The sequence below is a fragment of the Desulfatitalea tepidiphila genome, from assembly GCF_001293685.1.
Taxonomy (GTDB): Bacteria; Desulfobacterota; Desulfobacteria; order Desulfobacterales; family Desulfosarcinaceae; genus Desulfatitalea; species Desulfatitalea tepidiphila.
The window spans coordinates 2,733,871-2,791,541 of record NZ_BCAG01000003.1; the positions used below are offsets into that span (position 1 = coordinate 2,733,871).

Consider the following 57,671-nt stretch of genomic DNA (forward strand, 5'->3'; position numbering starts at 1 on the left):
AAATACATCAAATGGTGCCTCGACGGGCGTGTGGAGAATTCCACCGATGGAAAGAAGCGCTCATCCATGTCCAAGGGGGGCCGTGCATGAATACCGCTCGCTTCAACGAACCATTGGAGACGGTTCCATTTGGTTTTGATCCGAGCAGGCCGATCGGATGCTTTTGATCAGCTCTTCCGGGGAGACCTCCTTGGACAAGCAATCCCGGGCGCCGGCTTTTAACATCGCATTTTTTATATTCGGATCCTGATGCATGGTGAGGCCGATAATGCATATAGCGGGAAATGACCGGCTGATTTCCATGGTCGCGTCGATGCCGTTCATCACCGGCATGCTGAAATCCATCAACACCACATCGGGTTTCAATTCGGCCGCCAATCGAAGCGCTTGCCGACCGTCGGCAGCCACACCCACGATATCGAAAAAATTTTGTTCTCCAAGTAATTTCGCCAAGCCATCGCGCATCAGATCGTGATCGTCGGCGAGAAGGACCCTTATGACACTTGATGTCTGGGAAGGCGGAAGTGGAACAGGATGTCCCGCGCTTGCTGCCGGCAGGATTGGGCCGTCAACGGGCAGGGAGTTCGCATGGGATGCGCTGGGAACATCTCTGGGAACCCTCAATGTCACGCGGAATCCACGGCCGGCCTCGCTCTCGACCTGCATGTAACCACCCAAAAATCTCACCCGCTCCTCGATGTCGAACAAGCCGAAGGATGTATTCTTCTCCCTCTTTTCACTCAACGCGCGCTCATCGCAACCCCGACCCTGATCCTTAACGGCGATCACCACCTGTGAACCATCTCCCTGCACTTCGACGGAGGCCGCTTTTTCGCCCGAGTGCTTGACGACGTTGAACAACAACTCCCGAATCGAGCGAATCAGCAGCGAGGAGAGCACCGAAGAGTGGATACAGGGGTCGGAGAGAACATCTATAGCCACATCCAGATCGTACATCTCTTTCATCTGCCGACGGAGATATTCCAGGCCGGTGAGAAAATCGTGTTGTGAATTCAAAGGCCTCAACTCACGGGCCAGATTTCGGCAGCGATCGATGCCATCGCCGATCAGGCGAGTCATGGAGACCAGATTATGGGTAATCTCGCCCCCCTTCGCCAGCATGCTGAGTTTGAGCTTCAAATAGGCGAGCATCTGCTGGAAGTCGTCGTGGAGGACGCCGGCCAGGCGCTGGCGCTCGCTATCTTCCGCCTTGGACAGTTCCATGGCCAGTTGCTGGATGTACACGGCCCGCTGTTCGGCAAGCTTCGTGCGTTCGACGAGGGCTTTGTTGAGGTCGTTGAGCGTCTCCTGGTCTTGTTTGCTTTTGGTAATGTCACTGACCAGTGCCATTATCTGGGCCGGGCCACCGGCGGGGTCCGGCAGCAGGGAGACAAACTTGTGGACCCAGATCGGATGGCCATCTTTGTGAACATATCGATTTTCGACCTCGAAAAATGGGCGCGTTCCCTCCCTCAGACGTTCAATTTCCAACAGATTGGATTCCCGATCGTCCGGATGGAGGATATCGGAGACCGCAACACGCCGCAACTCCTTCTCCGTGTAGCCAAGCAGATGGCAGAAGGCCTGATTACACCGGATAAAACGCTCCTTTAAGTCGACCAACGCAATGCCGGTGGGTGCATTCTCGAATGCCTTGCGGAAACGCTCCTCGTCTCTGAGACGCTCTTCCTCAATTTGCTGACGCTCAGATTCGGCCCGTTTTCTCAGCAAGGTTTCCCAGATGGTCGGCGCCAATGATTCGAGCATCTCCTGTTCCATCGAACCATATCCGCCCTCGCGATTGGCCAGGGCGATCATGCCCACCAAACGACCCTGGCGAAAAAAAGGCATGCTTAAAAATGAGTTGATCGTTGGATGACCGGCCGGAAACGGCGCATGGTTAACCCGGCCTGCAACGTCATTGATAAAAAACGCTTTACCCTCCTTTATCGTCGATCCATAGATAGACCGTTTCTGGAAATCCAGGGGAAGCCTGCCGTGGCCCTCTTTGTCGATCATTCGGCAGGCTTCACGTCCGGTTCGGCTGATCGCGATGTCGTGGAAGAGCCCGTCCGCGCCGACCTCTCCGATGAAGCCGATTCCACTTCCAGTGGATTCCTGGGCCGCGGCGATACAGACCTCACCGAGGGCCGCCTCGGTCGCCCCGCTTAGCGCCTGCTCGAAAATCCGATTGATTCCCTCGATCAGTTTGTTCTTATGGTACCTTTTCAACTCCGCCTGTTTGCGTTCGGTGATATCGATGGCATAGGTGAGACAGACGTCGCGGTCTATGGGAATCCACCACTTGTCCCAGAAGCGACCCTGAATGGCGATCTCCGGTGTCTCGATCGCCTCGCCTTTTTGGAACGCGTCTTTTACCCTGCAAAAGTGGCATTCACGCGCACTTTCGTCATTGACGTCACCATTGCCTCCCAATTTGAAGCGTCGCCAGCAATGGGTTCCCACCCGGGCGCCCATGCGCTGGGCAACCTGGTTGGCCGCCAGGACCATTCGATCCCGACGGATCATCATGGCCGGATAAGGCAGGCTATCGAGCAGCAACTCGTTGAGCCTGGCGACTTTACGTAGATTCACCTTCAGTCGCCGCTCCCGGGCCGCCTGACTGATCACGGCCGGCAGCAAGAGAAAAAAATCGGCGCTCTTGACGAGATAATCCTGAGCCCCGAGCTTCATGGCCTGCACCGCGATGCGCTCGTCACCCTGCCCGGTGATCATGATGACCGGGACATCGCTCCCCATCTCTTTGAGGCTGGCCAGAAATTCGATGCCGGTCATGCCCGGCATCAAAAAGTCGACCAGGATAATGTCGGGGGCGATGCTGTCCAGAGCGTTTATGCATTCGGCGGCATCGGATGCATGGCTCACGACGGTATCCGGCAGCTCTCTGCAGATCGCGCGTTTCATCAACTCATAATGAGCGTCTTCATCCTCGACGATCAACACCCTGATGGGACCTGAATCCAGCGTTGCCGGCGTCAACCCATCGGCGCTCCCGCCGGGTCCTGCGTGACCCGAAGAGAGGATCGGTTGCGCATTCATGGCCTCCCACCTCCTTGTCCGAAAAGACACCCCCTTAGGTCCGCTCCAAAATATGCCTGTCAAGCATCGATCGCGGGTGATTCATTGAGAATCATCCAGTAAAAATCGATCTGACGGATCTTCTCCTCAAACTCCTTGAACCCCACCGGTTTGGTGAGATAGCTGTTGGCGTATTGACCGTATGCGCGGGCCATATCCTCCTCCCGCTCCGAGGTGGTCAACATAATCACCGGGATCTGCCGGAGACTGGGGTGGGCTTTGATCTGGGTCAACACCTCGACACCGTCGATGCCGGGTAGCTTGATATCCAGCAGCACCAACCCCGGGGTAGGATATTTCTCTTTGTCGGCATACTTGCCCCGATTGAGAAGATAATCAAGGGCCTGTTCGCCATCACCCACGATGTCGACCCGGTTGGCATTTCCTGATTTGCGAATGGCACGGCAGGTGAGTTGGGCGTGGGCCTCTTCATCTTCGACGATCAAAATGCTAGCCGGTTGACAGCTCATTCGGTCTCCTTTTTCTCAAATGTAAAATAAAATGTAGTTCCCTTGCCCAACTCGGAAGTCAGCCAGATTCTACCTCCATGATGCTCGATAATGCGCTTGACAATGGCCAGGCCGATGCCGGTGCCTTCACCGGCCTGCTTTGCGGCTGGCAACCGCTCGAATATCTGAAATATTTTGTCATAGTATCTCTGGTCGATGCCGATACCGTTGTCGCGCACCCAAAACACGTTTCGCCCATTTTGTTCCGTGCACCTGATGTCGATGCGCGGTTCGGGGTTGTCCCTGCCGAGATACTTTATTGCGTTCGACAGAAGGTTATATATCACTTGTTCGACTCGTTTTCGATCCCCATGAACAGCGGGAAGATCCTGCTGGACGTTGACGATGACGCCGCGCGCCTCGATCTGAGTTTGCAAGGTGGCAATGGCTTCGTTAACGGCCAGCGACATGGAAAATGTCGTCTTGGGCGACTCCAACCGCCCGATACGGGAATAGTTGAGCAATTCACTGATGAGCTGCTCCATTTTACGTGCCGCATTGCTCATGTGGCTCAGGTACTGATCGCCGACTTCTGAAATCGATGCGCTGAAGTCTTCGCGCAATGCGCCAATGAATCCTTCGATGGTCACAATGGGCGTCTTCAGGTCGTGGGAAACCGTATACACGAAAGACTCCAACTCCGCATTTTTGGATGTGAGCTCCTCCAGCAGCGCTTGGAGTTTTTGTTCGTTTTCCCGCAACGCAGCCTGGGCGTCTTTGCGCTCGTTCACCTCGACGATGGCCTGGTCACGGGATCTCTTGTACATTTCGATCCGCTGGAGCAGAAGATGCAGGAGCAGGGAAAGCGCGGCGGCCAGCGTCAAGCCGAAAGCCAGGAAGCCGACATTCATATCTAACGCATTCGAACGCGCCGCCTGGTTCAGGGTCAGCTGGACGGTCCATGTTTTTGAACCGAAACGCACCGCTCGAACCGCCTGTGGGACTGCAGATGGTTCCTGCGTTTGCATATCCGTTTGAATCTGGCCGGGGCTGCCGTGCTGGAAAACAATCCGGGCTTGCTCGGATACGCTCACATTAAAATCATTCAAAACCTCTCTGGTCAGGCTGAGCATCATAATCTTGTGGACTGAAAAGAAACCGCCCAAATAACCTTGCAAGTCGTTTTTCATCATCAAAGCGCGCACAGCAGAAAAACCGGCGAGGTCTTGCTGCAGGGGAGCACAAGGTGTCATGACCAGATCGGTTTCGATTCCATCATATGCACCAACCGTCCCGTTTCGCGAAGAGAGGTGCCGCGTCACCGAACCCACATCTATCCCGGCCGTATCGACATCCTCGGGGAACACCCATCGGATCGTTCCCGATGGATCGATCCAGAAGATGTTTGCATAACCCGGATAATTCTCGTGCAGGGCAGCGGCGAATCCTTGAAAACGATGATGGCTGAAATCAGGCGGATCTCTTTCCACCCATCTGTCGGCCATCAACTCGAGGGAGGCGAGGCGTGCATTCATTAGGCCTTCGACACGAATGCGCACCTGTTCGGCGGAGGTTTCGATATACCGCAATATCAATTCGCGGTCATGGATGTTTTGATGCTGCCACAGCAATAGGGCGATCGTGGCCAGAACAGCAAACGCGGACAGTGGAATCCAGATTTTGTTGCGGATGGCGGATTGCATGGCGAAATTGGGCATAGAGGTCATAGTCAGGTATCATCATTTTTAGACGCTGCTGACAAAAAAATCAACATGCACGATTGTGCATGTTGGAGGTGCCGTCAATGCCAAATGGGATTGACACAAGCCTATTGTCACGAGGACAGCCCGGCCCCGTCATATTCCCGCCTTGACCTGCGTTGGACTGGATATCTTCGAAAAAGCACCCGCACGATGCACATAGCACATTCCGCTTGAAATCGATTCAAGGCGTTGGATCAGACATCGTCAAATCGAACTCGAAATTCTGAAATAAAACCTGGATTATTCACAACCATGCAGTTTATAAATCCATAAAAACACCCAAAATTTATTTTTCATATGGGTAAAAATACCTAATCGGCAAGTGGTGGCCGTAATCCGTAATGCGGCGTCATGCGCTTCCAAGGGGAAGGTCGACAAGGATTCGGGTACCTTTGCCGGAACGACTTTCAATGGTCAACCGGGCGCCAATCATGCGTGCGCGGACCTGCATGACGGCCAGCCCCATGCCCTTCAGACTGCCCGGCGACCTATCCGGACCGGGATGACCGAATCCCTTGCCGTTGTCCTCGATCAAGGTTCTTAAGCGGTCCTTGGTTTCAAAGGCCCTGATGGTCACTTGGGTTGCGTCGGCGTGCCTGTTCGCATTGTCCAATGCCTCCTGGACGATACGAAACAAAGCGATCTGAGTTTCCCGTTTGGAAACCTTTATCAGGGGCTCCAGGTCGGTTTCGATCCGCACGGATGAAAACTCAGAATGTTCCCGCACCATCTGCCGCAATCCCGCCACGAGACCCAAAACTTCGAGAGAGGAAGGGATCAACTCACGCATTATTCTTCGGACGTCATCGATAATGTGATCTGCAAAGGCCTCCAGCTTTAGACACAGCTGCTGCAAGTCACCCTGGTCGATATTCAGGTTCTTTTTAATCTCGCCCAGCCGCAGTTTGAGGACGTTGAGGTCCTGCCCGATCTGATCGTGCAACGCCAAGGCTACCCGGTGACGCTCCTCTTCCTGAGCGTTTAGAAGATGGACGACCAGTCTACCCTGTTCTTCCAAGGTCTTCTCCAGGCACTGGTCCAGGAACTGCAATGTGGAAGATATATGCACCTGCTCGCTCATATCCAGAATCACCGCCCGGTATTCATATCCGGCCTGATGGGTTTGGGGCAGATATTGCAGCTGGACCTGAACCGGAAAGCTACGCCCGCCGTTCCGTTCCATTTTGAAATCGGCCATAAGCGGCTTTCGGCCAATTCAGAATTCTTCTTCTCCAGTTCAATTTGAAGGAGATGAATTTCACTCATGAGTGAGTCAATATCCTGCCTTAAGGATTCCTTCAAATGTTCGCCGATGTTGGCGGCTGCAAGCGCATCTGATTTTCGACGCAGCTCGGTCCAGCTATCTTTGTCAATGGGGTGGCTCATGAATACCCTGCTCCGTGCGGATCGGTTCGAGATAAAAGTTTCGCCACAACAACTACCCACTGTTTCATGCCGACATTGCGCACATGTTGATGATCCAATGTTACGGCGCCGTCCGGCAACGACTTTCTGAATGGCCCTCATTTTTATCTAATACCCTTTTTTGAAAACGATTTTTATACATAGAACTACCCATTTGCGGCCGTCCCGAGTGGATGGTTTTACCGATTGGTACGGCCCTTTGAAAAAACTTCTTCAATCTTTTCTTTGACTTGGACTATCCACTGTTTCGCACTGTCTTAAGGCCGGGTGAATGGATACCCTGGTTCGATATCCGCGAAAGCGAACAGGAAGTTTTCTTGCAGGCCGAAAACCTGGGATGAGATGCCAGTCATCTGTCCGTCGAGAGATCCGGAAATCTACTCACCATCAAGGGAAGGATGGGAAGACCAGAGATAGGGCCCTGGAGCTGGCGCTGACCAAAAAGAGGGAATCCAAGGAGCAAAAAATAGAAATTGAGTCAATGTCATCATGTTGAAATAAATATTGACCGAAAACGCCTCGATCAATGGTCAACACACGCTGAACAGGCCTTGGGCCAGTTGGTCGCTGAAATTCGGAATGCCATGCAGGTGTTCCTCAACGATCTCGATCGCAGCGGCAGACATTTCCGGTGCCGAGGTATCCGGGCTTAAAGCCACCTGCACCGATGCCAGCATCGGTTGATCTATGGGTGATCCGATGCGGCTGCACAGCCATACATAGACCTCCGCGAGACCGGAAATGCGCCGGTAAATATCTTCTGCTATGCGATGGGTCAGCATGCTGTAGATTTTGCCCACATGGCTGATGGGGTTTTTCCCTGCCGTAGCTTCATTGCCGCACGGCCGATTGAGTGCGATCAGACCATTTGCCCGGTTTCCGCGCCCGACCTGTCCGCCATCGGCCCCATCGGCCGAGGTCCCTAAAACCGTGAGATACATGCCGGCCGCTCCCCTGGCAGGGTCGTCCAATGTATTGATGGCAACGGATATACGGTCCAAAGCCTGCATTTTTGGCGAAAGATATTTTTCCAGGCAAAACTGGATCTCCCGTTTGCGTTCGAAATAGAAGCGCTCGTTGGGAATATGGCGGTCCACAAACGCCATGGCCACGGTGAGCTCCAGTTTACGGCCGCGACGGCAGCCCATGATTTTGACATCTTCTCCGCTTTCGGGGAATTGATGCTTGAAGAGAGCTGAATTGAGGAAATTCTCGGCGTCCAACACCATCTGTTCGGTCTCCGTAAGCGGGGCATAGCCGACGGCCGCCGATGTGTCATTGGCGCCGATGGTTTGCCGTTCGAAAATATCACTCAACTGCATTGATCCATGGCGAAGTTCGTTTTGAATGATCAGATGGCGATCGAACTCCACGAAGCGAAGGTTTTTCCGGCACCAATGGCTGACCGTGTCGAACACGATCGCATCCACATCGATGGGCGTGCCCCGATAAAGACTTGTGGCGCGGTCGCCGATGACCAACCGCATGGGTTCTACGATACGTCCCCCGCCGATCCGGGGTTCTGATAAGCCGGCCACAAGCAAGCCTTTGTCGATGTTGTGATGCATTACGCGGCCGAAATGATGCTGATAGGCTCGGCACAGGGCCACGGAAATTTTCTCGTGAATGGCGTCGCAAATCGTGTCCGGGTGGCCGAGTCCTTTGCGTTCGACAATTTCGGTTTCCTGCTGGGCCACAGGGCTACGGGAAACCGTTTCAACCGTTACGTCAGTGGTTGGAGATACCTTGGAACGCGACCGGGAATTCATACTTAATCTCCTTGGAATGCTCTCTCGGTGGTGTGCCACAATTCTTGGACATCACAATTCGTGCCAAACTTTGATGTGCGGTCGCTATCATGCTGTCCATTTTAGTCGTATCCAAGGATACTTGGCTCGACCAGGCCCGGATTGATTCGATCACCGGCAAAAGAGTGTCAGCCTTTTTGCCAACTTGAAAAGAGAGCCTGATCCGTTCAGGCAAAAACCGGTCGTCCACTGAGAGAAAGCCGGTTAAGCAGAAGCGCTGCGGCTGGCAGAGTGCAAAAATGTTTTGACAGAAAGAGGATTGTATGAATTATAAAATCGAAATATTGATCGCAAGCCAAGTGGTCTCACCTAATCTTTATCCTAAAAGCATTTTGCTGCACACGAATGGGGCCCTTGCAGTGCGTTGCATGCCAGGCTTGGAAAAACATATGGCCACACAGCGACATCCGGCTCATTGCGCCGGATGATACAGGGTAAAAAAAGACCGTCTTGAATGGCAACGAGATGGTGGGCCATCGGTTTCACATTCTTGCACAATGCGGACAAATGCGATGAGCATGTACAAAATCATTCTTGCGGACGATCACGCCCTGATGCGAGAAGGTATCAGAAATTTAATCGACCAGGCAGATGATCTAAAGGTGATTGCCGAAACCGGCGATGGCACCGAGCTCCTCAACCTATTAAAGAGAACGACCCCCGACATGGTCATCCTTGACATTTCAATGCCTGGCCTGAGGGGCATCGAAGCGGCGAGGGAAATCCATTGTCTCTATCCCAAGGTCGATATTCTGATCCTGAGCATGCATAAGCGGCAAGAATTCCTGTCGATGGCGCTTGAGGCGGGTGCCAGCGGCTATGTATTGAAAGAGGACACCGGCGAAGAGCTTCTGCATGCCATCGACCAGGTGCGCCACGGGCGGACCTACCTATCCGCCAAACTCGCATCCTTGTACTCCAACGATATCATCAGCATCTGCAGGGGAAACCATAAGCAGCACGCAGATCCCTTGACCCACCGTGAGCGGGAAATACTCAAGCTGGTCGCCGAAGGGCACACCGATCGGCAAGTCAGTGAAATGCTTTTCATCAGCTTCCGAACCGTCCAAAGGCACCGCTTCAACATCCGCGAAAAACTCAAATTGAAAAGTACTGCGGACTTGGTGAAATACGCTATCGCAAGGGGCTATGTCAGCAGCGAGCATTGACATGCCCGGCGTGATGCTTTGCACCAGCCTGACAAACAGTAGAGGCCGCTCGCACCTGCCATAAAATTTTTATAAAACAATTAATTCAGCATGTTAGAAAATTCCGGGCAACTCGGAAGCTCGATCCGTCCGGAAATCAGCTCGACGGCTGATTGGATGTCCAGATAGGCATTTCTGCCTATTTCCAAGGGCCACAATTGGGCCAAAGTGCTGATTGAAACCCCCTCCTCCGGACGTTAGAACCATTTCGGGACCTTGAAAGGATAACCGAATCGATGGGTGGCTCTTCAGGCCGTTCGGGTTCAAGGTGTTAAAGGCTGCGATCACTAATTTAGGCCCGCCTTGGGATACAAGCGCCACAAATTTGAAGCGGCCAGGTGGATATGCGCCCGCATGGGCCAAAGCGGGTCGGATGGGTTGCAACGCGGCCGGCTCGAGATTTCCAGGCAACGAGAACATTTGCCCAATCGATTTTATCAGGAGATTACATCATGGAAAAAAGAATGTTACCCCGCACCCACACGCAGGTCCCGATAGCATGTTGCTGTTTCACGATTTCGGAAGGCGCCAACTTCATCCAGGGCACCATGTTGAACTGCTCGCCCGGCGGCACCTATATCGAGTTGGACAGGCCTTACAAAGAGGGTACCATTCTGATGATAAAGACGGACAACCGGCGCGACAGCCCGGCGCATGGCAACGCGATAGAAGGGCTTCGAACGATCTCATTGGCCGAGGTCAAGTGGGCCAAGGCAATTGAAAAAGAAAAAGCCTCACAATTTGGACTGGGGCTGAAGTATTACGACTTATAGTCTTCGCCACCCATATCTTCTTACTACAAGCTGCTATAATTTAACTGGCATGCCCATCAGCGGCCACAGGAAGTACACCGCGAAGGCCAGTACCCCCATCAAGATGATGCTCGCCAGCAGACCGTAGATAAAAAACTCCTGGGTCGTAAATTGTTTTGAATTGTAGGCGATGGCATTGGGAGCAGCACCGATCAACAGCATGAACGGCATGCCGGCCGTGACGAGCGCGGCGTAAAATATCACCTCCGGCGCAACGCCCAGATAGGGCGCCACCACCAGCGCCACCGGAAGCGAAATGGCGATGGCCGCCACATTCATGATGAAATTGGTCATCACCATGACAAAGAAGCCGATGCTCATCACAAACACGAACCAGTTAGCTTTCTTGAAAATGGTCAGCCAATTGACGGCCAGCCACTTGGCCGCCTCGGTCTCCCACAAGCACAGCCCCATGCTCATGGCACCCGAAAACAGCAGGATGATGTTCCAGGGGATCTCTTCCAGATCGCTGATATCCAGGATCTTGATCACATAGAAGAGAAGGGTGGTGACGATCAGGATCGCCGATTTGTTCAACTTGGCCAGGGCCGGGAAAAAGGATTGCAGGGCCAGCATCCCCACGCAGGCCAGAATGATCAGCACGGCCGTCCTCTCATGGCCGCTGGTCGGCCCCATCTCCTTGAGCAGTTCCCTGGCCTTTTGCTTCAGGCCCGGTATGGTCGCCCGCTCCGGCTTGCACACCACCATCATGAGCCCCCAGATCAACAGCATCATCAGCCAGCCGATGGGGAAAAAGTAGTAACTGTATTCGAAGAAGCTGATGCTCCTGCCGGCAATATCCCTGAAAAACCCGATGGCCACGGCCCCTCGGGCCGCACCGAGCAGACTGATGATGCTGCCGGCGCCGGCCACGTAGGCCATGCCGATGAACAACCCCTTGCCAAACCGCGTCTTGGCCTCGTATCCCTCGTATAGCGTATGGATCGCCACGAGCAACGGGAAAATGGTGGCCGCCACGGCGGTGTGGGCCATGATATGAGTGAGCAGCACCGTAACGGCAAAGCTGCCCAGATAGATCATCGAAGTCCTCTCGCCGACGACGGAAAGCATCAGGTAGGCCATGCGCCGCGTCAACCCCGTCTTGGTGCAAACCTGGCCGATGACGATCGATCCGAAGATGAAAAGAACCGATGGATCCATGAAGTTGCCGAACACCTCTTTGGCCGGACGGATGAAAAACAGGGTCTGGAACACGCCGATGGCCAGACTGGTAATGCCGATGGGAAGCACTTCGAAGATCCACCATGTGGCGGCCAAAAGAAACACGCCCAATGCCCCCTTGCCTTCCCTGGACAGGACAAAGTGCTTGCCGACGGGGTCCACGGCATCGGGCCAGGGGGAAGAATAGTAGGTTCCCAGGAAGAGCCCCACACCAAGAAGTAAAAAAAACCATCGCTTCCAATCGGTTTTATCTGACGCACGCGACGCTGACATCATCGTTGCCCTCCCCCAATGGATCGCTCCATGGAAGCTGTCAATCCTTCACTTTGCCGAAAACATATTGACCGATAAGCTCTTCGATATCCAGTGCAGACTCGGTGTCCATTATCGTGTCTCCCGCCTTGAGAACGTCGGTCGCGCCACCAGAAGAGAGCCGGATATATTTGTCTCCGATCAAACCGGACGTCTTCACCGACGCGATCACATCCGTGCTTAACTGCACGCCGTTTCTGATGTCAAGGGTGACAACGGCCATCTGATGTTCCGCGTCAAGCATGATGCCATGCACCTGCCCGACCTCCACGCCGGCCATCTCGACAACGGCGCCTTTTTTCAGTCCGGAGACGGAGTTGAAATAGGCCTGGACCTGATAGGTTTCCTCTCCGAACCACTCCATGCGTCCCAGTTTGATCGCCAGATAGGCCGCGCATAACATACCGATCAATACAAAGATCCCAACGGCCATCTCCACGGATCCTTTTTTCACGACACCCTCCTCACACCAACAATCCGCCGATGAGCCTGTTCTCTATTGGTAAACACCGCTCATGCCGCCGACAAACTCTTTGACGACGGGGTCCTGACTGGCTTGAATCTCCCGACAGCCGCCCTCGAAGATGATTTGACCTTCATCCAGCATGGCGATCTGGTGGGAGATGAAAAAGATATCCGGAATATCGTGACTGACCAGGACCCCCGTAAACCCAAACCGTTGCTGATAGTCCGTGATCATCCGGTATGCCGCTTTCTTCCGGATGGGATCCAGTCCCGTGGTCGGCTCGTCGAACAAAACGATTTCCGGTTCGGTAATCAGAGCACGGGCCATGGCGACCCGCTTCTTCATGCCGCCGGACAACTGGGATGGATATTTACGCTCTATATCGACGATATCCAGCTGGGCCATTTTGGTCTGCACCCGCTGGCGGACGGATTCGCCCCTCAGCCGGTCGCGTTCGACCAGGGGCAGGGCGATATTGTCATAAATGGTCATGGAGTCGAACAGGGCGTTGTTTTGAAACATGTAGCTGCACCGCTTTTTCAATTGTCGCTGCTGGATTCTGTCCATCCCTGTCAATGGCTGACCATCGATAAGGACCTGTCCGCTGTCCGGCTGCAGCAGACCGACTATGTGTTTGAGCAACACGCTCTTGCCGGTGCCGCTTTTCCCGATGATCGCTGTCACCTGCCCTTTAAGGATCGTCAAATTCACCCCCTTGAGGACCGCGTTGCCGTCAAAGGCCTTGTAAACGTCTTTAAACTCGATCAAAGGTGTTTCCATACGCCTAAATCAAGAAAGAGGTGAGGATGTAATCGGCCGTCAGGATCACGACGCAGGAGATCACTACGGCCGAGGTCGTCGATAGACTAACCCCTTTGGCGCCGAACCCCTCCTTGCGTAAATGGGTCGTGAACCCCTGAAAACAGCAGATAGTGGTCACAAGGGCTGCGAAAGAGATGGCCTTGACAAAGCCGCCGGTGACGTCCTGGATCTCGACGCTCGATTGCACGCGAGCAAAGTAGATACCGGAATTGATACCCAACAAAAGGGAGCCGGTCAGGTATCCTCCGAATATCCCAATGACATCGAACAGGGCGGTCAGCAACGGAAAACTGATCAGGGCGGCCATCAGGCGCGAGGTGAATAGAAACCGCACCGGATCGATATCCATGGTCTCCAAGGCATCGATTTGTTCTGAAATCCGCATGATTCCGATTTCAGCGGCCATTGCCGATCCGGCCCGGGCAACCACCATGATAGCAGTCAGCACCGGCCCCATCTCCCGTATCAACGAAAGCGCCACCGCGGCCCCCAGCATCCCTTCGGACCCGAATTTAACGAGGGAATAATAGCCCTGCAGACCCAGCACCATGCCGGTGAAGGCACTGGTCAAACAGATAATGAAGATGGATTTGAAGCCGATGAAATAGACCTGCTGAATAATCTTTCCGGTCTGCCATGGCCGGTAGAAGACGTACCCGCAGCCATATAGAAGGAACAGCGTCAGGCGCCCGAGATGATGGACGATGCCGATAGTGCATTTACCGATGCCGATGACCATGTCAGTGTGTTTCATAAGAGGCCTCTGCCCTGTATAGCCCCCAATGGACGTTCAGCTGAAAGCAGTTCAACAAATCGGCGCCGTTCCCGCCAGGGGAAACGGCGCCGAAACACACCCTATCCAGACCACACCTGCTCCTTAGCCTCTTCAACGGCGGTCACCATAAGGCTTTCTCCGCTCGAATCCTCGGAAAGCATCCCTGCCGCCTGGACGAATTTCCCAACTATTCCAGACAGATCCTTGCTCTTGAGCAGGGGGCTGTCGCTGCTATCGGCCGGACAGCAAGCCTTTCAGCGGGCCGATTCAAGCGTATTTAAGCTCTCTCCGATCCGCTTGATCGCATCTGTTACAAGTACCTATGGTGATCTCATATGAATTCGAGTAGCAGGAGAAAATGAAGCGCCAGAAATGTTTTCAAGCCGCAGACAATACCGGAAAACAAGGTCCGATAATTGCGTCTTTATAAGGGATTCAAATAGCGAACGGCAATTCGCATTTGTATCCATTCTGGAGGGACAATATACGCACTTGTCTGTAGGTCAGCACGGGGCCGCGGCGCGAGGCCGGTCCACGAAACCACGCCGGCCAACCCAGAAGCCTGGCCGAGGCGAGTTGCCGAATAAAAATCAAAAGTAGCTGCTGCCGTCCCAGCAGTGGGTACAGAGGCGCTCCTTGGGCAGACCGATGGCGGCCACCAGGTCTTCGAGGCATTGGTACTTCAGGGAACTCAGTCGCAATCCACTGCGGATCTGCTCGATCATTTCCATGTTCTTAGGAGATCCACAGCGGGCATAGGCTTCTAGGTTCTTGTTTTCGTCGCCCCCCTCCAGCTGCTGAATGATCTTGCGTCCCGCCAGATCGAGGTTCGATCGGGAAGTGGAAAAATTGAGAAACTCGCAGGGATAGATCAGCGTCGGACAGGCGGGCCGCATGTGCACTTCCCGGGCGCCGTAGTCGAAAAGGATCTGGATGTTGTCCTTGAGCTGGGTGCCGCGCACGATGGAATCCTCGCAAAATAGCAAACGCCGGCCCTGGATGAGCCGTTTTACGGGGATCAGCTTCATTTTGGCCACCAGATCGCGCATCTTCTGGTTTTGGGGCATGAAACTGCGCGGCCAGGTGGGGGTGTATTTGACGAACGGCCGGCTGTAGGGAATCTTGCGCTCGTTGGCATAGCCGATGGCATGGCCGATACCCGAATCGGGAATGCCGGCCACCATGTCCACCTCGACATCATCGCTACGCGCCAGGGCCGCGCCGCAATTGTAGCGCACATGCTCCACATTGATTCCCTCGTACTCCGATGCCGGGTATCCATAATAGACCCAGAGGAACGAACAAATCTGCATGCGGTCGCCCGGCGGCACCAGCTGTTCCCAGCCATCGGCCGTCAAAAGGGCCACCTCGCCGGGTCCGAGGAAATGGTCCACCTCGAAACCCAGGTTGGGCAGCGCACAGGTTTCACAGGTCACCGCCACGGCATCATCGCGCCGGCCGAGCACCAGCGCGGTGCGACCCAACCGGTCACGTGCGGCATACACCCCCTTTTCGGTCAGCAGCAGCAGCGAGCATGACCCCTGGATGGCTTCCTGGGCGACTTGGATACCGGCCTCGAAGCTCTCCTCCTGGCAGATCAACATGGCGACGATCTCGGTGGGATTGGGGGTGCCGCCGATGGTGTCCGAAAAATAGCTCCGGCGCGCAAATGCCCTGCGGACCAGCTCGTCCATGTTGTTGATGCGCCCCACCGTCACGATGCCGAAAGATCCCAGGTGGCTCCCGATGATCAGCGGCTGGGGATCGGTGTCGCTGATGACCCCGATCCCCTTGCAGCCGTGGAACCGGTTCAATTCAGGCTCGAACTTGGTCCGGAAATAGCTGTTCTCTATGTTGTGAATGGATCGATAAATGCCGTTGGCGTTGCGCACGGCCATGCCGCCGCGACGGGTTCCCAGGTGGGAGTGGTAATCCGTGCCGTAATAAAGATCCGATACGCAATCCGTTGCCGATGCAATCCCAAATAATCCGCCCATGCCGTGATTCCCCTGTCGTTATCCTCTATCCTGGCGTATCTTATCCGATCTCTGCGTGATACTGCTGCAGCGACCGCACTTCCGGCACCCCTTCGCGGCGCGCGGCGATACCCTTGGCGGCGGCGATGGCGGCCGCCGTCGTCGTGATATAGGGCACCTTGTACCTGATGGCGGTCTTACGGATATTGGAGCTGTCGGCGGAACCCTTTTTCCCCGACGGCGTATTGACGACCAGATGGATCTGGCCGCTCTTGATGGCATCCACCAGGTTGGGCCGTCCGAGATCGAGCTTGGAGATGGGTACCGTCTCGATCCCTTTCTCCTGCAGGAACCGATGGGTGCCCTCGGTGGCCATGATCGTGAAACCCAGCTCGCGGAAGCGCCGCACCGGTTCGATGGCCGCCGATTTGTCGCGATCGGCCACCGTGAACAGCACCGTCCCTTCCAGGGGCAGACGCGACTGGGTGGCCTCCTGGGCCTTGAAAAAAGCGCGGCCGAAGGTGTGGGCCATGCCCAGCACCTCGCCGGTGGAGCGCATTTCCGGCCCCAGCACCGGATCGACCTCCGGGAACATGTTGAACGGGAAGACCGCCTCCTTCAGCCCGAAGTAGGGAATCTGGCGCTCCCGCAGGTTCAGGTCGGCCACGCGCTTGCCCAGGATCACCTGGGTGGCCAGCCGCGCCATGGAGAGGCCACACACCTTGGAAACGATGGGCACGGTACGCGATGCGCGCGGATTGGCCTCCAATACATACACCGTGTCCTCGTAGATGGCATACTGGATATTCATCAGGCCGACCACCTTCAACTCGATGGCGATGCGCCGAGTATATTCGCGGATCGTATCCAGATGCCGGGGAGACAGGCTGATGGGCGGGATGACACAGGCCGAATCGCCGGAATGGATGCCGGCCAGTTCGATGTGCTCCATCACCGCCGGAACGAAGGCATCCGCGCCGTCGGCAATGGCATCGGCCTCGGCCTCGATGGCGTTGTCCAGGAACTTGTCGATCAGCACCGGTTGCTCCGGAGTCACCTCCTCCACGGCCACGCTCAAATAGCGTTTGAGCATCTGGTCGTCGTGCACGATCTCCATGCCGCGGCCGCCGAGCACATAGGATGGCCGCACCATCAGCGGATAGCCGATGCGGCTGGCGATCTCCAGCGCCTGGTCGTAACTGACGGCCATGCCCGAATCCGGCATGGGAATGCCCAGGCCGTGCATGATGCCGCCGAAACGGGCACGATCCTCGGCCAGGTCGATGGTCTCCGGCGAGGTGCCCAGGATGTTGGCGCCGGCTTCGGAAAGCTGGCGGGCGATGTTGAGCGGCGTCTGGCCGCCGAATTGCACGATGACGCCCTCGGGTTTCTCCTTCTGATAGATGCTGAGCACATCCTCTACGGTCAAGGGCTCGAAGTAAAGCTTGTCCGAGGTGTCGTAATCGGTGGAGACCGTCTCCGGGTTGCAATTGACCATGATCGATTCCAAACCGGCCTCACGGATGGCCATGGCGGCATGGACGCAGCAGTAGTCGAACTCGATACCCTGGCCGATGCGGTTGGGGCCCCCGCCCAGCACCATGATCTTCCGACGGTCGCTCACCGGCACCTGATCGGTGCCGTTATAGGTCGAGTAGTAGTAGGCGGCATTCTCCACACCGCTGACCGGCACAGCCTCCCAGGCCTGGGCCATCCCCATGGCCAGACGCTGCTCCCGGATCTTGTCCTCGGGAACCCCGAGCAGGCGTGCCAGATAGCGATCGGCGAAACCGTCTTTCTTGGCCCGGGCCAGCAATTCATCGGGCAATGTTTTGCCCTTGAAGGTCAGGACCTCCTCTTCCAGATCGACCAGTTCCTTCATCTGCTGGATGAACCAGGGTTTGATATGGGTCAATTCATAGAGGGCATCGATGTCTGCGCCCTTGCGCAAGGCTTCGTACATGATGAACTGGCGCTCGCTGGTGGGTGTGGTCAGCCGCCCCAAGAGGGTCGGCAGGGAAAGCTCGTGGAAGTTCTTGGCAAATCCCAACCCGTAACGGTTGATCTCCAGGCTGCGGATCGCCTTCTGGAATGCCTCTTTGTAATTCTTGCCGATGCTCATCACCTCGCCGACGGCCCGCATCTGGGTGCCGAGCTGGTCCTGTATACCGGCGAATTTCTCAAAGGCCCAGCGGGCGAATTTGACCACCACGTAATCGCCCGACGGGGTGTACTTTTCCAGGGTCCCCTCCCGCCAGTAAGGAATCTCGTCCATGGTCAGCCCGCCGGCCAGCAGCGACGAGACGCGCGCGATGGGAAAACCGGTGGCCTTGGAAGCCAGGGCCGACGACCGCGAGGTGCGCGGATTGATCTCGATGACGACCACCCGATCGGTCTTGGGATCGTGGGCGAACTGGACGTTGGTACCGCCGATCACCTCGATGGCCTCGACGATGGCGTAGGAATAGTCCTGAAGCCTTTTCTGCAGCTCGGGAGAAATGGTCAGCATGGGGGCCGTGCAGTAGCTGTCTCCCGTATGCACACCCATGGCGTCCACGTTTTCGATGAAGCAGACGGTGATCATCTGATTCCTGGCGTCCCGCACCACCTCCAGTTCCAACTCCTCCCAGCCGAGCACCGATTCCTCGACCAGGACCTGGTGGATGAGGCTGGCCGCCAAACCCCGGTTGACTATGGTTTGCAGCTCTTCCAGGTTGTAAACCAGGCCCCCGCCGGTCCCGCCCATGGTGTAAGCCGGACGGATGACCACCGGGTAGCCCAGCTCGGCGGCCACCTTTTCGGCATCTTCCAGGGTATTGACCGCTCTGCTGCGCGGCATGTCGATGCCCAAACGCTCCATGGTCGTCTTGAAAGCCGTGCGGTCCTCGCCGCGTTCGATGGCCTCGATGTTCACGCCGATTATCCGCACGCCGTATTTTTCCAGAATACCCAATCGTTGCAGTTCACTGGAGAGATTGAGAGCTGATTGGCCGCCTAAATTGGGCAGGAGGGCATCGGGTTTTTCCTGGGCGATGATCCTTTCCAAGGTATCCACATTCAACGGTTCGATATAGGTGACGTCGGCCATGCCTGGATCCGTCATGATCGTGGCCGGGTTGGAATTGACCAGGACGATCTCATAGCCCAGGGAGCGCAACGCCTTGCAGGCCTGTGTGCCGGAATAGTCGAATTCGCAGGCCTGGCCGATGATAATGGGACCGGAACCGATAATGAGGATCTTGTGGATGTCTTCGCGTTTGGGCATGTGCGCTCCTTAAAAAAGACGTTAATATAATAGGTCGTACCTGGCGGCCACGTTCAATGCAACTGATGGGGGCTTGGTAATTTAAGCGGTACTAAAAATCAACCCCTATTCGTCTCCGCTGCCGGCTCGGCGGGCCGACAAACACCCCCCCTGTCCGAGGCTATCTTTCACCGATGCATCGCGCGCCCATACCGGTCCTCCATTGGGAGTGCGGTTACGCCATTTGCACTGCAGGGTATCATTTTTTTCATCTGTCCTAAAACAGGCGCAACCCGCCGTTTGAGCCCGATAAGCTCACATTGGACGGGAACAAATTACCCGAAGGCCGTCAGTTTGACGACACCCCCAAAACCGCCCGGACGGCCTTGGCGCGCGATTTGAAGGTTCGGATTCGCATGAATATCAGAACGTAATTAGCGGCGAAAAAAGGCAGAAGGAGAGCCTGTTCTAAATTGGCAAGCATATTGCTTGTACGATGGCCGACGGATCCTGAACCATCGGTACTGTATCATCCATCAACGACCTGATTGTTTCGGTTTCCCAAAAAAACCCCGGACCATGCGGCCACATGGTCCGGGGATCAAACAACGCCATCCAGGAGAGCATGCCCGGTCCTCGCAAGACAGGTATGTCGGCCGGAATGGGTGCCGATATCATAGGCCCATTCCAAAATCGTGTCAACCATCTCTCCTGTTGGCTGAGGAGAGATGTATGTCTAAACCAGGGTTGCTGCTTACCAAAAAACTGAGTTTCCATTCTAATCCACCCAAATTTCAACAACCAGATTCCCTTGCCAGACGTCGCGGTCAGGACCGGCGACTGCTACGCTTCGCACTCTTGATCGGCATGCTCTTCTTTGCATTCTGCTATCCTTCTCTGGTGCGAGCCGCACAGGTCACCCTGGCCTGGGATGCAAACAATCCGGCGCCCGAAGGTTATCGTCTTTACCAGCGTGTGGGAAGCAGTGCATATAATTACGAACAGCCGGCCTGGTCCGGCAGGGGCACCACCTGCACCATCAGCGATCTCAGCGAAGGCTCCCAGTACCACTTTGTCGTCCGGGCTTATGTCGCCTATTCTGAAAGCGGAGACTCCAACGAAGTCTCCTATTACGCAGAACCCGCCGAGCCCACACCGGTCAACAGCGCACCGACCGCCCGTGCGGGTTCCGACCAGACTCTCCTTGGCGGCACGATCGTCATGCTGGACGGCAGAATGTCGTCCGATCCGGACGGCGACAGCTTGAGGTATGCCTGGACGCAAACCGGCGGCCCCAGCGTCTCCTTATCGGGCCGCAATACCACCCAGCCGACATTTACGGCACCAGCGGGAACCACCACCAACACCGTGTTGACCTTTCAGCTTCTCGCAACCGATCCCGGTGGTTTGAGCGACAGCGACACCTGCCGCGTCACGATTCCGGCCGTGATCGAAACGAACGATCCTCCCGTGGCCGAGGCCGGCAAGAATCAGACCGTGATTTCCAGTGCCGGTGTCACCCTGGACGGTTCGGGGTCGACGGATCCCGAGGGGCAAACGCTCACCTACCAGTGGCGCCAGACCAGCGGCACCGCGGTGCAGCTCGCCTCCGCCAACCGGGCCAGGGCCTCCTTTACTGCGCCACTGGTCAATACCGGTCAACAGGTGACATTGATCTTCGAACTGACGGTATCCGACGACCAGATGCTGACATGCACCGATACCTGTATCGTACAAGTCAATCCGGCGCCGGTGGCCGATGGCGACGGCGTGCCGGATGGGCAGGATGCTTCCGGTGAAGAGGTTGAAAACGGCAGCGATCCGCTGAATCCCGGGGAAAACCAGGCGCCGGATCGCCCCCGCATCGTCTCACCATCCAATGGCGCCACGGGGGTCAGTCTGCGGGCCAGGATCAGCGCCTCGGCCTTTTCCGATACCGACAGTGGAGACCGGCATAAAAAATCTCAATGGCGCATTGTCAACGTCTCGAACCAGCGCGTGGTCATGGATATCGAAATGTACCGCTACCTGACCGGCATCCGATTGCCCTATTTCCTCCTCGATCCGGGCAGGACCTACACTTGCCAGGTCAAATATTTCGACCAGAACGGGATGGGCTCGGAGTGGTCATCGCCGGTGTCGTTCACCACGGCCAGCGCCACCTACTGGTGGAACAGCCGGGGGCTCGTGGAAGGCGAGGAGGCGCCCGACAACACTGACCTGAATGCCAACGGCATCTCGGATGCAACTGAAACTGAAACGATCAAAAGCGTGCTGGCCGTGGACGGCCGACACACCATGGCGGTGGCGGTTGAACCCGACACGAATGCAGCGACCATCGAGGGTGCCGGCACCATCGATCCCTATGCGGAAGATACCGTCCCCCAAGTCCAGGATATCGGCCCCTATGGATTGATCGGCTACCGTGTCCAAGTGGCCCAGCCGGGCGAATCGACGACCGTATCCCTGTACTTCAGCGGTGACGTCGATGACAGCACCCCATGGGTGACCATGACCAGCGACGGCGACTACCCGGATTGCAGCGAAGGGGTCATTCACCAGACAGATGGAAGCATGGTCAGGGAACTCACCGACGGTGGCGAAGATGACCTCGACGGCGTGGCCAACGGCATCATCATCGACGCCGTAGGACCGCGCTCGCTGTCCAGCGGCGACCAAAGCCAGGATAACGGCACGCCCTCTTCTTCATCGGGTGGCGGCGGGGGTGGGGGCTGCTTTATAGGGGCATTGCTGAAATGAGTCAGCCAAGGGACCGGTGGACCTGAAAATAAGCACCGGTCCCTGAGATTTCGGATGTGCCTGCGCCGAAAACAATGCGGGTCCTGATCATTCACATGGGGTGGTGGTTCGGGCCCGCATTCTTTTTGCCAAAAGCGTGGGAACTTGCCGATACCGCACAGATGCCGACAATGTGCCCGACTCACTCTTTGGCGGAGAGGTAGGTCTTCAGATTCACGCGCTTGTTCTTGAGTCCGAGCTTGTTACGTATGCTGTTGCGGAAAGACTCGACCGTTCGGGGGGAAATGTTGAGCATGTGAGCGGTCTCTTTCGTCGTCTTGCCCTTTCGTATCAGGTTGGCCACTTTCAACTCCCCGGGTGAAAAGATATAATATTTGGCCGATAATTCAGGCATGGGCGAGCCGATGACATCATTCAGGTTGGTCCGGATCACATCCAACAGCTGCTGCTGTTTCGCACTCAGTTCACTGCTCTTCAGTCGATCGATGTAAGGTTCGATCAACTGGACCAGGTTGACCCTGATATTTTCCTCGGACCGCAGGCGATCTTCACTGCGTTTGTCCAGAAGAACCCGCATGGCCGTATTCATCTCCTCCAGGCGTGCGGTCTTGCCGCGCAGCTCAAGTTCGGTCTGTTTGCGCAGCGCCACCTCATCACGCAGTTTCTGGTTGGCCAGGGTGAGTTCCCGGGTGCGCTCCTCGACCAGGGACTCGAGCCGGAGACGGTAATTGGCCAGCTCCTCCTGGGCCTTTTTCTGCTCGGTAATGACATGGGCGACTACATTGGCCCCCCAGATTTTTCCCTCTTTATAGAGATGACGGATGTGGAAATGGCCCCACTGCGCCTCGCCATCCTTGGTTTGGATCTCGAATTCGACATTTTCCGAAATCGGCTGACCCGCCTGCAGGTCCTGCATACGCTGTTGCATCAGATGGAGACTGGCAGGCGTCAGAATCTGGTCCGCACGCATGTTTAAGAGCTCTTGTTCCGTATATCCCGTCGCCCGGCACACTTCGTCATTGACTTTGACGAACCGTTGATTTTCCAAATCCACCTGGTAAATGGCGGTCGGGGACAACTGAAACAGCTGATAGATGAGGGCCTGGCTTTCATCCAATTCACGTGAAATATCAAGCCGCTCCTTCCATTGGGCAATGATTCCGGAAATGGCCATGAAGGTCTCCAGGTCCTCCTGGTCACACTTGAGCGGGCCATGGTGCATGTGCATGGCAAGCATGCCGAAAACCTGCCGCTCATTGCAAATGGGCAACACCAGGAAAGCGGCCATATCGTTTTTCCGCATCGCGGCCTGGCTGGCTTCGTCCGTCAAAAAGGCTGCATTCTCGCACAGAAAAGGTTTGAGACTGTCTATCACTTCGCGAATCAGCGGCATCGAATAGAAATTGAAGAATGCATCCCCGCTGCTATTCGGAATCAATCGATCGCTCCGCCAGTATGACCTGTGGGGTGTAAAAGTGTAGCTCCCGGCATCGAACCAGAAGATGTGGGCCTCATCGACTTCAAGCGCGCGGCCCAGCGTCCCGAGGCAGTCATCGAGAAAGGAGACTTCATTGGTGGAAATGGCCGCAGCCGAAACATCGGCAAGCAGTTTTTCATGCGCTCTTTTACGGTCTATCTGACGCGCCAATCGCCGCCGATCCATCACCAGGCCGAAAATATGGGCTGTAGATATCAGGGCCTTGCGTTGGATATCGTCGAAATCACGAGGACGCTGATCAAATACTGCCAGGGCCCCGATCACCTGACCGTTCTGGCGGATCGGCGCCCCGAGACAGGCCTTCAACTGGAATCGCTTCACATCCGGATCCGAATCCAGATAGCCGGTTTGCATCAAATCCGGGAAAGCCGCCAGGGGCTTGTTGGATCTGACAAATTCTTCATAGCACAGGCGACCTCCGAGCCGCCCACTCGTGGGAAAACCATCCGGCAAGGCGAGGCCCTGTTCGATGATGTACCACCCGCTTTTCACCTCAAACCGCATAAACAGGGCAAAGGCACCTTTTGTCATGCGCAAAAGAAATGACAGTGCCGAGGCATCGTTCGGGTGGCTATCGCCACATATCGTGTCTAACAGGTCACTCCAATCCCAATGCGCACATCCGGCATCTTTTTCTCGATCACCATTCGCATCAATTTGAGAAAATTCCGGCATAGTTCACCGTCTCCATTGATATGGGGTCAACTCCACAGATGCTCCATTTGCCTGTTCTGGATGCACCGTGACGTGCAGATTTTTTATGGAGGCCGCCCCCAAATGTCAACAGTGCACCGCTGCCCTGCCCCTTGATCCTATCCGTCGTTTATGAAATAGTGCCCCTTCATCGATCGCATTCCCTGCGAGGAACCAGGGACAAGGAGAATTTTGTTCAACACAGTCAAACAGGTCGCGCTGCTGATCATCAGCCTCTTTTTTCTATTGTTCGGCATCCAGGTTCTCAGGTTTGCCTATCGGCTGAACGATCCATTTGCTTTCGTGATGACCTTTTTTGCCTCCAACCTGATGATTCTGATCAGTGCCGCCCTGGGATTGGGTTTTGCCTTGAAAATCATCAGGGCGGGCCGAACCGAACCCCGGCCGCCGCTACCCCATCGGAATTCCGGTGATAACGGGCCTGGAGATGGTGCCTGAAATTCGGATTTTTAAAACCGGTGGGCCATTCTGTGCAATCATTAAACCTGCCGCATGGGTATTGACCTCGACGCAAATTTTGAATATCCAGACGTTTCGCACCGTCGCGCCGTTGACCGGAAACCAGCGCAGGGCGGAGAGCATGGCCCCATAGACCCAACTATGATGATCACGATCAACCACGGTGGAACAAGATGATTCGAATCAACGAAAATTTTCTAAAACTCCAGGCCAGTTACCTTTTTGCCAACATCGCCAAGCGGGTGGACGCCTTCCAGGCGCAGCATGCCGACAAATCGATCATTCGACTGGGCATCGGTGATGTGACCCGCGCCTTGCCCCAGGCCTGTATCGCGGCCATGCACAAAGCCGTGGATGAAATGGCCACAGACAGCACGTTCAGAGGGTATGGGCCCGAGCAGGGATATGCTTTTTTGCGTGAAAAAGTTGCTCTGCACGATTTTCAAAACCGGGGCGCCAGGATCGAAGCGGACGAAATTTTCATCAGCGACGGCGCCAAATGCGACACCGGAAACATGCAGGAGCTCTTCGCCACCGACATCCGGGTGGCCATACCCGACCCGGTCTACCCGGTCTATGTAGACACCAACGTCATGGCCGGACGCACCGGTGGCTTCCAGGACGATCGTTACGACGGGCTGGTCTACCTGCCGTGCGACGAAAACAACAACTACGTGCCCCAGCTGCCCGAAGAGCGTGTGGATCTGATCTACCTTTGCTTCCCTAACAACCCCACCGGTGCGACCATCCGCAAGGACCAGTTGAAAGAGTGGGTCGAATATGCCCGCGCCAACAAGGCCCTGATCCTTTTCGATGCGGCCTACGAGGCCTTTATCCAGGACGATGAACTGCCCCATTCCATCTATGAACTCGAAGGTGCCCGCGAGGTTGCCATCGAATTCCGCAGTTACTCCAAAACCGCCGGGTTTACCGGTACCCGCTGTGCGTATGTCGTGGTTCCCAAAGAGTGCAGGGCTTTCACTTCCGACGGACGGGAAATGGCTATCCACGGCCTGTGGAACAGGCGCCACTCGACCAAGTTCAACGGTGTGTCCTATCCGGTGCAACGCGCGGCCGAGGCGATCTACTCGGACGAAGGACAAGCCCAGGTCAAGGCATTGATCGACGGCTACATGAAAAACGCCGCCTATATCCGACAATCCTTCCAGGATTTGGGATTCGATTGCGTAGGCGGTGAAAATTCCCCCTACGTGTGGATCAACGGGCGGCGCGACTCATGGGCCTTTTTCGACCTGCTGCTCAGCGAAGCGGGGGTGGTCTGCACGCCGGGCGCCGGATTCGGCAAATGCGGGCAACACTACATCCGCATCAGTGCCTTCAACAGTTTCGAAAATGTCGAAAAAGCAATCGCCCGTATACAGAATGTTCTCAGCTAAGGAGCGTTTTACATGCCGATGAGCCCCTCTTTCCGCGACCGACTTTTCCCTCTCCTTCCGGAGATCGCCGACCGATTCGGCACGCCGTTCCATATCTACGACGAAACGGGGATCCGGGAAACCGGGGATCGGCTCAAAAAAGCCTTCGGCCGCCTGGAAGGCTTTAAAGAGTATTACGCCGTGAAAGCGCTTCCCAATCCCCACATTCTGAGGATCATGCGGGACATGGGGTTCGGTTTCGACTGCAGTTCTGCCCCTGAACTGACCTTGGCACGGCAGGCGGGCAGCCACGGTGAGGACCTCATGTTCACCTCCAACAACACCGACCAGGAGGAATTTGCGGCTGCCCAAGCCCAGGGCGGCTGTCTCCTCAATCTCGACGACATCTCTCTGGTCGCCAAGGTCCCGGTGATGCCCGAAACCATTTGTTTCCGTTACAATCCGGGGCCCCGGCGCAGCGGCAACAGCATCATCGGCAATCCGGTGGAGGCCAAGTACGGCGTGGCCCATCATCAATTGATCGATGCCTATCGACAAGCCATAGACAGGGGGGCCAAACGTTTCGGCCTGCACACCATGCTGGCCTCCAATGAACTCAATTACGCCTATATGGTCCAAACCGTTGAGATGCTGCTGGATGTGGCCCGCTGGGTGACCGCCGAGCTGGGCATCCACTTCGATTTCATCAACATGGGCGGCGGGCTGGGCATACCCTACCGTCTCGAAGACAGGCCTTTCGATCTGGCGTCCATGGCCGGCGACATCGTGGCGCTTTTTGAGGCATTTGAAAAAAACGAGGGCTATCGTCCCAAACTCTATATGGAAAGCGGCCGATACATGACCGGCCCCCATGGCGTACTGGTGGTCCGGGCGATCAATCGCAAGGAAATCTATCGCACCTACGTCGGGGTGGACGCCACCATGTCCGCCCTGATGCGCCCGGCCATGTATGGCGCCTACCACCATATCGAGGTCCCGGGAAAATCCGAGTCCGCCGGAACCGAAACCGTGGACGTGGTCGGTTCGCTTTGCGAGAACAACGACAAGTTCGCCATCCAGCGAACCTTGCCGCGTATCGATGTGGACGATCTGCTCGTCATACAGGATACCGGCGCCCACGGCCATGCCATGGGATTCAACTACAATGCCAAGCTGCGGCCCAAAGAGTTGCTTTTCCACAGCGATGGAGAAGTCGAACTGATCCGCCGCGCCGAAACGGAACAAGACTATTTTGCGACCCTGCAATTCGAACCGCAGCGTTTGACCCCCGGCAAGTGATCGGCCCCGAAAAGCCCTGATCGTCGCCAATGGGCGATATAAAATCGCCGCAAATCGTATGATAAGGCAGTTGACGACCAGCCCAAACAGGATTATGGTTAAATATCTAAAATAGATAAGCGAACACCACCGAAAAACAAAGTTCATCGTCCTGCGCGAAGCAGTAGAATCGGCACTCAAGTAACCCATGGTTACAGCCGATAAAGACGACGTACAAAAAACCGCACCGATGCATAGCGCCCTTCTTTGTTTTTAAACAAACGCGTCGTGTCAACATCCTGAAGATTGATCGCTAATGAGGACATACGCACGAACGAGAGGAGTCCGAATTGTATCTGGCGCATCGGTGACCACTGGGTCAGTCTAAGGAGACACAACAATGGATGATTTTTTGCACAACCTGCGCAGCGGCAAACTCAAACAGTCGGATCGTTCCAACCGGCCCTATGGCGATCAGCAATACAAAGGCGGTTCGCGACGCAACGTCATGGATCGGCGCAAAGGCCATTTCGATAACAAAGAGTCGTTTGAACGCATTCATGCCATCAAGGATGCGCTGGAACTGCTTGCCGACACGCAAAAACGCATGGCTGAGGCCTACGTGGAGCGAACCAGGGCCGAAGAGCGTAAGGCCAGGGCCATGGAAGTCATGGCCAAGAGTTTGTATCGAATCGCCAACCCCACCGCAGACGATGCAGAGGAATTGTTCGCCACTACAGCACCACCGGTCCAGGTCAAGGAGGCCGAAGCAAGACCTGCGCCTGAAGCTTCCTATGACATGATCGAAGAGGAGACCGTCGTGGATTTTGAGGACATCGATGAGGCGGACCTGCAAGCCGAGACCGCAGAGGATGCGGCCGCCGATGCAGATCCAGGTTCGGCGGAAGAGTCCCAGAACAAACTCTCCGATGATGATCGCCAAGCCGTAAGCGATATCGTCAACCAGATGCGCACCGAAGGCAACAGCTGGGAAAACATCGCCCGCCACATCTCCTCAATGGGCTATCCGACTTTGTCTGGAAAAGGGCATTGGCGGGGGGCGATGGTCAAGAGTCTTCATGAAAAAATGGTATCCTGACACGGCCACTACCCGTGACAGATGAACGCCGAGTCCGCCCACCGGCAGGCATCGGCAGTGATTCGAGTTTCCATTCACCGGTTCGAAAGATCCGGCCGATCGATCCGGCCATACAGCTGCACATATCGTTGGGGGTTGACACGAAAACGGCGCCTGGATGGAATCCTATTCCTGTTGGGCCTGCTGGCGGTACCAGTCGAAAGTTTTTTGCAGTCCCTCCGAAAAATCATGCACCGGTTGGAACTCCAACTGCTCTTTGGCCCGTTGAATACTGGCCAATGAGTGGACAATATCTCCGGGACGGGCGCCCGCATGTTCGGGCAACAGGCCACAGCCGGCCAATGCGGCAATCGAATGCCAGAGTGCATTGATTTCGACCGAGTTGCTGGTACCGATATTGTAGACCCGGCCGGACACGCTCTCATGGGTCGCTGCCAGGATATTGGCCTGAACCACATCCTTGACAAAAACGAAATCGCGGGTCTGACGCCCGTCTCCGTAAATGATCGGCTGTTGGTTTTGAAGGGCCTTGCGCATAAAGATGGAGATGACCCCGGAATAGGGCGATGAGGGATCCTGGCGTGGTCCATAGACATTGAAATAGCGCAGGCAAACCGTTTGCAGGCCATACATCCGGTGATAGAGTTCGGCGTAAAACTCGTTGGTCAGCTTTTGGATCGCATAGGGGCTCAGCGGTGACGGGGCCATGGCCTCTGTTTTGGGCAATTGGGGGACATCGCCGTAGACAGCACTGGAGCTGGCCAAGACGACTCTGCGCACCCCGTTTTGCCGGGCTGCCTCGAGAACCTTGATCGTACCCAAATCGTTAACGGCGGCCGAGGTGACCGGCTGGTGGATGGTTTGTGGCACAGAAACCACCGCGGCCTGATGAAAAACGGTATCGCATCCGCGAGCCGACGAGGAGAGAACCTCTGGATCTTCGATGTCGCCTTCAACGAAGGTAATCCGTTCGCGGATGACATCCAAGTTGGCCAGGCGGCCGCTGGACAGGTTGTCCAGAACTGTGACCTCACAGCCCTGCGCCACCAGCGCCTCCGCAATGTGGGATCCGATAAAACCCGCACCGCCGGTCACCAACGCCTTGCCCAAAGTCAATGCCATGCATCTCTCCTTGAATCTTGAATAGGGTGAATCCACTGTTGCATCGAGCCCGCGCTTGTCTTTACCCTGCAATCGATAGTATGGCAATGATACGGCGTCAATCATTTTTGACGTCACCGCAAGAAGCCCAATATCTGCGTTGCGCTCATCCCGTCGTCCTTGCGGTGTACGACAAGTACGCCTCAGGACACGAAATTTCGCACGCCTTGATCTTGAACTTTTTGCGGCGCCGTCGGACAGCGACTTTTTACATTGTCATCACGTTTACCATCAGCGCGGATATGGACCGAGCATGGCGAAAAAGAGACCCATCGACTGCCACAAGTGCCGCCATTATTATGTCACCTGGCAGGAGTCGACACCCCACGGGTGCAGGGCCATGGGATTCAAAAGCGCACAGCTTCCCAGCGTGGTGGTTTACCGGAGTTCCGGTGCCGGATGTCTCTACTATGAATTGCGCGCCGTCGATGGCCATGAACAGGAACGGCGCCTCACCCACTCTAATAATAGCGAATAGGGGAAGACGAAGATGGATCGCGAAAAAAACACGATCGATCTGAGATTGTTTGCCTCCCTGGCCGTGCACATGCCGCCCGACGCCAATCGCTTCCCCATATCCGCGGGTACCACCGTGGCGCAAATCGTTGACGGGATGCAAATTCCCCGGTCCCAAGCCAAGCTGGTGTTCATCAACGGTATTCGCAAGGATCTGGAGACATCACTGCAAGGCGGCGAACGCGTGGCCGTCTTTCCGCCCTTGGGCGGAGGTTAGAGAGGCACCTGATACGCCATCGCACCGCTCATTATCATTGCGGGCGTCAGATCAGAAAGGGGGCCGACCATCGACCACACACCCGCTCACCTGCTGGATTTGATAGACAAGAGCGCCGAACGAATCAGCGGCCCGGACGGAGCCGACCTCCGAGTCGTTTCCACGTCTCGAACGCAAGCGATATCCGGACAGACCGGTGCGTCCTGCCGTGACGTCGAGATCGCGGCCCTGGAGAACGGCGTGGTCCCCTCGCGCTACCTGCGCAACCAATCCACATACGACTGCTCCGATCAGATCCGGTTCTTGCGGTCCCGGGTGGCCCTCGTGGGCTTGGGCGGCCTGGGAGGCGCAGTGGCCGAAATCCTGGCCCGGGCCGGCGTCGGCGCACTCAGCCTGATCGATGGCGATCGCTTCGAAGAGCACAACCTGAACCGGCAGTTGTTCTGCACCCAGGAGAACCTGGGCAGCACCAAGGCCTCAGCGGCCGAAGCCCGCGTGGCGGCCATCAACAGCGCAGTGGAGACCCGCGTGGTTCCGGCTTTCCTTTCGACCGAAAACGCATCTCAGGTGATCGCCGGCCACGATGTGGTGGTGGATTGCCTGGACAACATTCCGTCACGCTTTGTCGTGGAAGATGCGGCCCGGCAGGCCGGTATACCGTTGGTGTCGGCGGCCATCGCCGGATTGACGGGCCAGGTCACCGTGATCTATCCCCAGGATGGGGGGCTCGAATGGGTATACGGGCCGCGGGACAGCGCCCGGCAGACTCAAGGCGCCGAACATCTATTGGGTTGCCCGCCCCAAACCGTTGTGCTCGTGGCGGCCATGCAATGCGGCGAAGTCCTGTCCATCCTGTGCCATCGCACGAGCCAGCTGCTGCGCAACAAGCTCTGGATCGTCGATCTCTCCGATCATACCGTCGAAGTGCTGGCACTGGCCGGATGATCCTGGGGTGAAGACCTTTCGAATAGCGACGAGACCGTGAATGGTGGGGCGTTCCAACATCTGTATCTCTTTCTGCATCATCCTGCAGGGGCTCCTGGTCGTCAGCCTGATGATCGTCCTGCCCCTGGCAGGCGTGTATCTCCGGGGTGAGGCGCTTCAAACTTATCTCGAATTTCCACCCCTGACCCGCTATGTCGATCATGCGCCCTTTTCCTGGCCCGCCTTTTTCTTGTTCGCGTCCATTGAACTGTCGGCTGTGGTGCTGATCGTTGCATCGATCCAGCGCGTCCGCCGGGGGACCTGTGATGTAACATCGGTGAAACGCGATTTCCCCACCTGGGGATGGTTGGGGCTGGTCGTGATGCTCGGCGGATGGGGCCTGGCATGGAGCCGAGTGGAATGGTTCGCACCGTTACAGGCCCACACCTTTTGCCTGCCCTGGATCGGATACATCGTTTTTGTCAACGCATTGTGCCAGCGGCGCACCGGACGATGCCTGATCGGAGACGCACCTCGGCGCTTCGGCCTGTTGATCCTGGCCAGTGCCCTGTTCTGGTGGTTTTTCGAATACCTCAACCGTTTCGTGCAGAACTGGTATTACACCGGCATCGAGGAGTTCGGTGCGCCGGCCTACGCCCTTTTCGCATCGCTGGCCTTTGCCACGGTCCTGCCGGCGGTGCTGAGCACCTACCGATGGCTGCTCACCTTTCCCCTGTTCGCTACGGCGTTGGCCGACGGTTTTAACGTGCCCGCGCCTCGCCGCCCCCGCATATTGGCCGTTGCGATCCTGGCCACCGCCGCGACGGGACTGGCGCTGTTGGGCGTTTATCCGGACGCCCTGTTTGCATTGCTCTGGATTTCACCGCTGCTGATCCTCACCGCGTTGCAATCCCTGGCAGGCCGACAAACGATCTTCAGCCCCCTGGCGCGAGGCGACTGGCGAGCCCTGATCGCAGCGGCCCTGGCGGCCCTGATCTGCGGCTTTTTCTGGGAGATGTGGAACATCGGCAGCCTGGCCCGCTGGCACTATGCCATTCCCTACGTGGACCGATTCCACCTCTTTGCCATGCCGGTGCTCGGTTACGGCGGCTACCTTCCTTTCGGCCTCGAGTGCCTCGCCGTAGGAGAAATGGTGGTGGGGCGGCAACGCCTGTTGGCTGAGTGCCACCTGCAGCTAAGATAGGGACCGCCCCACCTCCTCGCCTTCGCTCATGGCATACATCAAATGACGCGGTTGCTTGGCGTCGCCGATGAAATGAGTCTCGATGCCCCGCTTCTTGAGCAGGTTGGCGGCGTCCCGCAGCGCCACAAACCGATCGGCCAGGACGAGGGTGTCCCAGGGCGCAAAGGATTGAGGCGTTTGATCGATGCGGCACTGCACCCCGTCGGGCAAAATCTTCTCGACGGTGACGTGTTTGAAGAGTTTCACCCGGCCCTGGTTGAGCCGCTCGCGCAGGTAGTAGCGGTCGTTGCTGGACATCTCTTCGCCAAAATGGGATCTGCTGTGCAGCACGATCACCGTGCGGCCGTTGCTGGCCAGGTAGTCGGCCAGGACCAGGCCGGCCTGGTTGCCGCCCCAGACGATGACCCGCGACCCGGTTTGGACGCTGCCGTCCAGCACCTCGGTCACCGTGCACACCTGCATGTCGGTGTTGTGAAGGCCCTTCACCATCGGCATGTCGGGCAGGCTGCCGGTCGCCAGAATGGCGATCTCCGGATCGATGTCGTCCAGAAGCGCGTCGCTCAACGGGCAATTCAGCCGCGTCTCCACGTTTAAGGATGCGAGTTCCGAAACGAGAAACGCGATCGGATCCCCGAGCTCGCTTCTTCCCGGAACCTTGGCCGCCAGCCGCAAAGCGCCGCCGGGTTCGGCGGCCTGGTCACACAGCACGACCGCATGGCCGTGCAGGGCCGCCATGCGGGCCGCCGCCAATCCGGCCGGACCGGCCCCCACCACCATTACCCGCCGCGGGAGCTCGGCCTTTGACATCTGCTGCAGCAGATACTCGCGGCCCACGTCGGGATTGACCACACATCCCCCCGGTTCCAGCCGGAGCACGGTGTGGATGCACCCCAGGCAGCACCCGACGCAAGGCCGGATCTTCTCCACCGCGCCGGTCCGCACCTTGGCGGGCCAATCCGGATCGGCCAGCAGCGAACGTCCCAGGGCCACCATGTCCGCCTTTCCGTCTGCGATGATCCCTTCGGCCAGCTGCGGCGATTTGATCCGGCCCACGGCGATCACCGGAATCGAAACCGTCTCCTTGACTGCCGCCGCCAGATGGATGAAACACCCCTGGTCCACGTACATGGAGGGGATCGTCAGCTGGCGGCTGCCATACACCCCCGCCGACACGTGCACGTAGTCCGCCCCATGGCTTTGCAGCATCGGCGCCAGGCGCAACGCATCCGGCAGGGTCCAGCCGTCGTCGATGTAGTCCTCGCCGTTCATGCGGATGCCCAATGGAAAATCGCGCCCGCACTTTTGGCGAATGTCGGCCATGACCTCGAGCAGAAACCGGATCCGGTTTTCGAAACTGCCGCCATAGGCGTCCGTACGCCGGTTGGCATTGGGGGACATGAATTGATTGATCAGATAGCCATGGGCCGCATGGATTTCGATAAAGTCGAATCCGGCCTCCTGGCAGCGGCGCGCCGCGTCGCCGAACGCGCCTGCAAGCATCTGGATCTCTTCCACTTCCAGGGCCTTGGGCACTCCTTTGACCACCGCCGGCGCCGGGATGGCCGAGGGGGCCACCTTGTGTTCATGGTAGGACTGGCGGCCGCCGTGCATCAACTGCACGCCCAGGCGACAGTCAAAAGGCTTCACCGCTGCCACCATACGACGCAGCGCAGGAATGCACCCATCGTCCCACAGGGCCGGCAGGTCGGGCAGTTCGGCGCCGGTGGGATGGATGCCCCCGCCGCCCACCAGCATCATGCCCACACCGCCGCGCGCGCGGGCAGCCATGTAAGCGATCAGCTGATCGGTGACATAGCCGCTGGCATCGACACCGAAATTGATGCTCATGGCGGACATGAGCAAACGGTTTTTGACGTTCATTCGGCCCATACGAATCGGTTGGAAAAGATGATGGAATTGTGTCATGGCGTCTCCCCGGTCCGAAAAGTTGTGCCTGAAGCCTAAGTGATCCCAGCCCAAAATGCAATGTGAAGCTTTTGCCCCTGGTATCAAGCGCATGAACAGACTGGACAAAACCTGCAAAGCGTGCCATGTTTTCACGAACGCATCAGCCGCCGGCGGCGGTTGGTGCGTCTGTCGTGTTGATCGGCCCGATGACCCTCATCGAGCCCACCCTACATGAAGGAAGAAAAATGCATAAACTACTGATCGACGAACCCGGTGCCGAACGTCTGCTGCTGGGTAACGAAGCCATAGCGAGAGGCGCCCTGGAGGCCGGGGTGGCCTTTGCCACCACCTACCCGGGCACCCCTTCGTCCGAAATTTCGTTGAACCTGTTCCAGGTCTCCCAACAGAGCGACCTGTACTTCGAATACAGCACCAATGAAAAGGTCGCCCTCGAAGTGGCGGCCGGTGCCGCCAATGCCGGACTGCGCACCATGTGCATGATGAAGCACGTGGGCCTGAATGTGGCGGCCGACCCGCTCATGACCCTGGCCTATGTGGGCGTGCGCGGCGGCATGGTGATCCTCTCGGCCGACGATCCCAACATGTTCTCCAGCCAGAACGAACAGGACAACCGCTATTACGCCAAGATGTCCGGTCTGCCCATGCTGGAACCCTCCTCGGTGCAGGAGGCCCTGGAGATGACGGCCTATGCCTTCGAGCTCTCCGAGCAACTGCACGAGCCGGTGATCTTGCGCACCACCACACGCATCAACCACTCCAGTGCCTTTGTGCGTCTGGGCCCATTGAAAAAGCCGGTCGCCAAAGGCCGTTTCAACAAGGACCCGTTCAATTACGTCACCGTGCCGGCCGTCTCGCGCCGGCTGCACGTCAAACTGCTGGAAAACATGGCCAAAGCAGCGGAGATATCGGAAAGCAGCGCCTACAACACGGTGACCGGCAACGGCACCTTGGGCATCGTGTGTAACGGCGTCAGTTACAACTATGTCAGAGACGCCGTGACCGAACTGGACATCGCCGAACGAACCAAAATTCTCCGGGTCGGCATGTCCAATCCCCTGCCGGCCGATAAAATCAAACAATACCTCAACGGATGCGAAAAAGTGCTGGTGGTCGAAGAGGGTGAACCCTTCATGGAAGAGGCGGTCAAGGCCTTTGCCCAGGAAGCGGGACTGACCCTGAAGATCCAGGGCAAGGGCGAAGGGCTCTTTTCGCGCTTGTACGAATTCGATCCGGCCATGGTGCGCCGCATCGTGGCCGGCTATTTCGGGGTGGCCGACATCCCCAAACAAAAGCTCGACCTGTCCGATGTCCCCGAGATCCCGGCCCGGCCGCCCAACCTGTGCGCCGGCTGCTCCCACCGCGCCACCTTTTACGCGGTGAAAAAAGCTGCCGAAGGCATGGACACCATCTATCCCAACGACATCGGATGCTACACCCTCGGCTTTCTGCCCCCGTTGAGCATGGGTGATTTTGTCATCTGCATGGGTTCTTCGGTCAGTTCGGCCTGCGGATTTTCCAAAGCCACCGATCAGAAGGTTGTGGCCTTCATCGGCGACTCGACCTTTTTCCACTCAGGCCTCACCGGCCTGGTCAATGCGGTGCACAACAACCACAACTTCACCCTGGTCATCCTGGACAACGGCACCACGGCCATGACCGGCCATCAGCCCCACCCCGGAGTGGACATGGACGCCTTGAACATGGCAGGCTACAACCGCATCTCCATCGAGGCGGTGGTCCGGGCCGTGGGCGTCTCCCATGTCACGGTCGTCAAGCCGTTCAAGATCAAAAAAAGCATCGATGCGATTCGCGAGGCACTGGCGTTCAAAGGGGTTTCGGTGATCATCTCACAGGAGATCTGCACCCTCTACGCCCGCAGCCAGGGCATCTTGAAACCGCGTGCCTTCCAGGTGTCAGACCGTTGCACCAATCACCGCGACTGCATCAATGAGCTGGCTTGTCCGGCCTTTTACCTGGAGGGGGAAAGGGTGCGCATCGACGCCGATGCCTGCGTGGGATGCGCGGTCTGCGCCCAGATATGCCCGGAGAATGCCATCGTGCCGGTCAAATCGGCCTGACTGGAAAAAACCATCCAGTTGATCTGGGATGCAACGGATGGATCGGCGGTATCGACGCAAGGATGCCAGTTACTAGAGGTTAAAGTATAAAGTTTTAAGTTTAAAGTGAAGGAATGCTGTCTGTTTCATACGGATCAAAAGCATATTCGTGATGAGATGCACTTCTTTAGCGAGAGACCCTGGGGCCTGCACAAAAAAACAAAATGGCCTTTTACCTTCACTTCAAACTTTACACTTTAAACTTAAAACTCAAAAAATAAGGTAACCACATGGAAACACTTCGATTGATCATTGTGGCTGTCGGCGGGCAAGGCAACCTGCTGGCTTCAAAAGTATTGGGTGAAGCGGCCCTGCTGGCCGGCATCCCCGTCCGGATGAGCGAAATCCACGGCATGGCCCAGCGCGGCGGCGTGGTCGAATCGGCTATCGTGTTCGGCGAAGCGCAGAGCAACATCATCTCCGACGCCGAAGCGGACATCCTGTTGGGCTTCGAACCCGCGGAAACCCTTCGGGCCCTGAACAAATGCAACCGGGAGACCGTGGTGATCACCAACCTTTCGCCTGTGCCGCCGTTCACAGTGGCCATCGGCAAAGGCGCCTATCCGGACCTGGCGCACATTCAAGACCTGATTCGCGCCAAGACCCGTCAGTTGATCGCATTCGACGCCGTGGCACTGGCCAAAGCGGCTGGCAGTGCCATGGCCCTGAACATCGTGCTGCTCGGCGCCCTGCTCCAGACCGGCCGATTGCCCATTACCGCCGAACAGCTTGAAACCGCCATCCGCACCAAAACCAAAAAGGCTTTTGTCGATAACAACTTAAAAGCCTTCCGGTTGGGATACGAGGCGGCCGAACGCGCCACCAGATCAACATAAAAAAGACCAGCATAAAGGCAGATCATATAAAAATTGATGGATTCGTAAAAAGCAGTTGCCGGAGGGCGCCGTAACAATCTCATCCGGAGGTATCCAAGGCCTGAGGAGCAGTGCCATGAAACGCCAAACATGGATGTGCGTACTTCTGGCCGCCGTTCTTCTGACCACGGCGGGCCGCCTGGCCATGTGGCCGGCCACAGCGGCGCAACCCCTGCCGCGATCCAGTCCGGCGGTCAACACCGTGTCCGATCCATCACCCAGGGGAAATGTGCTGCGTTTCGGCATGCCGGTCACCGATGTCGGACGGCTGGATCCCCACCTTGCCGCCGGCTCCCAGGATCGTGCCCTGGCCGATATGGTGTTCAACGGCTTGCTGCGTTATGCGCCGGGCGACGCGCCCAAACTCGAGCCCGACCTGGCCGCAGACATCCCCCTGTTCGAGATGGTAGGCGGCCGGCAGGTCTGGACGGTCCATCTTCGCAGGGGGGTCATGTTTCATGCCGGCCCCATGACCGACGCCTACGAACTCACGGCCGACGATGTGGTCTTTTCGCTCCGCAAATCGGCCGACCCCGCCCATTGCGCCTACGCCGGCGAGTACGACGGCATGACCTTCGAAAAAGTCGACGCGTATACGATCCGCATCATCCTCGAAAAACCGCTCTCGTCGATTCTCTTCCTGCCCAAGCTGACCGATTATGCCGGTGGTTTCATTGTCAGTAAACGGGCCGTCGAAGCCATGGGAATGGAGGCCCACCGTATTCACCCGGTCGGCACCGGCCCTTTTGCCTTCAAGATGCGTATTCCCAATGAAAAAATCATGTTGTCGGCCCACCGCCAGTATTTTCGCGGCCGGCCTGAACTGCAAGGGGTGGAGATCCATTTTTCATCGGATATCACAATACTCGAGGCGGATTTGCGCAGGGGCGACCTGGATGTCATCATGGGGTCCGGAGACAAGGAGTGGATCGAAAAGATGGAGACGGTGGGCGACGTCGCGATCGACACCCACGGGGTCGGCGAGGTGATCTCTCTGTATTTGAACACCCAGTTCAAACCGCTCCATGACGTCCGGGTCCGCAGGGCCATCGCCTATGGGATAGACCGAGAGGCATTCCTTTCCATTTCTCATCCCCGTCTGGTGGGCAGCGCCTATTCGCAAGTCCCGGTCCAGTTTCTTCCCGGCGGTTTGACACCGTCCGATGCGGCCCGGCTCGATCTGCTTTATCCACTGAACCTCGAAAAAGCCAGGGGACTGCTTGCCGACGCAGGTTATCCGGACGGGTTCACCATGGATCTGGTTGCTTCGGAAAAACGGCTCCACCGCGGATGTTTTGCGCTGATCGTCGAACAGCTCGCAAAAATCGGAATCGATTGCCGCATCACCTTCGTCCCCCACGGCGCCATGCACCGGTTGATCCGCCAGGGATTGCAGCCAATGGTCCTCTATACGGCCTGGCGCCCCAACGCCGACGCCTACCTGAGCCGCTTTTTTCACTCCGACGCCATCGTCGTCACCGGTTCGCATCCCGACACCAATTTTTCCCACTACCGCCAGATCGACCGATTGATCGAAGCCGCCCGGCTGGAAATCAATCCCGAAAAACAGATCCACCTTTGGGAACAGGCCCAAATCAGGATTTTGAACGATATGGCCGCTTACCCGATCATGTTCACGAAGCAGTGCTACGCCCGGAAAAGGTATGTGGACTACGGACACGAGCTGTCGTCGACCATGGCGCTCTATCCCCAGTTCACCGAGAAAACGAAGATGACGGCCAGACGATAGACGAACACGCCACCGTAAGGCGCGAATCGTAAGGGGATTGTTCGATGAACACCTATGCCAAGATCCTGGCCACCACCTTACCGCTGGTCCTTTTTTCCCTTTTTGCCACCGCCGGCACGACTTACTATTTCACCCACCAAGCGCTGACGCAGTTGGCCGAAACCTGGCTCGAGACCCGACTGGAAGAAGCCGTGCAAGCAGCCTCCGAACAGAGGGACATTCTTTATAAGTACGGTCTGGAAAACGTACCGGCCAGCAATGCCAAAGCCCAACTGGATGCCGGCCGCCGCATATCCCACATCGACGTGGGGCGCGAAGGCTATATCTTTGCCGTGGACACCCGGGGGGTCATTGCCATGCACCCGGACGAACGCAAGATCGGCACGGATGTCAGCGACCAGGCATGGTTTCGAAAACTGGGATTGGACGGCGGACGCCTCCGGTACGATGCCCAAGGCGTCAAAAGCCTGGCCCTTTTCAATTATTTCGAACCCTGGCAGTGGCACATTCTGGCCGTGGACCCGGAACGCGAAGTCTATGGCGTTGCCAACCGCATGCGACCCTATCTCGTCTATCTGGGCATCATCAGTTCCATCGTTCTGGCAGGAGCCCTGATGCTGCTTACCCGGAAAATCACCGCGCCCCTGCGGGAGTTGACCAACGGGGCCGAATCCATCGGCAAAGGCGACCTGGAGACCCGGATCGACATCCGGTCCAAGGATGAATTCGGCCGCCTGGCCTCTGTGTTCAACGAAATGGCCGCTCGGATTCAGGCCTCCCATCTCGAGCTGGAGAGTCGTGTGGCCGCCCGAACCGCCGAACTCAGTGAAACCAATCGGCGATTGAGAGGAGAAATCGAGGAGCGCGCCAAAGCCCAAAAAGAGCTCAGCGACAGGGAGCAAAACCTCAAGGCCATCCTCAGCGCGTCCCCGATCGGTATTGGCCTGGTGATTCACCGAAAGCTGGGTTGGGCCAACGAAACGATGTATCGCATGCTCGGTTATGAAAACGGCGATCTTCTCAACACGAGCGCCGAAATCCTCTATCCCGATCGCCAAGAATTCGAACGCGTCGGCAAGGTCATATATGACAGTATCGCCAAACACGGCATCGGCCAAGTGGAGGCCAAATGGGTACGTAAAAACGGCATGGTGTTCGACTGCCTGGTGCGACTCTGCTCCCTGTATCCCGACGATCCGGACAAGGGCCAAATCTTTGCCGTCATGGATATTTCCGAGGCCAAGCGTCTCGAGGCCGAACTGCAGCGCGCCAAGAAAATGGAGGCCATCGGGTTGCTGGCCGGCGGCGTGGCCCACGATCTGAACAATATCTTATCCGGCATCGTCAGTTATCCGGAACTGCTATTGCTCGATCTGCCCAGTGAGAGCCCCCTCGTCAAACCCATCGCGACCATCAAAAAATCAGGCGAAATGGCGGCCGCCATCGTCCAGGACCTGCTGACCATGGCCAGACGCGGCGTTGCGGTCAGCGAGGTCGTCAACCTCAACCAGATCGTCGCCGAACAAATGAAAAGCCTTGAATTCAAAAATCTGATGTCTTGTCATCCCAATATCCAGGTTTCCATTGCGCTGGCGCCCGACCTGCTGAACATCAACGGCTCCGTGCCCCACCTGTCCAAAAGCGTGATGAACCTGATGCTCAATGCCGCCGAAGCGATGCCCAAGGGCGGCAAGATCGATATCATCACCAGCAATGCCTACATTGACAGGCCCATCCGGGGATACGAGCATGTGGCGCCGGGACAGTATGTGCAACTTTCCATCGCCGACACGGGCGTGGGGCTCAACGAAAAAGAGATGGAGCGGGTTTTCGAACCCTTCTACACCCGGAAAAAGATGGGACGCAGCGGCAGCGGCCTGGGAATGGCCGTGGTCTGGGGCACTGTCAAGGACCATAGCGGGTTCATCGATATTCAAAGCGCAAAAGGCGTGGGCACCACCTTCACTCTCTACTTCCCGGCCACGAAGGAGTATGTGAAGGCCGAATCACCGAAATTTTCCCCGGACCGATATAAGGGCAACGGCGAAAAGCTGCTGGTGGTGGACGATGCCGACGTGCAGCGCGAAATCGCCAGGCGAATTCTTGAAAAACTGGGCTACGACGTGACCTGCTGTTCCAGCGGCGAAACAGCGGTCGAGTACCTAAAGGATCATACGGTGGACGTGATGGTACTGGACATGATCATGGACCCGGGAATGGACGGGCTCGACACCTACCGCGAAATCCTCCGGTTCAAGCCCGGAATCAAGGTCATTATCGCCAGCGGCTTTTCAGAATCAGAAAGGGTCAAGGCAGCCCAGGAGCTGGGAGCAGGCCCATATATTCGAAAACCCTATACCATCGAGACCATAGGAATGGCCGTGAAAACCGCTTTGGCAGGCAAGCCGTGCCGAAAGTGATCCCCTGGCGACCCATGCAAAACAACAGAAGCATAAAGGGGCCATTCGGGCCCGAACCGCAAGACACCTCACCGTCACAATTGGAAATCCCCGGCGGCGTCTACCTGTGCCAGGTCAGTGAAACAGTCTCCTGCGGCGCTTGCTGCGGGCTCTATAATCTATCAAACGTGTCGCGGGCGAGTCTCTCGGCCATGCTGGCCCATCGGACTGTGCAGTTCCAGAAAATACCCAGGACCGTGGCGGCCATCGATGAGTTTGCCGCCCGGATGCAGGCCGTCGAGCCCCAAAACCGGCCCTTTCCTCAATTTCACCACTGCCCGTTCATCGGTCTGATCGGCAAGGATCGACAACGGGTGGGGTGCCTGCTGCACCCGTTGGCGGAAGGCAATGCCGGGATCGATTATCGGGGCTTGAGCTACTACGGCGGTCTGGCCTGCAGGAGCTATTTCTGCCCCGCTCCCCACGAACTCCCGGCCCGCTACAAACGGGTCCTTCAAACGGTGATCGACGATTGGTACACCTATGGCTTGATCGTCACCGAAGCGGTGTTGGCTGGCGCCATTTTCGGCCGGATCGAAACGATGCTCGGTCGCTCCCTGGTGCCGGAGCTGTTCGACAAAAACCCGGCGGCGCGCGCCGCATTGAACGACCTGCTCCGGATAAAGATCGACTGGCCCTATCGTCCCGCACATGCCGACACGCCCTGCCACCATTTCTTCCCGGACGCCGGCGATATCAAGCCGGCCATCGACTATGAAACGATCGGTGCGCCTCCTGCCCCGGCCGATGACATCCTGGTCGAACTCGTCTCCGAATTCAAATCCGTCGACGATTTGGCCGATGCCCGTGAATGCATCTCCCGCGCGATTCAGAACGTGGTCGCGGCCCTGGCATCGAAGATTTGACAATCGACGATCGGTGCAAATCTATACACCATGCCGCCCAAATAAAAAACCGAACCATTGGAGCACACGAACTGCGCTAAGGAACCCGATCGATGCAAGACCACAATATCGACCGATGGATGCATGCACATGATTTTGAAATACAGAACCGCGCCAACGAACGGCGGGTGCTGTGGGTTATCGGCCTTACCGTTGTCACCATGGCAGCCGAAATCACGGCCGGCTTGCTATTCGGCTCCATGGCCCTGCTCGCCGACGGCTGGCACATGGGCACCCACGCGGCGGCGTTGGGAATCACGGCCCTGGCCTATCATTTTGCCCGCAGGCATGCCCGCGACCGGCGATTCACCTTCGGTACGGGTAAGATCGGAGTGCTGGGAGGCTACAGCAGCGCCGTGGTACTGGCCGTCGTGGCCTTGCTGATGGCCGTCGAGTCGGCCGAAAGGCTGTTTCATCCCCAGACGATCCGCTTCGACGAGGCCCTGATGGTGGCGGTCCTGGGGTTGGTCGTCAATTTGGCCAGCGCCCTGCTGCTGCAACAACCGCATCACGGCCACGGTCCGGATGCGTCTCACCAGGGACATGGGCATGACCACGACCATCACCATCACGACCACCCCGACCACAACTTGCGCAGCGCCTATCTTCATGTGTTGGCCGATGCCCTCACTTCGGTGCTGGCCATTGGGGCCCTGGTCGTGGGAAAGTTCTGGAACTGGGTGTGGATGGATGCGGTCATGGGCATCGTCGGCGCCCTGATCATCGCCCAGTGGGCCAGGGGGCTTTTGAAAGATACGGCGCGGATCCTGCTCGACCGCGACATGGACAAGGAGATGGTGCAGCGCATTCACGATCTCATCGAGGCCGATGCCGACAACCGGATCGCCGATCTGCACATCTGGAAAATCGGATCCAATCAGATGGCCGCCATCGTCTCGGTGGTCACCCATTTTCCCAGGCAGCCGGACCATTACAAGCAACTGCTCGCCCCCATCGAACAGATGGCCCATCTCACCGTGGAAGTGATCGACTGCACCATCGGCCCATGCCTCACCACCAACGGCGGCCTTGCCAAATAAGTGCTTTTATCCTATGGCAGAGCGATGCATCCCGCCCCGCAGCGATATTATGACCTGAACCGCTATTTCCGCGACCGATTCGGCTGCCGGGTCCACAAGCTGACCGTGGACGCCGGGCTCACCTGCCCCAACCGCGACGGCACCGTGGGCCGCGGCGGCTGCATTTACTGCAACGCCCGCGGTTCCGGTACCGGCGCCTTTTCCAGGGGACTGTCTATCACCGAACAACTCGACATCAGCAAGGCAGCGGTGGCCGCAAGATTCAAGGCCCGGAAATTCATCGCTTATTTCCAATCCTTTTCCAACACCTATGCACCGGTCGAACGACTCCAGGCCATGTATGACGAGGCCCTGGCCGTGCCGGATATCGTGGGCCTGGCCATCGGCACACGGCCCGATTGCGTGGATGAAGCCAAACTGAACCTACTGGAAGATTATGCCCGCGATCACATGGTCTGGATCGAGTATGGCCTGCAGTCGGCCCACGACCGCACCCTGTCCGCCATCAACCGCGGCCACGATGTGAACACCTTCGAAGCGGCTGTACAAGCCACCGCCGGCCGGGGAATGGAGATTTGCGCACATATCATCCTCGGCCTGCCTGGAGAGACGGGCGACGACATGCGTGCCACGGCCGATTTCATAGCCCGCCTGCCCATCGACGGCGTGAAACTGCACCTGCTCTACGTGGTTAGAGGCACCCCCATGGAAGCCCTCTACCGGTCCGGGACATATCGTTGCCTCGAGCAGGCGGATTATGTGGAAATGGTCTGCGACGTTCTGGAGCGTTTGCCGACTCGGATGGTGATTCAAAGACTCACCGGCGATCCCCACCGGGAGGAACTGGTCGCCCCCGTCTGGGCATTGAAGAAAAGAGAGACACTCGAGTCGATCCGGCGCCGCCTGATGGAACGCGATAGCTTTCAGGGCAAAGCGTTTGCGGCCAGGGCTCCGAACTGACTCCCATTCATTGGACCCGGCCCTGGTGGAACAGGTGGCCGATGCCATCCGAATTTTTACATCAAACAACGCCTTGAAAGCAGGCTCCTCGGTTCGGATCACATTCAGTCAGAATTGTTGGGTTGCGGAAAAGTGACGGTGGGAGGGCAGGAAAAACTGAGCTATAGCCACATCGCTGTCCTGGTCAATAAAAAAGGCACACTTCCATGACGGGAGTGTGCCCTGAAGCTGAAGCAGCTTTATTTATCGAACGGTCACGTTGACCGCCGACGGTCCCTTGGGTCCCTGCTGGATATCGAAGGTCACTTTTTCGCCTTCGTTGAGCGACTTGAAACCACTGGCATTGATACCGGTGTGATGAACGAATACATCCGGTCCGCCATCTTCCTGCTCAATGAACCCATACCCTTTGCTGCTATTAAACCACTTTACTGTTCCACTTGGCATAGTAACATCCTCCTTTCTTAAAAAATTCTCAAAGCTTCATACTTGAGGATGTCACCTGGAACACGTCGGACTTTCCTTAAGCGCGAAACTACCCGCCAATGAAGATCGGGTCTTTATTGATTGACTGTACAGTAGCACTTTTTTTGTAGAAAGCAAGTATAATCTATTCTTTATCGATTTTTGCCATCCTGACACCGGAGGACCGCCTCAAACCATCGGGTTGCGTGGCAAAGCAAGGGTTCATGCTTATAGTGACTCATACATCGCGGCCATAGATAGTGCCCATCCACAAATGGCCAATTGGCCCGATATCGGTGTTGCACGAAAAATTTAATCCTCGGGATATTGACCATATGCCTGCGGTTAAATTTTTCGTGCGCCTTGATCTCGACCCAATTTGCCTATTTGTGGACGGACACTAGATAGATCGTCTATGCGATCGCTACAGAAAATTCCCTTCAGAAGGAGAAGGTTATGAAAACGGCTGAAGACATTTTGAACGACAAAGGCCCAGGGATCATGGTCAGCGTCACCCCGGACCAGCGGCTATCCGATGCCATCGCCAAGATGAATGCGGCCAACGTCGGCGCCATGTTGATCGAAGCAGAAGGCGAGATTATCGGCATCTGGACCGAACGGGACCTGCTGCGGGCGACGGGCAGTCCCGGTTTTGATCCGGAGCAGGCCGTTATCGGCGATCATATGAAGACCCATCTTCATTTTGCCGATGCCGATACGCCGGTGGAGCGGCTCGAAGAGATGTTTCTGGGGCTTTATATCCGCCACATCCTCATTCGAAAAGAGGAACGTTTCATCGGACTGCTGTCCATCGGAGACGTCCTGCGGGCCAGCCTCCTGGAAAAAGACAAGCAGATCAAGAAGCTCAACGCCATCGCCAGCTGGCAATATTACGAAAACTGGGGGTGGGACCGCAAAAAGCGCGGCAAGACCAAATCCAGGTAAGGGGATTCAGCCAGGACGAGGGCGCCTCTCCTCTCGAATCGGCTACAGGGGATTGAACCGTTTGGCCAACGGAAAGCGACGACCTTCGCCAAACGCCTTGGGTGTCACCTTGAGACCGGGTGCGGCCTGGTGGCGTTTATATTCGTTGCGGTCCACGCGGGCCGTGATATCGGCCACCGCTTGGGGATCGTGACCGGCGGCCACCAGTTCATCGACCGACATGGCTTTTTCCACGTAGCCCTCGAGGATGGCATCGATGACCTCATAGGGCGGCAGGTCGTCCTGGTCGGTCTGATCGGGTTTGAGCTCGGCCGAAGGGGCCTTCTCCAGGATGCGCATGGGAATCACCTCCTGCTCCCGGTTGATCCAGCGGCATATCTCGTAGACCAGCGTCTTGGGCACGTCGGAGATGACGGCCAGTCCGCCGTTCATGTCCCCGTACAAGGTGCAGTAACCCACCGCCAGCTCGCTCTTGTTGCCTGTGGAGAGCACCAGGCAGCCGTCCCGGTTGGAAACCCCCATGAGCAGCGTACCGCGGATACGGGCCTGCAGGTTCTGTTCGGTCAGACTCAACGCCGTGTCGTCCGCGTCCGGCACGAGCAGGCGGACAAAATCCTGGTACAACCCGTCGATGGGAATGATCGAATAGTCGACCCCCAGGTTGCCGGCCAGATTGCGGGTGTCCTGGTAGTTGTCCGGAGAGGTGTAGCGCGATGGCATGAATATCGTAGCGATCTGCTCCGGACCCAGGGCCTGGACAGCGATATAGGCCACCAACGCCGAATCGATACCGCCCGACAAACCGATGACCGCCTTCCTGAAACCGCATTTGGTGACATAGTCGCGAGTGCCCATGATCAGGGCCTGCAACACGGCCTCGGTGTCCGAACCAATAACCGGGTGCATCTCGCCCCGGCCGTCGGCCGTATCGTACAGCACCATGTCTTCAGCAAATTCCGCGGCGCGGGCCACGACCTGGCCCCTGACATCGAAAACAGCGCTGGCGCCGTCAAACAGAATGTGATCGTTACCGCCCACCTGATTGGCGAACACGACGGTGACCTTGTGTTTGCGCGCCAGGGTCGCGAGCATGGTATCGCGGAAGACGCGCTTGCCCTTGTGAAACGGCGAGGCGGCGATATTGATCAACACGTCCGCGCCATCCCGTACCAGCTGGGCCACCGGGTCGCGGGCATAAAGCCGGCGCCGGAACACATCCTTGTCGTTCCAGGCATCCTCGCAAATGGTCAACCCGATGCGATGGCCCTTGTAGTCGACCGGTTGGGTGGCTGTTCCAGGTTCGAAATGGCGCTGCTCGTCGAACACATCGTAAGTGGGCAGCAGTTGCTTGTTGGCGGTGTGCAATATCCGGCCGTCCTCGAACAGCACCGCAGAATTGAACAGGGCCTTACCGGTTTCATCCGGATTGCCGGTGACCAACCCACAGATCACCCCGATGCCGTGCACCTCCTTGACCAGGGCCGCCAGACACTTTTCATTGGCGGTCACGAAGGCCCCATATTCCAGAAGGTCCCGGGGTGGATAGCCGCACAGGGCCAGTTCCGGAAAAACGGCCAAATCACACCCCTGCTCCATGGCCCGGCGACTCCCCTCGACGATCAAGGAGAATTGACGTTTAAAATCCCCGATAAGCGGATTCACCTGAAAAATGGCAATTTTCATAACACGCACCTGTTCTACCGGACCACCTGAGGGTTGAATGTCTCTGGCCGGGCCCGATTGCTTTTAACCTACAGACCTGAATCTTTTATCCGCAAAGGTCCTAAAATGCAATTTCGATTCAGTCCCGCAACATTGCCAAGGCGCTCGTCCGCATGATAAAGATGACATCATGTAAAAAGCAGATATCTGCCAGGAGGATACCCATGAGAAAAGTCACCATGGTTTTCGTCGCGCTGTTACTCATCGTCTCCCCCGTCGCCGCCGAAACCATCTATATATGGACCGATGAGAATGGCGTCAAACGTTTCAGCAACCAGCTTCCAGAAGGGGTTGAGGACTACGAGACCGAAGAGGGCGCGGCTTCGGATGGCGAAGGTGGAGAGCGGCCCGAATTCGATCGGATGATCGAAGAGGTCAAGCAGGAAAATCGCCAATCCGACATCGAGAGGGAAGAGGAGGCCGCCCGGCGCAAGGCGGAAGCGGAACGCAAGGCCAAGGAAGAAAAAGAGGCCCGGATCGCCGCCGAACGAGACCGCCTTCAAAAACAGATCGATGCGTTGAACAACAGGGCCCTCAGTCCGACTTTCACCCAAGGCATGCGGGACAATCTGATTCGTCAAATCCAGGAAAAGATCGATGCATTGAAATAGTGCCCGGCTGAACCTGGAACACGAGTTGTGGAATGTGTGTTTGCGTCTCACGGGTTTTGTTCGGATTGACACAAACCGGCTTGCACGGGTGGGATGATCTTTGTACCAGTCGCTGAAAAATCTGGCCAAGAAAATCTACGAGCGCTTCATCAAACTCAAAGGCGCCCCGCGGGAACTTGCCTTGGGGTTTGCCTTGGGTTTGTTTATCGGCATGAGCCCGTTTTTCGGGATGCATATCGCCATCGGCGTCATTTGCGCGTCGATTCTCGGTTGGAGCAAGATCGGCGCTGCCATCGGCGTTAACATCACCAATGTGTTCACCGTACCGTTCATTTATCCGGTCACCTACTGGGTCGGTTCGAAAATCACCGGATTCACGAAACACGTGAGCTGGCCCACCTCCCCTGATTTCGACGGATTTTTACAGCTCTTGAAAGATTCGCCGATGATCGTACTCGACCTGTGCGTGGGGGGCGCAATTCTGGGTATTCCCATTGCCGTCATCGGCTATTATCTGGCCTTCAATGCCATCACCGTCTACCGCCAGAGGGTGCGGGAGCGGGTGCGCGAACTCAAACGGCAACGTAAGTTGAAATCCCAGGCAAAGAAAAAGACAAGACGGCGTAAACCGCGCAAAGACAAATCTCAAACGCAGAAAACCGCCGCAGCCCCTACCGGCGGGAAACCCGGCAAGCCATGACGCAGCGGATGGGGCGGTTTCATCCACGGAACGGACCGGCCGCTATTTTAACACGCTGATCACCAGGTAACTGCAATATCCGATGTAGACGGCCAGCAGGATGGCACCTTCGAGCCTGTTGATGCGCCCCTGGCCTTTGAATCCGTATCCCAGGACAAACAGAGAAAACGTCAAAGCGGCCATGACCGTCATGTCCCTGAAGAAAACCTCCGGCCCCACGGTCATGGGTTGAATCGATCCCGCAATACCGACCACGGCCAGGGTATTGAACAGGTTGGAGCCCAATATATTGCCCAGGGCGATGTCGTGTTCATTTTTCCGCGCGGCGATGACCGACGAGGCCAGCTCGGGCAGAGAAGTGCCGACCGCCACAATGGTCAAACCGATGATCAGGTCGCTCACCCCGAAGCCGCTGGCGATTCCCACGGCCCCCCAAACGAGCAGGCGTGAACTGACGATCAACAGCACGAGACCGACCACCAGCCAGAAAATCGCGCGCCGAATGGGCATGATGTTCTCCGCCAATGCCTGGGCCATTTCGCTGCCCAGTGCATCGGCCGGGCGTCGCACCCCTTGGAAAATGGTCCAGCCCATGAGGCCGGCGAACACGCACAGGAGCACCAGGGCGTCGAATCGGGTGATGCGTCCGTCCCACAATTGCCATGCGGCCAGCAGGGTGACTCCGGACAGGATCGGCAACTCCTTACGCAGCACCTGGGAGTGGACGGCGATGGGGCTAAGCATGGCCGTAAGTCCCAGAATCAAGGCGATATTGGTGATGTTCGAGCCGTAGGCATTGCCCAGTGCGATACCCGGCGTGCCTTGGGCGGCCGCAAAGGCCGACACCACCATTTCCGGTGCCGACGTACCGAAACCCACGATCACCATGCCGATCAACAGCGGTGACATCCCTAAATGCCGCGCCGTGGCGGCCGACCCTTCGACAAACCGATCGGCGCTCCATACCAACAGCGCCAACCCGGATATCACTGCTAAAATCGCCCACATCATGGAATTCGTCACGCCTCCCTGCCCTTGCGGCGTTATCGGCTCAGCACCTCAACCACCTTCTCCAAGAGCCCGTTGACTGTAAACGGCTTTTCTATAAAGTCAATATCTGCTTCCAGAACACCCTGCCGGGCGATCACGTTGTCGCTGTAGCCCGACATGTAGAGCACCCGGGCTTCCGGATGATGCGCCGCGATCCTGGCAAAAACTTCGGGGCCGTTCATCCCCGGCATGACCACATCGGTCAGCACCAGGTCGATGGGCGCACCGTGCGATGCGGCCTTCTCAACAGCGTCCCCGACCGAAGCCGATTCGAACACGACGTAACCGCCGCGCCGGATCACGGAGACCGCCATGGCGCGAACCGCGGGGTCGTCTTCCACAACCAGCACCGTTGCAGTGCCGGAGCCGATCCCATGTACGGTAACCGTCGATGGCGGCTGTACCTGAATCGGAAGGGGTGCGTCGCTCAACGGCAGATAGATTTTAAATGTGGCGCCTTGCCCCGGTTCGCTGTAGGCCCAAATGTTGCCGCCGTGCTGTTTGACTATGCCGTAAGAGGTCGCCAATCCAAGGCCGGTGCCCTTTTCTTTGCCCTTGGTAGTAAAAAACGGTTCGAAAATGCGGGACAGGGTCTCCTTGTCCATGCCGCAGCCCGTATCGCTGATCCGGATCATGGCGTAATCACCGGGCGTCACACCGGACTTTAGATCGGCATAGGTCTCATCCAGCACAACCCGACCGGTTGCAATGGTCAATGTCCCGCCGTCACTCATGGCGTCCCGGGCGTTGACCGCCAGGTTCATCAGCACCTGGGTCAATTGGGCGCTGTCGGCAGCCACGGTCAACGGCTCATCCGACAGACGCAGCTGCAATTCAATATCCTCCCCCAGCAGTCGTTGCAGCAGGCGTTCCAACTCCGCCACCGCGGCATTGACATCCAGGCGCTTGACCTCGAGCAGTTGCTTGCGACTGAAGGCCAGCAACTGGCGGGTCACATCCCTGGCCCGAATGGCGGCATCGAAAATTTCCCGCAACGGCGCGTGGTGGGGATGGCCGTCCTGCAACTCTTCGAGCACCAGTTCGGCATACCCCATGATAATCGACAGCAGGTTGTTGAAATCATGGGCCACGCCGCCGGCCAACCGCCCCACGGATTCCATCTTCTGGGCCTGGTTGAGCTGTTCCTGCAGCGCTTCTCGCTCCGCGTTGGCCCGATGGCGTTCGGTGATGTCCCGCGTCACGCCCTGCAATCGGACGGGCCGGCCGGCATCGTCATAAAGCACCTTGCCATGGATCTCGACCCAGATCGGCTCACGGTTCTTTTTAAACATCGCGACGTCGAAAACGACACCGGCTCCCCCAGGTCCCTTTTCCAGCTCTCCGGCGATCACACGGGCCATCTCGTTGAAATTGTCGTCATCGCAATGGTCCGGCAACCGGCTACCGATCCACTCTTCCGGGGTATGGCCGGTAAGTAGGGTGATGGCCGGATTGACATAGGTGAACCTGAGATCGAGGTCCATCACCCAGATCACGTCGAGGGTGTTGTCGGCCAGCAATCGATAGCGATTTTCGCTATCGCGCAGCTCTGCGGTTTTTCGGGCAACCTGTTTGCGCAACGACCAGGACCAAAGGGAAAAGGCCAGAAGAAGCACCAGCAACGCCACGGCAACCAGAGCCACGTACCCCAGCATCATCCGAACACCGAAATGCGTATCTTCGTATACGCCCATCCATCGCTCATAGATGCGTCGATACTCGCCGGTGGCCTCGATCGCCTTCAACCCTTCGCTCAACTGGGCCAGCAGCGCTTTGTGACTGTGCGGCACCGCATAACAGTAGCCTGGACTGAGCAGGGGCTGCCGTCCGACGGTCAGGTTTTTCCAATCCTGTTTTTCGATCCAGTACAGAGCGGTCAGGCGCGACACCAGGGCGCAATCATGGTTGCCCCGCACGAGTTCGAACAGAGCGTCCTCCTGCGCATCGACCACGGTGATCCGATCCGCGAGGCCGTTTTTAAGCACAAAATCGTGCATGATATCGCCCTGCTGAACGACGATGCGACGTCCGGTCAGGTCGGCGACGGCGGTGGGCGGTTCCCCCTCACCGGTCCGCACCACGGCCACGCAATGATTGACGGTATGGGGTGCGGTAAAATCAAAGGCCAGGTCTCGCTCGGGCGAGTAGAACATACCCTGCAGCGCATCGATCTCGCCGCGCGCCAGGGCATCGCGGACCTGCTCCCACGGCCCCAGGCGGATCTCCACATCGAGCCCCAACTCCCGGGCGATGGCCCGCGTGAGATCCACATTATATCCGGACGGACGGCCGTTCTCATCCAGATATTCGTACGGCGGGTAGTTGTGATCACCTCCGATCACGATTCGGCGCGGGACGGGCTTTTCCAGTTGCACCGAATTGTCGGCCAGAAGGTGGGCATGCATGCCATGCCCTGCGACCCCACCGATCACAGCAATAATCAAGAAAGCGAAAGCCCGAAGGTGGCGTAAAGTTCCCAATTTCATCAAAAATGCCTTTTTCCCCTTGACAACGGATCGATATTTCACGTTAATTGAAGTGACCTATTTCTCTCAGCGGCTGGATCTCCTTCAGCCATATGCCCATTGAAAACCGTTACTTAAATTGAATCTGAAAGCCGGGACAGCGCAGCGGAGCACGAGGCGAGGCTGTTGTACCTATTTTCAGCACGCTGTTCAATGATAAGGCGCAACACTGCTGACAAGCGCACATGGGGGCAGCCATGAAAAAATACGTGATTGCGGCAATTCTGGTCGGGGTGGGCGTGGTGATCGCCTTTCCCTTGCTGAGCATGACCTACTACACCATGGTGAGAACCTCCACACCGGATTTTTGTGCAACGTGCCATGAGATCAAACCGGCGGTGAGGGAGTGGCGTGCGTCCACCCACGTGAACAATCCCCAGGGGTTCGTGGCCGACTGCATGGACTGCCATCTGCCCGCGCCCCACAAGACCTTCGATTTCTTCTTCGCCAAAACGCTCCACGGTGCCAAGGACGTGGTCATGCATTTCATCATCGACGAATACGACCGGCAAAAAAACAGGGAGGCCGCTTACGCCTCCTTCGACAATGCCCAGTGCCAGAAGTGCCATCGCAACTTGCTGGACATGCCGGACAAGCGCGGCGCCATGCTGGCCCACCGCTCGGTACTTTACGCCCGGCCCGGTTACGAACGCAAGTGCGTGGACTGCCATTGGGATCTCGTGCACAACCCCAGCGAAACCGTCCAATTCAAGCAGTACCGCAAACTCCCCTATCACGCCAAGGGATTGAGAAAACTTTAAATACAAATCCTGATCACAGGTTACTGTCAATGCTTTCGGATATTTCAAAGAAAGGAGCAAAAACCATGAGGCGACGAAAAGTGTTGATTTTTACGGCTGTGACGATCCTGGCGCTGATCGCAGCCGGGGTCTCGCCACCGGCCATGGCCCAGCCCAACTTTGCCAAGGTCAAGGAGTTCCGCATCGAGCGGAGCATCCCCCCGGAGGCGGTCGCCTGCATCGAGTGCCACAAACAGACCAGCCCCGGTCTGTTTGCCGATTGGGCCAACAGCCGCCATGCTAACGCCAACATCACCTGCCTGGACTGCCATCTGGCCCAGCCCGGAGATCAGGATGTGGCCAAGGGGCATGACGCGGTTTACAGCCGCAAAGACCTTCCCTATGCCGAAGCAAAGTACAAAGTACCCGTCGCCACCGTCGTCACGCCCAAGGATTGCTCCCGCTGTCACCCGGACGAGGTGACCCAGTACAGCAAAAGCAAACACGCCAACACCATCGAAATCATGTGGAAGCTCGATCCCTGGCTGAACAAGGGCATGAATTCGGACAACGAGCGCAAGACCGGCTGCTACCACTGCCACGGCACGGTGCTGGCCATCGATGACAAAGGCAAGCTCGATGCCACCACCTGGCCCAACGTGGGCGTGGGGCGTCTGAACCTGGACGGCAGCAAGGGGTCGTGCACCTCCTGCCACAGCCGCCACCGCTTCGCGGTATCCGAAGCGAGAAGACCCGAAGCGTGCGACTCCTGCCACCTGGGGCCGGATCATCCCCAGATCGAAATATACGAAGAGTCCAAGCACGGCACGATCTACCACGCCTTCAATGACGAGTTCAACTTCAAGGCCGCGGCCGGCACCTGGACGCCGGGGACCGACTACCGGGCGCCCACCTGCGCCGCCTGCCACATGAGCGGCTCGGGCAAGGTCATGGGCACCCACGACGTCACCGAACGCCTCTCCTGGGAGACGCAGGCCCCGCTCACCGTGCGGCCCCAGGACTTCGCCGCCTTCCCTTCGGGCACCGACTGGAAGGTGGAGCGCGAAAAAATGAAAAATGTCTGCCTCGCCTGTCACAGCGACGCCTGGGTCGACGATTTCTACCAGGGCTACGACAAGGCGGTGGAAGAGTACAACGAAGTCTACTTCAAGCCGGCCAAGGCCAAGTTCGACGAACTGAATTCAAAAGGATTGCTGGATCAGACCAAGTTCTTCGACGAGCGTCTCGAAGTCGAATTTTACGAACTCTGGCACCATGAAGGCCGCCGGGCGCGCATGGGCGTCATGATGATGGCCCCAGACTATGCCTGGTGGCACGGCTTCTATGAAGTCAAGCTGCGCTTCGCCAATTTCATGGAAGAAGCCAACCACCTGATCGAAACCGGTCAGAAGGCTTACATCGCCAAGGACTTCCCCAACGCCACCGGCGATACGACCCGGCCGCCCAAGATTTTCGGCGGGAAGTAACGGGTTAGAAGCAGGTTCACAGAACCGTGCACGGGATATCCTGTGCACGGTTCAAATCGCGACCATACAACGAGGCGCCCGAGACAGGACCGGGCGCCTCGTCTGTTCTCAGCGACTTGAAGCAACATTTCCGAATTCCACCTCCTTTTCTGTCACTTGATGGCTATGTAAAACGTCGCTGTCGGACGGCGCCGTAACAAGTTCAAGATCAAGGCGTGCGACATTCCATGTCCTGAGGCGTACTTGTCGTACGCCGCAAGGACCACGGGATGAGCACAACGCAGATATTGGACGTGTTACGGTGACGTCAAACTTGACTCAAGTCAAGGACGCCGCGTCTGCTCCCGCGATATGACCCAACTATCTCGATCCCTTGTTGTTTTAAAGTCAAAAAAATCTCGAAGGGAGTGAATCGCTATCACATCGTCTTCTTGCAAACCAAACGCCGGCGCCAAAAAGTCCAACTGCTGGGAATTCATGCAGTGCGGCCGTGAACCGGGCGGCGCGAAGAGTGGGGAGCTTGGCATTTGCCCGGCGGCGGTCGATCACTCGTTCGACGGCATCAATGCCGGAACGTGCGCCGGGCGCATCTGCTGGGCGGTTTCCGGCACCTTTTGCGACGGTCGCGTGCAGGGATCGTTTGCCGAAAAGCGTGCCTCGTGCCTCGACTGCGATTTCTACCGGTCGGTTCACGCGCAAAAACAGACCACGCCCCACAACACGAGGTTCCTGCACTTCATCGACCGTAAAGGCCACAGTCCCTTTTTCGACCGCATGACCCGCAGACGCGTCGCGGCCGGCGAGCGCTTCGTCGACCAGGGTGCAATCGAGGACACGGCCTATATCATCCAGAGCGGCGCATGCCTGGTCATCGTGGAAAAAGAGGGCGAACTGCACCCCGTGGATCACTACGGCCCGGGTGACATCGTCGGCGGTCTGGGCATTTTGACCGGCGAACCGCGGCGCGCCCACGTGGAGGCGGAAACGGAGATGGACCTGTGGGTCATGACCCGCGCCCAGTTCGACGCGTTCACCGAGAAAGACCCGGACCTGTTGGATTTCATCACCGAACTGGTGGCCGATCGGTTCGACAGCCGGCGGCCCACCGCTTACCGGACCATCGGCAAGTACGTGACCACCGATATCATCGGCCGCGGCGCCTTCAGCATCGTTTACAAAGGCTTTCACAGCGTGCTTAACACACCGGTGGTGATCAAGATGATGCGTCACGACATGGCCCTGCACCCCGAATTTTTCGAGAGCTTTTACAACGAAGCCAAAACCATCGCCTCCCTGGAGCACGACCATATCGTCAAGGTCTATGACTTCGACGAGCGTTACCGGACGCTGTTCATCATCATGGAGCAGGTCAAAGGCGAGATGCTCAAAACCCTGATCAGCCGTCTGGGTACCCTGCCACCCGGTCTCGCGGCCCGATTTATCCGGCAGATCGGCGCCGCGCTGGCGTATGCCCACCAACGCGGGATCGTGCATCGCGATATCAATCCCGCCAATATCATCGTAGAACCGAACGACCGGATCAAGATCCTCGATTTCGGACTGGCCTGCCCCACCGGCACCGAAGACTTCACCGGCCTGGGCACGGCCGCCTTCATGGCACCGGAGCAGATCGAGGGAGGCCCGCTCGACGGCCGCACCGACATCTACGCCCTGGGGATCACCGCCTTCGAAATGCTCACCGGCCAGCGGCCGTTCCCCGAGGACGATCCCAAACGGTTGCTGAAACTGCACTTGACCCGCGACATCACCGATCCGAAAATCCTCGACCCGCATATTCCCGAACCGTTGCGGCGCTTCATTCTCACCGCCGGCCGCCGCGATCCCGACCAACGCTACGGAAACATGGACCAAGCCATGGCCGAGCTCCAACCGCTGATTGCCGACTATCCTGCGCCAGGCCACACGACCGTGCTCGACCAACGTAACGACCATGTCTCGCTGATGTTGACCCTCGCGGGAAAACAGGGGATCAATCTCGAAGCGGTGGCGGACGCGCTCAGGGCCGAGGCGCACCGGCTGGGTGCGACGCTGAGCTTCAACGACTGTATCGAACCGTGACGGCGAAACGCGCCGTGAATACCAACGACCGGGAATGCCGCATGCCCCAGACCCGCACCACCGCCCCTGACCGCCAAAGCATCGTCATCGGCGGCCGGCAATGTTTCGGCATGACGCACATCGGCCTTGCCCGGCAGACCAATGCGGATCGCTACCTGATCCATGCCTTGCGGCACGACGAGGTGCTCCTGGCCCTGGCCGACGGACTGGGTCCCACGCCGGCAGCGGCCCATGCCGCCGACAGCATACATGCGCGGTTTGCCGCCATCGCCGACATCGCCCCGGGCCACGAACGCGACACCCTGGATCGCATCGCCAGGGAAGCCGATCTGGCCCTTTGGGCTGAAAGCCAACGCGACGCGGACCTCGACGGCACCGGCAGCACCCTCGTGGCCGTTCTGCTGCGAGGCCGCCAGGCCTATTGGGTGCATGTGGGCGACAGCCGTCTCTACCTGTTCCGTGATGCGGTGATACGCCAGGTGACCCGTGACCAGACCCTGGCCCGATTTCTGGTCGCGGAGAACGAGATTACCCTGGAAGAAGCAGCGGTCCACTACTCACGCCACGTCATGGACCAATACATCGGCTGCGGTTTTGCCGAGCCGGAAACCGGCGTGTTGGCCCTGTTGCCCTCGGATCTGCTGGTGTTGACCAGCGACGGCCTTCACAAGCAGATCTCCACGGAAACGTTGCGCCGGGTCCTCGACAGGAGAGCCAATCTTGCGGACACGGGTCATGCCCTGGTCGAAGCAGCCCTGGCCGTCG

The 57,671-nt window shown here is 57.3% G+C and carries 44 protein-coding genes (2 of these 44 only partly in view); 26 read left to right on the forward strand and 18 right to left on the reverse strand.

All coding sequences use genetic code 11. The annotated features are described in order from the left end of the window. A protein-coding gene (locus tag DFT_RS16705; protein ID WP_054032279.1) for a hypothetical protein crosses the window boundary here: on the forward strand, nt 1-90 show its final stretch. The gene continues 120 nt to the left of window position 1, outside the view; 90 of the gene's 210 nt are visible here — the last part of the coding sequence; its start codon lies off the left edge, out of view; the stop codon is at nt 88-90. Between the two features lie 12 nt (nt 91-102). On the opposite strand, the gene DFT_RS16710 is transcribed toward DFT_RS16705, so the two are convergent. The 5 genes from DFT_RS16710 to DFT_RS16730 all read right to left on the reverse strand — a co-directional run bounded on the left by DFT_RS16710 (nt 103) and on the right by DFT_RS16730 (nt 8,505). Next, nucleotides 103-3,060, reverse strand: a complete 2,958-nt coding sequence (locus tag DFT_RS16710) for a response regulator (protein WP_054032280.1) — start codon at nt 3,058-3,060, stop codon at nt 103-105. A 59-nt stretch (nt 3,061-3,119) separates the two neighbouring features. After that, a complete protein-coding gene (locus DFT_RS16715) occupies nt 3,120-3,569 on the reverse strand; it encodes a response regulator (RefSeq protein ID WP_054032281.1) in 450 nt (149 codons plus the stop codon). Then, a complete protein-coding gene (locus tag DFT_RS16720) occupies nt 3,566-5,275 on the reverse strand; it encodes a sensor histidine kinase (RefSeq protein WP_054032282.1) in 1,710 nt (569 codons plus the stop codon). The genes DFT_RS16715 and DFT_RS16720 overlap by 4 nt, the downstream gene beginning before the upstream one ends. 385 nt (nt 5,276-5,660) lie before the next feature. Then, on the reverse strand, nt 5,661-6,509 hold the full coding sequence (locus tag DFT_RS16725) for a sensor histidine kinase (RefSeq protein ID WP_054032283.1): 849 nt from the start codon (nt 6,507-6,509) through the stop codon (nt 5,661-5,663). Nucleotides 6,510-7,266: 757 nt separating this feature from the next. Further along, on the reverse strand, nt 7,267-8,505 hold the full coding sequence (locus DFT_RS16730; RefSeq protein WP_054032284.1) for a methionine adenosyltransferase: 1,239 nt from the start codon (nt 8,503-8,505) through the stop codon (nt 7,267-7,269). A 551-nt stretch (nt 8,506-9,056) separates the two neighbouring features. Here DFT_RS16730 and DFT_RS16735 point away from each other — a divergent pair. Together DFT_RS16735 and DFT_RS16740 are read left to right on the forward strand one after the other, a co-directional pair. Then, complete coding sequence (locus DFT_RS16735) at nt 9,057-9,713, forward strand: response regulator (protein WP_054032285.1); 657 nt, start codon at nt 9,057-9,059, stop codon at nt 9,711-9,713. A 491-nt stretch (nt 9,714-10,204) separates the two neighbouring features. Continuing rightward, nucleotides 10,205-10,525, forward strand: a complete 321-nt coding sequence (locus DFT_RS16740; protein ID WP_054032286.1) for a PilZ domain-containing protein — start codon at nt 10,205-10,207, stop codon at nt 10,523-10,525. Between the two features lie 33 nt (nt 10,526-10,558). On the opposite strand, the gene DFT_RS16745 is transcribed toward DFT_RS16740, so the two are convergent. The 6 genes from DFT_RS16745 to carB form a co-directional block, all read right to left on the reverse strand. After that, nucleotides 10,559-12,019, reverse strand: a complete 1,461-nt coding sequence (locus tag DFT_RS16745) for an SLC13 family permease (protein WP_083453601.1) — start codon at nt 12,017-12,019, stop codon at nt 10,559-10,561. Nucleotides 12,020-12,059: 40 nt separating this feature from the next. Then, on the reverse strand, nt 12,060-12,512 hold the full coding sequence (mlaD, locus tag DFT_RS16750; RefSeq protein ID WP_054032288.1) for an outer membrane lipid asymmetry maintenance protein MlaD: 453 nt from the start codon (nt 12,510-12,512) through the stop codon (nt 12,060-12,062). Nucleotides 12,513-12,554: 42 nt separating this feature from the next. Then, a complete protein-coding gene (locus DFT_RS16755; protein ID WP_054032289.1) occupies nt 12,555-13,304 on the reverse strand; it encodes an ABC transporter ATP-binding protein in 750 nt (249 codons plus the stop codon). 4 nt (nt 13,305-13,308) lie between these two features. After that, nucleotides 13,309-14,100 carry an MlaE family ABC transporter permease gene (locus tag DFT_RS16760; protein WP_054032290.1) on the reverse strand — a complete coding sequence of 264 codons (792 nt, stop codon included), beginning with the start codon at nt 14,098-14,100 and terminating at the stop codon, nt 13,309-13,311. 611 nt (nt 14,101-14,711) lie between these two features. Beyond that, nucleotides 14,712-16,118 (reverse strand): amidophosphoribosyltransferase, encoded by a 1,407-nt coding sequence (locus tag DFT_RS16765; protein ID WP_054032291.1) that lies wholly within the window; start codon nt 16,116-16,118, stop codon nt 14,712-14,714. 40 nt (nt 16,119-16,158) lie between these two features. Continuing rightward, nucleotides 16,159-19,362 (reverse strand): carbamoyl-phosphate synthase large subunit, encoded by a 3,204-nt coding sequence (gene carB / locus DFT_RS16770; RefSeq protein WP_054032292.1) that lies wholly within the window; start codon nt 19,360-19,362, stop codon nt 16,159-16,161. Nucleotides 19,363-20,073: 711 nt separating this feature from the next. Here carB and DFT_RS16775 point away from each other — a divergent pair. Further along, nucleotides 20,074-22,101 (forward strand): fibronectin type III domain-containing protein, encoded by a 2,028-nt coding sequence (locus DFT_RS16775; protein WP_054032293.1) that lies wholly within the window; start codon nt 20,074-20,076, stop codon nt 22,099-22,101. A gap of 181 nt (nt 22,102-22,282) precedes the next feature. Here the strand turns inward: DFT_RS16775 and DFT_RS16780 are convergent, their stop codons facing one another. Continuing rightward, a complete protein-coding gene (locus DFT_RS16780) occupies nt 22,283-24,103 on the reverse strand; it encodes a PAS domain S-box protein (RefSeq protein ID WP_235506250.1) in 1,821 nt (606 codons plus the stop codon). Between the two features lie 381 nt (nt 24,104-24,484). Here DFT_RS16780 and DFT_RS16785 point away from each other — a divergent pair, with 381 nt between their 5' ends. The 4 genes from DFT_RS16785 (at nt 24,485) to DFT_RS16800 (ending at nt 28,525) form a co-directional block, all read left to right on the forward strand. Continuing rightward, on the forward strand, nt 24,485-24,751 hold the full coding sequence (locus DFT_RS16785; RefSeq protein WP_076750610.1) for a hypothetical protein: 267 nt from the start codon (nt 24,485-24,487) through the stop codon (nt 24,749-24,751). Between the two features lie 194 nt (nt 24,752-24,945). Further along, entirely contained in the window at nt 24,946-26,169 is a 1,224-nt protein-coding gene (locus DFT_RS16790; protein WP_054032295.1) for an LL-diaminopimelate aminotransferase, read from the forward strand. 12 nt (nt 26,170-26,181) lie between these two features. After that, nucleotides 26,182-27,447: a diaminopimelate decarboxylase gene (gene lysA, locus DFT_RS16795; protein ID WP_054032296.1), complete on the forward strand. Its 1,266-nt coding sequence runs from the start codon at nt 26,182-26,184 to the stop codon at nt 27,445-27,447. 379 nt (nt 27,448-27,826) lie between these two features. Next, a complete protein-coding gene (locus tag DFT_RS16800; RefSeq protein WP_054032297.1) occupies nt 27,827-28,525 on the forward strand; it encodes a hypothetical protein in 699 nt (232 codons plus the stop codon). A gap of 165 nt (nt 28,526-28,690) precedes the next feature. On the opposite strand, the gene DFT_RS16805 is transcribed toward DFT_RS16800, so the two are convergent. Next, nucleotides 28,691-29,647, reverse strand: coding sequence for an SDR family oxidoreductase (locus DFT_RS16805; RefSeq protein WP_054032298.1), 957 nt, complete (start codon nt 29,645-29,647; stop codon nt 28,691-28,693). Nucleotides 29,648-29,939: 292 nt separating this feature from the next. On the opposite strand from DFT_RS16805, the gene DFT_RS16810 reads away from it, so the two are divergent. From DFT_RS16810 to DFT_RS16825, 4 genes are all read left to right on the forward strand, one after another. Further along, a complete protein-coding gene (locus DFT_RS16810) occupies nt 29,940-30,164 on the forward strand; it encodes a hypothetical protein (protein ID WP_054032299.1) in 225 nt (74 codons plus the stop codon). 12 nt (nt 30,165-30,176) lie between these two features. Continuing rightward, a complete protein-coding gene (locus DFT_RS16815; RefSeq protein WP_054032300.1) occupies nt 30,177-30,419 on the forward strand; it encodes a MoaD/ThiS family protein in 243 nt (80 codons plus the stop codon). Between the two features lie 99 nt (nt 30,420-30,518). Continuing rightward, nucleotides 30,519-31,364: a HesA/MoeB/ThiF family protein gene (locus DFT_RS16820; RefSeq protein WP_200907072.1), complete on the forward strand. Its 846-nt coding sequence runs from the start codon at nt 30,519-30,521 to the stop codon at nt 31,362-31,364. Nucleotides 31,365-31,404: 40 nt separating this feature from the next. Then, nucleotides 31,405-32,547: a hypothetical protein gene (locus DFT_RS16825; RefSeq protein WP_054032301.1), complete on the forward strand. Its 1,143-nt coding sequence runs from the start codon at nt 31,405-31,407 to the stop codon at nt 32,545-32,547. Here DFT_RS16825 and DFT_RS16830 read toward each other — a convergent pair. Beyond that, a complete protein-coding gene (locus DFT_RS16830; protein ID WP_054032302.1) occupies nt 32,539-34,473 on the reverse strand; it encodes an oxidoreductase in 1,935 nt (644 codons plus the stop codon). The genes DFT_RS16825 and DFT_RS16830 overlap by 9 nt on opposite strands. 227 nt (nt 34,474-34,700) lie before the next feature. Here DFT_RS16830 and iorA point away from each other — a divergent pair, with 227 nt between their 5' ends. The 7 genes from iorA to mnmL all read left to right on the forward strand — a co-directional run bounded on the left by iorA (nt 34,701) and on the right by mnmL (nt 44,582). Continuing rightward, on the forward strand, nt 34,701-36,554 hold the full coding sequence (gene iorA, locus DFT_RS16835; protein ID WP_054032303.1) for an indolepyruvate ferredoxin oxidoreductase subunit alpha: 1,854 nt from the start codon (nt 34,701-34,703) through the stop codon (nt 36,552-36,554). A gap of 269 nt (nt 36,555-36,823) precedes the next feature. Beyond that, complete coding sequence (locus DFT_RS16840) at nt 36,824-37,429, forward strand: indolepyruvate oxidoreductase subunit beta (protein ID WP_054032304.1); 606 nt, start codon at nt 36,824-36,826, stop codon at nt 37,427-37,429. Nucleotides 37,430-37,544: 115 nt separating this feature from the next. Continuing rightward, on the forward strand, nt 37,545-39,218 hold the full coding sequence (locus DFT_RS16845) for an ABC transporter substrate-binding protein (protein WP_054032305.1): 1,674 nt from the start codon (nt 37,545-37,547) through the stop codon (nt 39,216-39,218). A 44-nt stretch (nt 39,219-39,262) separates the two neighbouring features. Further along, on the forward strand, nt 39,263-41,638 hold the full coding sequence (locus tag DFT_RS16850) for a response regulator (RefSeq protein WP_054032306.1): 2,376 nt from the start codon (nt 39,263-39,265) through the stop codon (nt 41,636-41,638). A 14-nt stretch (nt 41,639-41,652) separates the two neighbouring features. Next, the gene (locus DFT_RS16855) at nt 41,653-42,543 is read left to right on the forward strand and encodes a hypothetical protein (RefSeq protein WP_152972032.1); all 891 of its coding nucleotides are present in this window, start codon (nt 41,653-41,655) and stop codon (nt 42,541-42,543) included. Nucleotides 42,544-42,635: 92 nt separating this feature from the next. After that, nucleotides 42,636-43,622 (forward strand): CDF family Co(II)/Ni(II) efflux transporter DmeF, encoded by a 987-nt coding sequence (gene dmeF, locus DFT_RS16860; RefSeq protein ID WP_054032308.1) that lies wholly within the window; start codon nt 42,636-42,638, stop codon nt 43,620-43,622. A gap of 24 nt (nt 43,623-43,646) precedes the next feature. Then, nucleotides 43,647-44,582, forward strand: coding sequence for a tRNA modification radical SAM protein MnmL/YtqA (mnmL, locus tag DFT_RS16865; protein WP_054032309.1), 936 nt, complete (start codon nt 43,647-43,649; stop codon nt 44,580-44,582). A 243-nt stretch (nt 44,583-44,825) separates the two neighbouring features. Here the strand turns inward: mnmL and DFT_RS16870 are convergent, their stop codons facing one another. Further along, entirely contained in the window at nt 44,826-45,029 is a 204-nt protein-coding gene (locus tag DFT_RS16870; protein WP_054032310.1) for a cold-shock protein, read from the reverse strand. A gap of 474 nt (nt 45,030-45,503) precedes the next feature. Here DFT_RS16870 and DFT_RS16875 point away from each other — a divergent pair, with 474 nt between their 5' ends. Beyond that, nucleotides 45,504-45,992: a CBS domain-containing protein gene (locus DFT_RS16875; protein ID WP_054032311.1), complete on the forward strand. Its 489-nt coding sequence runs from the start codon at nt 45,504-45,506 to the stop codon at nt 45,990-45,992. 42 nt (nt 45,993-46,034) lie between these two features. Here the strand turns inward: DFT_RS16875 and DFT_RS16880 are convergent, their stop codons facing one another. Then, a complete protein-coding gene (locus DFT_RS16880; protein ID WP_054032312.1) occupies nt 46,035-47,675 on the reverse strand; it encodes an NAD+ synthase in 1,641 nt (546 codons plus the stop codon). A gap of 203 nt (nt 47,676-47,878) precedes the next feature. Between DFT_RS16880 and DFT_RS16885 the strand changes: the two genes are divergently transcribed. Together DFT_RS16885 and DFT_RS16890 are read left to right on the forward strand one after the other, a co-directional pair. Then, nucleotides 47,879-48,325, forward strand: coding sequence for a DUF4124 domain-containing protein (locus DFT_RS16885; RefSeq protein ID WP_054032313.1), 447 nt, complete (start codon nt 47,879-47,881; stop codon nt 48,323-48,325). Nucleotides 48,326-48,425: 100 nt separating this feature from the next. Next, nucleotides 48,426-49,025, forward strand: coding sequence for a DUF2062 domain-containing protein (locus tag DFT_RS16890; RefSeq protein WP_054032314.1), 600 nt, complete (start codon nt 48,426-48,428; stop codon nt 49,023-49,025). A 42-nt stretch (nt 49,026-49,067) separates the two neighbouring features. Here the strand turns inward: DFT_RS16890 and DFT_RS16895 are convergent, their stop codons facing one another. Then, a complete protein-coding gene (locus DFT_RS16895) occupies nt 49,068-50,048 on the reverse strand; it encodes a calcium/sodium antiporter (protein WP_235506251.1) in 981 nt (326 codons plus the stop codon). A 20-nt stretch (nt 50,049-50,068) separates the two neighbouring features. Beyond that, on the reverse strand, nt 50,069-52,480 hold the full coding sequence (locus tag DFT_RS16900) for a transporter substrate-binding domain-containing protein (RefSeq protein ID WP_200907073.1): 2,412 nt from the start codon (nt 52,478-52,480) through the stop codon (nt 50,069-50,071). Nucleotides 52,481-52,797: 317 nt separating this feature from the next. Here DFT_RS16900 and DFT_RS16905 point away from each other — a divergent pair, with 317 nt between their 5' ends. The 4 genes from DFT_RS16905 to DFT_RS16920 form a co-directional block, all read left to right on the forward strand. Then, on the forward strand, nt 52,798-53,361 hold the full coding sequence (locus tag DFT_RS16905; protein ID WP_054032317.1) for a cytochrome c3 family protein: 564 nt from the start codon (nt 52,798-52,800) through the stop codon (nt 53,359-53,361). Nucleotides 53,362-53,426: 65 nt separating this feature from the next. Further along, nucleotides 53,427-54,827 (forward strand): multiheme c-type cytochrome, encoded by a 1,401-nt coding sequence (locus DFT_RS16910; protein WP_054032318.1) that lies wholly within the window; start codon nt 53,427-53,429, stop codon nt 54,825-54,827. A gap of 417 nt (nt 54,828-55,244) precedes the next feature. Further along, a complete protein-coding gene (locus DFT_RS16915; RefSeq protein ID WP_369688334.1) occupies nt 55,245-56,906 on the forward strand; it encodes a protein kinase domain-containing protein in 1,662 nt (553 codons plus the stop codon). 14 nt (nt 56,907-56,920) lie between these two features. Continuing rightward, nucleotides 56,921-57,671, forward strand: partial view of a PP2C family protein-serine/threonine phosphatase gene (locus DFT_RS16920; protein ID WP_152972033.1) — the 5' portion only. 41 nt of this gene lie beyond the right edge of the window; the window shows 751 of its 792 coding nt (coding positions 1-751); its start codon is at nt 56,921-56,923; its stop codon lies off the right edge, out of view.

Coding starts and splice junctions, on each gene's coding strand:
- mnmL (WP_054032309.1), top strand. CDS start 43,647: ATGCATCCCGCCCCGCAGCGATATTATGACCTGAACCGCTATTTCCGC.
- DFT_RS16845 (WP_054032305.1), top strand. CDS start 37,545: ATGAAACGCCAAACATGGATGTGCGTACTTCTGGCCGCCGTTCTTCTG.
- DFT_RS16745 (WP_083453601.1), bottom strand. CDS start 12,019: ATGTCAGCGTCGCGTGCGTCAGATAAAACCGATTGGAAGCGATGGTTT.
- DFT_RS16735 (WP_054032285.1), top strand. CDS start 9,057: ATGAGCATGTACAAAATCATTCTTGCGGACGATCACGCCCTGATGCGA.
- DFT_RS16875 (WP_054032311.1), top strand. CDS start 45,504: ATGAAAACGGCTGAAGACATTTTGAACGACAAAGGCCCAGGGATCATG.
- DFT_RS16840 (WP_054032304.1), top strand. CDS start 36,824: ATGGAAACACTTCGATTGATCATTGTGGCTGTCGGCGGGCAAGGCAAC.
- DFT_RS16765 (WP_054032291.1), bottom strand. CDS start 16,118: ATGGGCGGATTATTTGGGATTGCATCGGCAACGGATTGCGTATCGGAT.
- DFT_RS16810 (WP_054032299.1), top strand. CDS start 29,940: ATGGCGAAAAAGAGACCCATCGACTGCCACAAGTGCCGCCATTATTAT.
- DFT_RS16815 (WP_054032300.1), top strand. CDS start 30,177: ATGGATCGCGAAAAAAACACGATCGATCTGAGATTGTTTGCCTCCCTG.
- DFT_RS16880 (WP_054032312.1), bottom strand. CDS start 47,675: ATGAAAATTGCCATTTTTCAGGTGAATCCGCTTATCGGGGATTTTAAA.
- dmeF (WP_054032308.1), top strand. CDS start 42,636: ATGCAAGACCACAATATCGACCGATGGATGCATGCACATGATTTTGAA.
- DFT_RS16900 (WP_200907073.1), bottom strand. CDS start 52,480: ATGCATGCCCACCTTCTGGCCGACAATTCGGTGCAACTGGAAAAGCCC.
- DFT_RS16910 (WP_054032318.1), top strand. CDS start 53,427: ATGAGGCGACGAAAAGTGTTGATTTTTACGGCTGTGACGATCCTGGCG.
- DFT_RS16775 (WP_054032293.1), top strand. CDS start 20,074: ATGTCTAAACCAGGGTTGCTGCTTACCAAAAAACTGAGTTTCCATTCT.
- DFT_RS16710 (WP_054032280.1), bottom strand. CDS start 3,060: ATGAATGCGCAACCGATCCTCTCTTCGGGTCACGCAGGACCCGGCGGG.
- iorA (WP_054032303.1), top strand. CDS start 34,701: ATGCATAAACTACTGATCGACGAACCCGGTGCCGAACGTCTGCTGCTG.
- DFT_RS16730 (WP_054032284.1), bottom strand. CDS start 8,505: ATGAATTCCCGGTCGCGTTCCAAGGTATCTCCAACCACTGACGTAACG.
- DFT_RS16780 (WP_235506250.1), bottom strand. CDS start 24,103: ATGCGGTTTGAGGTGAAAAGCGGGTGGTACATCATCGAACAGGGCCTC.
- DFT_RS16850 (WP_054032306.1), top strand. CDS start 39,263: ATGAACACCTATGCCAAGATCCTGGCCACCACCTTACCGCTGGTCCTT.
- DFT_RS16885 (WP_054032313.1), top strand. CDS start 47,879: ATGAGAAAAGTCACCATGGTTTTCGTCGCGCTGTTACTCATCGTCTCC.
- DFT_RS16790 (WP_054032295.1), top strand. CDS start 24,946: ATGATTCGAATCAACGAAAATTTTCTAAAACTCCAGGCCAGTTACCTT.
- DFT_RS16740 (WP_054032286.1), top strand. CDS start 10,205: ATGGAAAAAAGAATGTTACCCCGCACCCACACGCAGGTCCCGATAGCA.
- lysA (WP_054032296.1), top strand. CDS start 26,182: ATGCCGATGAGCCCCTCTTTCCGCGACCGACTTTTCCCTCTCCTTCCG.
- DFT_RS16805 (WP_054032298.1), bottom strand. CDS start 29,647: ATGGCATTGACTTTGGGCAAGGCGTTGGTGACCGGCGGTGCGGGTTTT.
- DFT_RS16715 (WP_054032281.1), bottom strand. CDS start 3,569: ATGAGCTGTCAACCGGCTAGCATTTTGATCGTCGAAGATGAAGAGGCC.
- DFT_RS16720 (WP_054032282.1), bottom strand. CDS start 5,275: ATGACCTCTATGCCCAATTTCGCCATGCAATCCGCCATCCGCAACAAA.
- carB (WP_054032292.1), bottom strand. CDS start 19,362: ATGCCCAAACGCGAAGACATCCACAAGATCCTCATTATCGGTTCCGGT.
- DFT_RS16800 (WP_054032297.1), top strand. CDS start 27,827: ATGGATGATTTTTTGCACAACCTGCGCAGCGGCAAACTCAAACAGTCG.
- DFT_RS16725 (WP_054032283.1), bottom strand. CDS start 6,509: ATGGCCGATTTCAAAATGGAACGGAACGGCGGGCGTAGCTTTCCGGTT.
- DFT_RS16755 (WP_054032289.1), bottom strand. CDS start 13,304: ATGGAAACACCTTTGATCGAGTTTAAAGACGTTTACAAGGCCTTTGAC.
- DFT_RS16825 (WP_054032301.1), top strand. CDS start 31,405: ATGGTGGGGCGTTCCAACATCTGTATCTCTTTCTGCATCATCCTGCAG.
- DFT_RS16760 (WP_054032290.1), bottom strand. CDS start 14,100: ATGAAACACACTGACATGGTCATCGGCATCGGTAAATGCACTATCGGC.
- DFT_RS16905 (WP_054032317.1), top strand. CDS start 52,798: ATGAAAAAATACGTGATTGCGGCAATTCTGGTCGGGGTGGGCGTGGTG.
- DFT_RS16830 (WP_054032302.1), bottom strand. CDS start 34,473: ATGACACAATTCCATCATCTTTTCCAACCGATTCGTATGGGCCGAATG.
- DFT_RS16870 (WP_054032310.1), bottom strand. CDS start 45,029: ATGCCAAGTGGAACAGTAAAGTGGTTTAATAGCAGCAAAGGGTATGGG.
- DFT_RS16855 (WP_152972032.1), top strand. CDS start 41,653: ATGCAAAACAACAGAAGCATAAAGGGGCCATTCGGGCCCGAACCGCAA.